The sequence below is a fragment of the Streptomyces daghestanicus genome (assembly GCF_020521275.1).
Classification (GTDB): Bacteria; Actinomycetota; Actinomycetes; order Streptomycetales; family Streptomycetaceae; genus Streptomyces; species Streptomyces griseoviridis.
Genome location: NZ_BNDX01000008.1, coordinates 743,806 through 801,476, shown reverse-complemented (window position 1 = coordinate 801,476; position 57,671 = coordinate 743,806). Strand labels below are relative to the sequence as shown.

Annotated in this window: 39 protein-coding genes and 3 pseudogenes (2 of these 42 only partly in view); 17 read left to right on the top strand and 25 right to left on the bottom strand. The window is 72.7% G+C overall.

The window, feature by feature from the left end; genetic code table 11:
* From Sdagh_RS36470 to Sdagh_RS12935, 3 genes are all read right to left on the bottom strand, one after another.
* On the bottom strand, positions 1-1,652 hold the 5' portion of the coding sequence (locus Sdagh_RS36470; protein WP_264201190.1) for an ALF repeat-containing protein. 1,822 nt of this gene lie to the left of the window's left edge; 1,652 of the gene's 3,474 nt are visible here — the first part of the coding sequence; the start codon lies at positions 1,650-1,652; its stop codon lies off the left edge, out of view.
* A gap of 782 nt (positions 1,653-2,434) precedes the next feature.
* The gene (locus tag Sdagh_RS12940; RefSeq protein ID WP_189414838.1) at positions 2,435-3,127 is read right to left on the bottom strand and encodes a response regulator; all 693 of its coding nucleotides are present in this window, start codon (positions 3,125-3,127) and stop codon (positions 2,435-2,437) included.
* Positions 3,124-4,758 (bottom strand): sensor histidine kinase, encoded by a 1,635-nt coding sequence (locus tag Sdagh_RS12935; protein ID WP_190077662.1) that lies wholly within the window; start codon positions 4,756-4,758, stop codon positions 3,124-3,126. The genes Sdagh_RS12940 and Sdagh_RS12935 overlap by 4 nt, the downstream gene beginning before the upstream one ends.
* A gap of 146 nt (positions 4,759-4,904) precedes the next feature.
* Between Sdagh_RS12935 and Sdagh_RS12930 the strand changes: the two genes are divergently transcribed.
* From Sdagh_RS12930 to Sdagh_RS12915, 4 genes are all read left to right on the top strand, one after another.
* Positions 4,905-6,308 carry a cation:dicarboxylate symporter family transporter gene (locus Sdagh_RS12930; protein WP_189414836.1) on the top strand — a complete coding sequence of 468 codons (1,404 nt, stop codon included), beginning with the start codon at positions 4,905-4,907 and terminating at the stop codon, positions 6,306-6,308.
* Between the two features lie 129 nt (positions 6,309-6,437).
* Positions 6,438-6,839, top strand: a complete 402-nt coding sequence (locus Sdagh_RS12925; protein WP_189414835.1) for a MerR family transcriptional regulator — start codon at positions 6,438-6,440, stop codon at positions 6,837-6,839.
* Entirely contained in the window at positions 6,833-7,162 is a 330-nt protein-coding gene (locus Sdagh_RS12920) for a thioredoxin family protein (RefSeq protein WP_306887608.1), read from the top strand. The genes Sdagh_RS12925 and Sdagh_RS12920 overlap by 7 nt, the downstream gene beginning before the upstream one ends.
* A 187-nt stretch (positions 7,163-7,349) precedes the next feature.
* Complete coding sequence (locus Sdagh_RS12915; RefSeq protein ID WP_189414834.1) at positions 7,350-9,569, top strand: HelD family protein; 2,220 nt, start codon at positions 7,350-7,352, stop codon at positions 9,567-9,569.
* Here Sdagh_RS12915 and Sdagh_RS12910 read toward each other — a convergent pair.
* The 5 genes from Sdagh_RS12910 to Sdagh_RS12890 all read right to left on the bottom strand — a co-directional run bounded on the left by Sdagh_RS12910 (position 9,566) and on the right by Sdagh_RS12890 (position 18,602).
* Positions 9,566-10,612: an amidinotransferase gene (locus Sdagh_RS12910; RefSeq protein ID WP_189414833.1), complete on the bottom strand. Its 1,047-nt coding sequence runs from the start codon at positions 10,610-10,612 to the stop codon at positions 9,566-9,568. The genes Sdagh_RS12915 and Sdagh_RS12910 overlap by 4 nt on opposite strands.
* 94 nt (positions 10,613-10,706) lie before the next feature.
* A complete protein-coding gene (gene glgB / locus Sdagh_RS12905; RefSeq protein ID WP_190077661.1) occupies positions 10,707-13,271 on the bottom strand; it encodes a 1,4-alpha-glucan branching enzyme in 2,565 nt (854 codons plus the stop codon).
* Between the two features lie 37 nt (positions 13,272-13,308).
* A complete protein-coding gene (locus Sdagh_RS12900; protein ID WP_190077660.1) occupies positions 13,309-14,724 on the bottom strand; it encodes a maltokinase N-terminal cap-like domain-containing protein in 1,416 nt (471 codons plus the stop codon).
* Between the two features lie 99 nt (positions 14,725-14,823).
* The gene (treS, locus tag Sdagh_RS12895; RefSeq protein WP_226535094.1) at positions 14,824-16,533 is read right to left on the bottom strand and encodes a maltose alpha-D-glucosyltransferase; all 1,710 of its coding nucleotides are present in this window, start codon (positions 16,531-16,533) and stop codon (positions 14,824-14,826) included.
* Positions 16,530-18,602 (bottom strand): alpha-1,4-glucan--maltose-1-phosphate maltosyltransferase, encoded by a 2,073-nt coding sequence (locus Sdagh_RS12890; protein WP_226535092.1) that lies wholly within the window; start codon positions 18,600-18,602, stop codon positions 16,530-16,532. Before Sdagh_RS12890 ends, treS begins: the two co-directional genes overlap by 4 nt.
* 380 nt (positions 18,603-18,982) lie before the next feature.
* Here Sdagh_RS12890 and Sdagh_RS12885 point away from each other — a divergent pair, with 380 nt between their 5' ends.
* From Sdagh_RS12885 to Sdagh_RS12875, 3 genes are all read left to right on the top strand, one after another.
* The gene (locus Sdagh_RS12885; protein WP_190077462.1) at positions 18,983-19,405 is read left to right on the top strand and encodes a Pepco domain-containing protein; all 423 of its coding nucleotides are present in this window, start codon (positions 18,983-18,985) and stop codon (positions 19,403-19,405) included.
* Between the two features lie 52 nt (positions 19,406-19,457).
* Positions 19,458-24,101 carry a wHTH domain-containing protein gene (locus tag Sdagh_RS12880; protein WP_190077461.1) on the top strand — a complete coding sequence of 1,548 codons (4,644 nt, stop codon included), beginning with the start codon at positions 19,458-19,460 and terminating at the stop codon, positions 24,099-24,101.
* A 102-nt stretch (positions 24,102-24,203) separates the two neighbouring features.
* Positions 24,204-26,822, top strand: a complete 2,619-nt coding sequence (locus Sdagh_RS12875; RefSeq protein ID WP_189419929.1) for a glycosyltransferase family 1 protein — start codon at positions 24,204-24,206, stop codon at positions 26,820-26,822.
* Positions 26,823-26,841: 19 nt separating this feature from the next.
* Here the strand turns inward: Sdagh_RS12875 and Sdagh_RS12870 are convergent, their stop codons facing one another.
* From Sdagh_RS12870 to glgX, 7 genes and pseudogenes are all read right to left on the bottom strand, one after another.
* Entirely contained in the window at positions 26,842-27,351 is a 510-nt protein-coding gene (locus Sdagh_RS12870) for a DUF1990 domain-containing protein (RefSeq protein WP_189419927.1), read from the bottom strand.
* Positions 27,352-27,404: 53 nt separating this feature from the next.
* Positions 27,405-28,796: pseudogene (locus Sdagh_RS12865) on the bottom strand (ABC transporter ATP-binding protein); the annotation flags it as partial.
* A pseudogene (locus Sdagh_RS36970) lies at positions 28,780-29,373 on the bottom strand (ABC transporter transmembrane domain-containing protein); the annotation flags it as partial. The pseudogenes Sdagh_RS36970 and Sdagh_RS12865, both read right to left, overlap by 17 nt.
* A 22-nt stretch (positions 29,374-29,395) precedes the next feature.
* Entirely contained in the window at positions 29,396-31,249 is a 1,854-nt protein-coding gene (locus Sdagh_RS12855; RefSeq protein ID WP_190077460.1) for an ABC transporter ATP-binding protein, read from the bottom strand.
* Positions 31,246-33,141 carry an ABC transporter ATP-binding protein gene (locus tag Sdagh_RS12850; RefSeq protein ID WP_190077459.1) on the bottom strand — a complete coding sequence of 632 codons (1,896 nt, stop codon included), beginning with the start codon at positions 33,139-33,141 and terminating at the stop codon, positions 31,246-31,248. Before Sdagh_RS12850 ends, Sdagh_RS12855 begins: the two co-directional genes overlap by 4 nt.
* Positions 33,142-33,251: 110 nt before the next feature.
* Positions 33,252-34,655 (bottom strand): sulfatase family protein, encoded by a 1,404-nt coding sequence (locus Sdagh_RS12845; protein WP_189419921.1) that lies wholly within the window; start codon positions 34,653-34,655, stop codon positions 33,252-33,254.
* 134 nt (positions 34,656-34,789) lie between these two features.
* Complete coding sequence (gene glgX, locus Sdagh_RS12840; protein ID WP_189419918.1) at positions 34,790-37,045, bottom strand: glycogen debranching protein GlgX; 2,256 nt, start codon at positions 37,043-37,045, stop codon at positions 34,790-34,792.
* Positions 37,046-37,210: 165 nt separating this feature from the next.
* Between glgX and Sdagh_RS12835 the strand changes: the two genes are divergently transcribed.
* The 7 genes and pseudogenes from Sdagh_RS12835 to Sdagh_RS12805 all read left to right on the top strand — a co-directional run.
* Complete coding sequence (locus Sdagh_RS12835) at positions 37,211-38,437, top strand: L,D-transpeptidase (protein WP_190077458.1); 1,227 nt, start codon at positions 37,211-37,213, stop codon at positions 38,435-38,437.
* Between the two features lie 141 nt (positions 38,438-38,578).
* Positions 38,579-39,811: a L,D-transpeptidase gene (locus Sdagh_RS12830; protein ID WP_372478444.1), complete on the top strand. Its 1,233-nt coding sequence runs from the start codon at positions 38,579-38,581 to the stop codon at positions 39,809-39,811.
* A gap of 39 nt (positions 39,812-39,850) precedes the next feature.
* Positions 39,851-40,618: an enoyl-CoA hydratase/isomerase family protein gene (locus Sdagh_RS12825; protein WP_190077456.1), complete on the top strand. Its 768-nt coding sequence runs from the start codon at positions 39,851-39,853 to the stop codon at positions 40,616-40,618.
* A gap of 262 nt (positions 40,619-40,880) precedes the next feature.
* Positions 40,881-41,384: an ATP-binding protein gene (locus Sdagh_RS12820; RefSeq protein WP_189419910.1), complete on the top strand. Its 504-nt coding sequence runs from the start codon at positions 40,881-40,883 to the stop codon at positions 41,382-41,384.
* 111 nt (positions 41,385-41,495) lie between these two features.
* Positions 41,496-42,110, top strand: a complete 615-nt coding sequence (locus tag Sdagh_RS12815) for an ADP-ribosyltransferase (RefSeq protein WP_189419908.1) — start codon at positions 41,496-41,498, stop codon at positions 42,108-42,110.
* Positions 42,111-42,182: 72 nt separating this feature from the next.
* Positions 42,183-42,395, top strand: a complete 213-nt coding sequence (locus Sdagh_RS12810; protein WP_190077455.1) for an EF-hand domain-containing protein — start codon at positions 42,183-42,185, stop codon at positions 42,393-42,395.
* Between the two features lie 175 nt (positions 42,396-42,570).
* Positions 42,571-43,254, top strand: a pseudogene (locus Sdagh_RS12805) (NADPH-dependent F420 reductase); the annotation flags it as partial.
* A gap of 6 nt (positions 43,255-43,260) precedes the next feature.
* On the opposite strand, the gene Sdagh_RS12800 reads toward Sdagh_RS12805, so the two are convergent.
* From Sdagh_RS12800 to Sdagh_RS12790, 3 genes are all read right to left on the bottom strand, one after another.
* A complete protein-coding gene (locus Sdagh_RS12800) occupies positions 43,261-43,818 on the bottom strand; it encodes a glycoside hydrolase family 25 protein (RefSeq protein WP_189419903.1) in 558 nt (185 codons plus the stop codon).
* A 129-nt stretch (positions 43,819-43,947) separates the two neighbouring features.
* Complete coding sequence (locus Sdagh_RS12795; RefSeq protein ID WP_190077470.1) at positions 43,948-45,357, bottom strand: MFS transporter; 1,410 nt, start codon at positions 45,355-45,357, stop codon at positions 43,948-43,950.
* A gap of 131 nt (positions 45,358-45,488) precedes the next feature.
* The gene (locus Sdagh_RS12790) at positions 45,489-45,920 is read right to left on the bottom strand and encodes a MarR family winged helix-turn-helix transcriptional regulator (protein ID WP_226535340.1); all 432 of its coding nucleotides are present in this window, start codon (positions 45,918-45,920) and stop codon (positions 45,489-45,491) included.
* 282 nt (positions 45,921-46,202) lie between these two features.
* Between Sdagh_RS12790 and Sdagh_RS12785 the strand changes: the two genes are divergently transcribed.
* Positions 46,203-47,654, top strand: a complete 1,452-nt coding sequence (locus Sdagh_RS12785) for an MFS transporter (RefSeq protein WP_190077453.1) — start codon at positions 46,203-46,205, stop codon at positions 47,652-47,654.
* Positions 47,655-47,682: 28 nt separating this feature from the next.
* Here the strand turns inward: Sdagh_RS12785 and Sdagh_RS12780 are convergent, their stop codons facing one another.
* From Sdagh_RS12780 to Sdagh_RS12765, 4 genes are all read right to left on the bottom strand, one after another.
* Complete coding sequence (locus tag Sdagh_RS12780; RefSeq protein WP_226535087.1) at positions 47,683-48,525, bottom strand: aminoglycoside phosphotransferase family protein; 843 nt, start codon at positions 48,523-48,525, stop codon at positions 47,683-47,685.
* Positions 48,526-48,790: 265 nt separating this feature from the next.
* Positions 48,791-49,231 carry a Rieske (2Fe-2S) protein gene (locus tag Sdagh_RS12775; protein ID WP_190077452.1) on the bottom strand — a complete coding sequence of 147 codons (441 nt, stop codon included), beginning with the start codon at positions 49,229-49,231 and terminating at the stop codon, positions 48,791-48,793.
* 47 nt (positions 49,232-49,278) lie between these two features.
* Entirely contained in the window at positions 49,279-49,536 is a 258-nt protein-coding gene (locus tag Sdagh_RS12770; protein WP_190077451.1) for a hypothetical protein, read from the bottom strand.
* Complete coding sequence (locus Sdagh_RS12765; RefSeq protein ID WP_190077450.1) at positions 49,533-50,075, bottom strand: hypothetical protein; 543 nt, start codon at positions 50,073-50,075, stop codon at positions 49,533-49,535. The genes Sdagh_RS12770 and Sdagh_RS12765 overlap by 4 nt, the downstream gene beginning before the upstream one ends.
* Before the next feature lie 569 nt (positions 50,076-50,644).
* Here Sdagh_RS12765 and Sdagh_RS12760 point away from each other — a divergent pair.
* A complete protein-coding gene (locus Sdagh_RS12760) occupies positions 50,645-53,173 on the top strand; it encodes a coiled-coil domain-containing protein (protein ID WP_190077449.1) in 2,529 nt (842 codons plus the stop codon).
* A 299-nt stretch (positions 53,174-53,472) separates the two neighbouring features.
* Here Sdagh_RS12760 and Sdagh_RS12755 read toward each other — a convergent pair whose 3' ends face one another.
* A complete protein-coding gene (locus tag Sdagh_RS12755; protein ID WP_226535084.1) occupies positions 53,473-54,186 on the bottom strand; it encodes a hypothetical protein in 714 nt (237 codons plus the stop codon).
* Positions 54,187-55,307: 1,121 nt separating this feature from the next.
* Here Sdagh_RS12755 and Sdagh_RS12750 point away from each other — a divergent pair.
* A complete protein-coding gene (locus tag Sdagh_RS12750) occupies positions 55,308-55,466 on the top strand; it encodes a hypothetical protein (protein ID WP_226535082.1) in 159 nt (52 codons plus the stop codon).
* A 126-nt stretch (positions 55,467-55,592) separates the two neighbouring features.
* Here the strand turns inward: Sdagh_RS12750 and Sdagh_RS12745 are convergent, their stop codons facing one another.
* Complete coding sequence (locus tag Sdagh_RS12745) at positions 55,593-56,960, bottom strand: L-serine ammonia-lyase (RefSeq protein ID WP_189419892.1); 1,368 nt, start codon at positions 56,958-56,960, stop codon at positions 55,593-55,595.
* 170 nt (positions 56,961-57,130) lie between these two features.
* On the bottom strand, positions 57,131-57,671 hold the 3' end of the coding sequence (gene glyA / locus Sdagh_RS12740; RefSeq protein ID WP_189419890.1) for a serine hydroxymethyltransferase. It continues 722 nt past the right edge of the window; only the last 541 of its 1,263 coding nucleotides appear in the window; its start codon lies off the right edge, out of view; its stop codon occupies positions 57,131-57,133.

The following is a 57,671-nucleotide window of genomic DNA, read 5'->3' as shown; positions in this document are numbered from 1 at the left end:
CGGGCCGTCAGCTCCTCCGCCTCGACCTCGCGGGCCAGGTCGTAGGTGTCCTGGGCCCGGTCGACGGCGGCGGTGGCGGCGTCGGCCGCTTCCTTCGCCGCGGCGGCGTGGGCGGTGGCCTGCTGCGCGGCGGTCGCCGCGTCGCCCGCGTGATCGGCCGCCTCCCGGGCCGCCTTCGCCGCCTTCTCCGCGTGGTCGGCCGCCGACACGGCCGCTTCGCGGGACTCGTAAGCCGCGCTCGCGGCACGGTTGGCGAGGGACTCGGCCGCGTTCGCGGCGCGGGTCGCCTCGCGCGCGTGGCGGCGGGTCTCGGCAGCCGCGGCGGCTGCCTCACCCGAGTGCACCCCGGCCTGGTCGGCGTAGGCGTTGGCCGCGTCGGCGGCGTCGGCCGCGGCGTCCGCGCTCGACCCGGCGCCGAGCGCGGCACGCGCCGCCACACCCGCCTGGGTGGCGGCGACCCCTGCCTGTTCGGCGGCGTCGGCCGCCCAGCGGGCGCCCTTCGCCGCGCTCTCGGCCTGCTCGGCGGCCTCCCGGGCGGCGGACGCCTTGGTGGCGTCCCTGGCGGCGTCGGCCGCCGCGCCACGGGCCCGGGACGCGGCCTGCGCCGCTCCGGCGGCGGCAGCGGCGGCCTGGGCGGCGGCGTTCGCGGCGACCCGCGCGGCGGCGTTCGCGGCGCGGGCCGCGCTGATCGCCTGCTGCGCCGCCGCTGCCGCCTGCTTCGCGGCGGACGCCGCGCGAGCGGCGGCCGAGGCGGCGTGCAGGGAGTCGTCCTTCGCGGCCTCGGTCTCACGCGCGGCCCGCTCGGCGGCCTCCTTGGCCAGCGCCGCGGCGGCGGCGGCACGGTCGGCCGCGTCCTGCGCCTTGCGCGTCTCGGCGGCGGCCTTGCTGCCGGCCTTCGCGGCCTGCGCGGCGAGTTCGTCGATCGTCGCCTGCTCCTGGTCCCGGGCGAGCGCCACGAACTGGCCGACGGCGAGGAACTCGTGGATGTCGGCGGCCGTGCCGCGCAGCGCGAGCCGCGCCGCCGCGACCACGTTGGGTCCGCCCGTACTGAGGATCTGGGTGACCTCGACGCGCTCGTCCTGCTCCTGCTGCTCGTACTGCACGTCGTCCAGGAACGCCTGCCGGTCCTCGGGCGTGCCCGCGAGCGCGGCGCGTCCCTTGTCCCGGACGTTGGGGCCGCCCGCGTCCACGATGCGCGCGATCTGGACCCGCTGGTCCTGTTCCAGCGGGTCCTTCCAGCCGTCCTTGAGGAAGGCCGACAGCTGGTCGGGGGTGCCGGTGAGCGCGCTGCGGGCGGCGTCGATCAGACTCGTCCCGCCGATGCTCGCGATCTGGGCGGCGGCGACCCGCTGGTCCTGCTGGACGACCTTGGGCGCCTCGGCGTCGAGGAAGCGCCGTACGTCGGCGTCGGTCCCGGTGAGCGCGACCTCGGCGGCGGCGCGGGTGCCGGGACCGCCCTCCCGCCACAGCGCCACGACCTGGGCGCGGTCACCGGCAGGGAGGTCACCGGGTACGCCGGTGCCCTCGGCGGCACCGGCCGGGACGGTGCCCAGCACGCCCACGATCAGGGCCAGCGGCAAAACGCCGGCGCCCAGGCCCCGTACGGCGCGCAGGGCACGCCGGGTACGCGGGTGGGGGGAGATCGGTCTCACGATCGTCAACTCCTGTCTGCTGGATGGGGCCTCGGGGCGGCGCGGTCACCGGTGCCCACCCGGGCACCCGGACAGCCGGCCGGCACGGGCGGGACGCCGCCGGCCGCCGTGTTCTGGCCGGCGTTCGGGGAGCCGCGCTTCCCTCACGCGGCCGTCCGTCGCGGCCTCGATCGCGCCGGCCCCCTGGTCACGCGAAGTCCTCGACGGGCCTGCGACGGTCGCGTGGCACCGGCGGGAGTACGGGAGGCGGGTGCGCGCGGGCGCCCGCCGCTCACGGCAGGAGGACAGGCTCGGTGCCGGGGCCCCGCCGGGGCCGTGCCGGGAACCGGCGCCGGCGGCGCGAGGAGCGCCCGGCCGTGGCGTGCGGACCGCGCATGAGTGAGTCCTCCCCCAAAGACTCCGCCGGGGCGGGACCGGAAGTCCCCGCCGCGTCGAACCGGAAGCGGCGCCGGCTGGGCGACCGCTGCATGCACCGTGAACGTAGTCGCCGGAGATCATCGCGCCCATCGGAACTCATCGGCCGTAAAAGGACGCATGCTCCGAAGCCCGCCCAAAGAATTCCCGTGACGTACGTCACTCCGGCAGGGTGTGCGCGACCGCTCCGCGCGGGCGACCCTGGGGCCGCCGCCCGGCACCGGACATGGCACCGGGTTGCCGCCCGGCACCGGACTTGGCACCGGGTTGCCGCCCGGCACCGGACTTGGCACCGGGTTGCCGCCCGGCACCGGACTTGGCACCGGGTTGCCGCCCGGCACCGGACTTGGCACCGGGTTGCCGCCCGGCTACCGTTCCGGCACCCACCGGTACTGCAACTCGGGCCGCCCCACCGTCCCGTACTGCGGCCGGCGGGCCGCGCGGCCGGTGTCGACGAGGTGTTCCAGGTAGCGGCGGGCGGTGATGCGGGAGATGCCGGTCCGCTCGGCGAGGGCCGCCGCGGTGAGCCCGGTGTCGCCGGCGCGCAGCGCGGCCGTCACCCGTTCCAGGGTGGGGGCGCTCAGGCCCTTGGGCAGGGCCGCCGGTGCCGGGGCGCGCAGGGCGGCGAGGGTGCGGTCGACCTCGTCCTGGCCGCTGGCCTCGCCCGCCGCCGTCCGCCGGAACTCGGCGTAGCGGACGAGCCGGTCGCGGAGGGTGGCGAAGGTGAACGGCTTCAGGACGTACTGGACGACGCCGAGGGAGACGCCCTCGCGGACGACGGTCAGGTCCCGGGCCGAGGTCACCGCTATCACGTCGGCGCGGGAGCCGGCCGCGCGCAGGGTCCGGGCCAGCTGGAGGCCGTGCACGTCGGGCAGGTGCAGGTCGAGCAGGAGCAGGTCGACCGGGGTGCGGTCCAGCACCCGCCGGGCCTCGGCACCGGAGTGGGCCCTGCCGACGGCGGTGAAGCCCGGCACCCGGTCGACGTAGAGGACGTGCGCGTCGGCGGCGACCGGGTCGTCCTCCACCACCAGGACGCGGATGGGGTCGCCCGCGCCGGTCACGCCGGGCCCCCGGAGGGCACCGGGCCCGCCGCGGCCCGGTCGCCGGCCAGCGGCAGGGCGGCCTCGAACACCGCGCCGCCGCCGTCCGCGCCGGCCACCGTCAGGGTGCCGCCGTGCCGGTGCACCGCCTGCCGGACCAGGGCCAGGCCCAGGCCGCGTCCGCCGGGGCCGGCCGGCTTGGTGGAGAAACCGCGCTGGAAGACCAGGTCGGCGTGGTCCGGGTCGACGCCGGGGCCGGTGTCGGCGACGCGCAGGACGAGCCGGCCGGGGTCCGTGCGGGCGGTCACCGTGACCCGGGCGCGGACGCCGCCCTGCGCCGCGTCCACCGCGTTGTCGATCAGGTTGCCGAGGATGGTGACCAGGTCGCGGGCGGGCAGGGAGGCCGGCAGCAGCCCGTCGTCGAGCCGGGAGTCGGGGGAGACCACCAGCTCCACGCCGCGCTCGTTGGCCTGGGCCGTCTTGCCCAGGAGCAGCGCGGCCAGCACCGGCTCGCCGACCGCCGCCACCACCTGGTCGGTCAGCGCCTGCGCCAGCTCCAGCTCGGCCGTGGCGAACTCCACCGCCTCGTCCGCGCGCCCCAGCTCGATCAGGGAGACGACCGTGTGCAGCCGGTTCGCGGCCTCGTGCGCCTGCGAGCGCAGCGCCTGCGAGAAGCCGCGCTCGGAGTTCAGCTCGCCCATCAGGGACTGGAGCTGGGTCACGTCCCGCAGGGTCACCACGGTGCCGCGGCGCTCGCCGCCGGAGACCGGGGAGGTGTTCACCACCAGCACCCGCTCCGCGGTGAGGTGCACCTCGTCCACGCGTCGCTCCGCCGCCAGCAGCGCCCCGGTCAGCGGTGCCGGCAGCCCCAGCTCGGCGACCGGCGTGCCGACCGCCTCGCCGCGCACACCGAGCAGTTCCCGGCCGCCGTCGTTGATCAGCGCCACCCGGTGCCGCCCGTCCAGCATCAGCAGGCCCTCGCGCACCGCGTGCAGGGCGGCCTGGTGGTAGTCGTGCATCCGGCTCAGCTCGGCGGCGTTCATCCCGTGGGTGTGCCGGCGCAGCCGCGCGTTGATGACGTACGTGCCGACCGCGCCGAGCAGCAGCGCGCCGGCCGCCGCGGTGAGCAGGGCGGTCAGCTGCTCCCGGGCCAGCCTGCTGATCTCCTCGACCTTGATGCCGGCGCTGACCAGGCCGACGACGCGGCCGCCGTCCCGGACCGGGGTCACCGCGCGGACCGAGGGGCCGAGCGTGCCGGTGTAGGTCTCGGTGAAGGTCCGGCCGGCCAGGGCGGGCTCGATGTGGCCCCGGAAGGCGCGGCCGATCTGCTCCGGGTCCGGGTGGGTCCAGCGGGTGCCCTCCGGACTCATGATCGTCACGAAGTCGACCTCGGTGTCCGCCATGACCCGCACCGCGTACGGCTGGAGCCGCGCCGACGGGTCGGAGCCGCGGATCGCCTCCCGCACCGAGGGCGAGTCGGCGATGGCCAGGGCGACCGCCCGTGCCTCGCGGCCGGCCGCGGACTCGGCCTGCCCCCGGTCGTTGACGTAGGTGAACACCGCGTACCCGGCCACCAGCACCGCGATCAGCACGGCCTGCACGGCGAAGAGCTGGCCGGCCAGGCTGCGGGGGCGGGGGACACGCAGGTGCATGCCGTCAGTCTCCCTCTCGGTCGCGCGGTGAACTAAATGAACGCAAGGGTGACCGCGCTCACAGGCCGCGAGATAGTCACCGGGTTCCCCCACCCCCGGACGTGAGCCGCACGCCGGTGACACCGACGTCGCCAAGGAGGGCCGCCGTGACCAGCGCAGCCGATTCGGCACCAGCCGCACCCCCCGCCAAGCGGGACCGCACGCACTATCTCTACATCGCGGTGATCGTCGCGGTCGCCCTCGGTATCGCCGTCGGCCTGATCGCGCCGGACTTCGCGGTCGAGCTGAAGCCGATCGGGACCGGCTTCGTGAACCTGATCAAGATGATGATCTCGCCGATCATCTTCTGCACGATCGTGCTCGGCATCGGTTCGGTCCGCAAGGCGGCGAAGGTCGGCGCGGTCGGCGGCATCGCCCTCGCCTACTTCATGGTGATGTCGCTGGTCGCCCTGGCCATCGGCCTGATCGTGGGCAACATCCTGGACCCGGGCACGGGCCTCGCGGTCACCGACGCCGTCAAGGAGACCGGGCACGCGCAGGTCGACGCGGAGGCCAAGGACACCACCGAGTTCCTGCTCGGCATCATCCCGACCACGATCGTCTCGGCGTTCACCGAGGGCGAGGTCCTCCAGACCCTGCTGGTCGCGCTGCTGTGCGGGTTCGCGCTCCAGGCGATGGGCGATGCCGGGCGGCCGGTGCTGCGCGGCGTCGAGCACATCCAGCGCCTGGTCTTCCGCGTCCTCGCCATGATCATGTGGGCGGCGCCGGTCGGCGCGTTCGGCGCGATGGCCGCGGTCACCGGCTCGGCGGGCGTGGACGCGCTCAAGAGCCTGGCCGTGCTGATGCTCGGCTTCTACGTCACCTGTGTCCTGTTCGTCATCGTGGTCCTCGGCGCCCTGCTGAAGATCTGCACCGGCGTCAACGCGCTCTCGCTCTTCAGGTACCTGGGCCGGGAGTTCCTGCTGATCCTGTCGACGTCCTCCTCGGAGTCGGCGCTGCCCCGCCTCATCGCCAAGATGGAGCACCTGGGCGTCAGCAAGCCGGTGGTCGGCATCACCGTCCCGACCGGCTACTCCTTCAACCTCGACGGCACCATGATCTACATGACCATGGCCTCCCTCTTCATCGCGGACGCCATGGGGACGCCGATGTCCATCGGCGAGCAGATCCCGCTGCTGCTGTTCCTGTTCGTCGCCTCCAAGGGCGCCGCCGGCGTCACCGGCGCGGGTCTGGCGACCCTGGCCGGCGGCCTCCAGTCGCACAAGCCCGCCCTGGTCGACGGCATCGGCCTGATCGTCGGCATCGACCGCTTCATGAGTGAGGCCCGCGCCCTGACCAACTTCGCGGGCAACGCGGTGGCCACCGTGCTGATCGGCACCTGGACCAAGGAGATCGACAAGGCCCGGGTGGCGGAGGTACTGGCCGGCCGGGTGCCGTTCGACGAGCGGACCCTGCTGGACGACGGCCACGGCGGGCACGGCGGCTCCGGCGACGAGGACGCCGCCGACCTGCCCGAGCGGGGCGACGACAAGGAACTGGCCAAGGCCTGATCCGCCCCCGAGAACCCCGGGCGGCTGGGATCTCCCCCCGTCGCCCAGCCGCCCGGACCTCTCGCCCGCACGCCCGCGCCCTTCCCTCCCCTTGCCCTGACGTCCGCGTCAGGGCCTACGTTCGTCACCATGCGAATCGGCGAGCTGGCCGCACGCGCCGGGACCACGCCCCGCACGCTGCGGTACTACGAGGCGCGGGGGCTGCTGCCCGCGCGCCGGGACGACCACGGGCACCGGACCTACGACGCACGGGACCTCAGGCTCCTGGAGCAGATCCGCACGCTCCGTGACTCCGGCTTCGGCCTGGAGGAGACCCGGCCCTTCGTGGAGTGTCTGCGGGCCGGCCATCCCGAGGGGGACGTCTGCCCGGCGTCGCTCGCGGTGTACCGGCGCAAGCTGGCGGAGCTGGACGCGCTGATCGGCGAGCTGCGCGGGGTGCGGGGCACGGTGGCCGCGCAGCTGGTGCGGGCCGAGGCGGCGGCTGCGGAGTGTCCGGAGCCGCGCTGCGAACTGGGAGGAGAGACATGGTGATCAGCGGGGTGGCCGAGGTGACGGACGCGGATTTCGCGGCGGAGGTGCTCGCGTCGGAGCTGCCGGTGCTGGTGGAGTTCACCGCCGACTGGTGCCCGCCGTGCCGGCAGATGGCGCCGGTGCTCGGCGCCCTGGCACAGGAGGAGGCCGGCCGCTTCCGGGTGGTCCAGCTGAACGTCGACCACAATCCGGAGACGACCAACGCCTACAAGGTGCTGTCGATGCCGACGTTCCTGCTCTTCCGGGAGGGTGAACCGGTGCGGTCCCTGGTGGGGGCCCGGCCCAAGCGGCGGCTGCTCCAGGAGCTGTCGGACGCGCTCTGACCCCCCTGGACCCGCCCCCGGGTACAACAAATCCCCCGAGCAATTGCGCTCGGGGGATTTCCTTGCGTACATTAGGTGGTTCGCGACTTTATACACATATGAGCCGCATAGAAGTTCATGTGCACATGATATCCGGGCGGGAGCAGAATTGTCAAACACGCCGAACTCTGGATTTCCGGACGATGAATTGCGCCACGAGCAGGAATTCATCGACGGTCTGTACGCGCGGGTGGACGCGCTCCGCGGGGACACCGAGTCCTCGGTCACCGACGCCCTGGCGCACGGCGACACCCCGATGCAGGCCCGGCTGGAACGGGACATCCTGGTCGCCGAGCGCTCCGGACTGCTCGCCGCGCTCAACGCGGTGGACGGCTCCCTCTGCTTCGGCCGGCTCGACCTCACCTCGGGGGACGTCCACCACATCGGCCGGATCGGACTGCGCGCCGACGACGCCGAGCGCACCCCGGTCCTGATCGACTGGCGGGCCGACGTCGCCCGCCCCTTCTACCTGGCCACCGGCCACACCCCGATGGGCCTGCGCCGCCGCCGGCACATCACCAGCGAGGGCAGGACGGTCACCGCCCTGCACGACGAGTTCCTCGACGTCGGCGACGAGACCCGCACCGGCCACGAGGACCCGTCCGGCGACGCCGTGCTGCTCGCCGCGCTGAACTCGGCGCGCACCGGCCGCATGGGCGACATCGTGCGGACCATCCAGGCCGACCAGGACCGCATCATCCGCGCCCCGCACCGGGGCGTCCTGGTCGTCGAGGGCGGCCCCGGCACCGGCAAGACCGCCGTCGCCCTGCACCGCGCGGCGTACCTGCTCTACGAGCACCGCGAGCTGCTCGCCAGACGCGCCGTGCTGATCGTCGGTCCCAACCCGGCCTTCCTCGGCTACATCGGCGAGGTGCTGCCCGCCCTCGGGGAGACCGGTGTCCTGCTCGCCACGGTCGGCGAGCTGTTCCCCGGTGTGCGGGCGACGGCCACGGACACCCCCGAGGCGGCGGCGGTGAAGGGCCGGGCCGGCATGGCGGACGTCCTCACCGAGGTGGTCCGCGCCCGGCAGGCGCTGCCCGACCCGGTGATCGCCATCGAGCACGAGCGCGAGATCCTCATGCTCGACGACGACCTGGTGCGCGTCGCCCGCGAGCGCGCCCGCGCCGCGAAACTGCCGCACAACGCGGCCCGCGAGCACTTCGAGGGCCACATCCTCAACACCCTCACCGACCTGTACGCCGAGCGCATCGGCACCGACCCCTACGACGGCGGCAGCCTCCTCGACGCCAGTGACATCACCCAGATCCGCGACGACCTCGCCGAGAACCCCGAGGTCTGGGCGGCCGTCGACCGGCTCTGGCCCCGGATCACGCCGCGCCGGCTGGTCGCGGACTTCCTCGCCGCGCCGGAGGAGTTCCTGCCGCCCGGGGACGCCGACGCGGTACGCCGCCCGGTGACCCGTCGCTGGACCGTGGCCGACGTGCCCCTGCTGGACGAGGCGGCCGAACTCCTCGGCGAGGACGACCGCCTCGCCCGGGACCGGGCCGCCCGCGAGCGCGAGACGCGGATCGCCTACGCGCAGGGCGTGCTGGACGTGTCGTACGCCTCACGGACGTACGAGTTCGAGGACAAGGACGAGGAGGACTCCGAGGTCCTCTCCGCGCACGACGTCATCGACGCCGAGCGGTTCGCCGCGCGGCAGGAGGAGGACGACCACCGCAGCGCCGCCGAGCGCGCCGCCGCCGACCGGACCTGGGCGTTCGGCCACGTCATCGTGGACGAGGCGCAGGAGCTGTCCCCGATGGCCTGGCGGCTGCTGATGCGCCGCTGCCCGACCCGTTCGATGACCCTGGTCGGCGACCCGGCGCAGACCGCCGAGGCGGCCGGCGTCGGCTCCTGGGCGGAGATCCTCGCCCCGTACGTCGAGGACCGCTACGAGCACACCCGCCTCGGCGTCAACTACCGCACCCCCGCCGAGATCATGGACGTCGCGGCGGCCGTGGTCCGCGCCGAGGACCCCGCCTTCGAGCCGCCCAGCTCCGTCCGGTCCACCGGTGTGCGCCCTTGGGTGCGCGCCGCCGGCGACCTCCCGGCCGCGGTCGCCGGGGCGGTCGCCGAACTGACCCCGGGCGAGGGCCGCCTCGCCGTCATCGCCCCCCGCGACCTGCACGCCCGCCTCGCCGCGCGGCTGGACGGGGTGACGGCGGGCGCCGAGCCCGACCTGACCCGCCCGGTCGTCCTCCTCGACCCCCGCCAGTCCAAGGGTCTGGAGTTCGACTCCGTCCTGGTGGTCGAGCCGGGCCGGTACGGCACGAGCGACCTGTACGTGGCCCTCACCCGGGCGACGCAGCGGCTGGGGGTGCTCCACTCGGAGCCGCTGCCGAAGGGGCTGGTGGACCTGGCCTAGCCGTATCGACCCGCAGCGTTGTTGACGGCCGGCTCGCGCACCAGGGGGTGGTGCGCGCACCGGAATCCGCCGGCGAACACGGTGACCGCGTCGAAGGGCAGGGTGTGCACGGTGACGTCGCGGGCGGTCAGGGCCTCGGCGAGGTCCGTCAGCCGCTCGTCGACGACCACCTCGCCGGGGGCGAGCACCAGGCTGTTGCCCGCCAGCAGGTCCACGGCGTCCGCGAGGGAGACGTCGATCAGCTCCCAGCCGGCGACCGGGTCCGGCACCCCCTCGGGGAACTGCTCCCGGCAGACGACCGCCAGCCCCTCGCGTACGGCGGTGAGCCCGTCGTCCAGGTGGATCACCCGCTCGCTGAGCGGCACCGTCCGCACCCGGTAGCCGTCCCCGAGGAGGTCCGCCAGCCACCGCGCGCCCGCCCGGTCGGACGCCGTGCCGCCCCGGCCGCACCCCACCAGCACGTCCCGGCCGAACAGCAGGACGTCGCCGCCCTCCAGGAACGGTCCGGCCGCCGTCGGCATCTCCTTCAGCGGGAACGGCGCCGGCGGCGGCATCACCGAGTACCGCGCCCCGCGCGCCACCGCCTCCGCGAACACCGGCCGCAGCCCGAACCGCTCCTTGAACCGGGCCGGCAGCCGCAGCGCGGTCTCGATGACGTGGTCGCCGACGACGACCATCGGGTCGCGGACGAACGTCTGCATGCTGAACCGGTCGCCCTCCCGGCCGTACGCGCTCAGCTCGGCCTCGGTCAGCTCCCGGGGCCGGTGCACGGCCACCCCGCGGCCGGCCAGGAACCGGGCCAGCCCGTCCGCCTGCGCGACGGCCCGCCCGTACCCCTCCGGGTCCGCCTCGGACCACGGTCTCCCCGCCCATTCCGGCAGCCGGCTCCGGGTCGGCGCGGGCAGGAAGTCCAGGGTGCCGGGCAGCCCCGCGCCGAGCTGCTCCGGCACCCGGAAGTCGATGACGCGGCCGACCACCGCTTCTCTGAGGACGCCCCACTCGTGCGTCACGCCGATCCGGCCCGTGGCCCGCGCTGTGGCCATGATCGAACACACCTTTGCCGTCGGAGGAAGTGACTGTTCCGCCCCCTTGGCAATGGTCCCTCGGACGACTCGCCCGCGCGCGCCGGCGGACCGCTCAGGCCGGCCGCAGCCACACCGTCGCCAGCGGCGGCAGCGTCAGCCGGACGCTCGCCGGGCGGCCGTGCCAGCCCTGGGGCTCGGGCTTGACCGGGCCGGGCCGGGTCACGTCGGAGCCGCCGTAGCGGGCCGTGTCGGTGTTGAGGACCTCCGTCCAGGCCGGGACGTCGTCGGGGACGCCCAGGCGGTAGTCGGCGCGGACCACCGGGGCGAAGTGCGAGACCGCCAGCAGGGGGGTGCCGTCGGCGTCCCGGCGCAGGAAGGCGAGGACGTTGTCCTCCGCCGCGTCGCCCACGATCCACTCGAAGCCCGCGGGGTCGGTGTCGCGCTGCCACAGGGCCGGCGAGTCCCGGTAGACGGCGTTCAGGTCGCGCACCAGGTCCCGCACGCCCCGGTGGTCGGCCTCCGCCCCGTACTGCGGGTCGAGCAGCCACCAGTCGGGGCCGGTCGCCTCGGACCACTCGGCGCCCTGCGCGAACTCCTGCCCCATGAAGAGGAGCTGCTTGCCGGGGTGGGCCCACATGAAGGCCAGGTAGGCCCGGAGGCCGGCGCGCTGCTGCCACCAGTCGCCGGGCATCTTCGACACGAGGGACCGCTTGCCGTGCACCACCTCGTCGTGGGAGATCGGCAGCACGTAGTTCTCGCTGTACGCGTACACCATCGAGAACGTCATCTCGTGGTGGTGGTACTTGCGGTGCACCGGCTCGTGGCTCATGTACTGGAGCGAGTCGTGCATCCACCCCATGTTCCACTTCAGCCCGAAACCGAGGCCGCCGAACCCGCTCGGACCCCGGTGGTGGGTGGCGCGGGTGACGCCGTCCCAGGCGGTGGACTCCTCGGCGACGGTCACCACGCCGGGGCAGCGCCGGTAGACGGTGGCGTTCATCTCCTGGAGGAAGGCCACCGCGTCCAGGTTCTCCCGGCCACCGTGCTCGTTCGGCGTCCACTGGCCCGGCTCGCGCGAGTAGTCCAGGTAGAGCATCGAGGCGACGGCGTCCACCCGCAGCCCGTCGATGTGGAACTCCTCGCACCAGTACACGGCGTTGGCGACCAGGAAGTTGCGCACCTCGCGCCGCCCGAAGTCGAACTCCAGCGTCCCCCAGTCGGGATGCGCGGCCCGCCGCGGGTCGGAGTGCTCGTACAGCGGCCGTCCGTCGAACTCCGCCAGCGCCCAGTCGTCGCGCGGGAAGTGCGCCGGCACCCAGTCCATGAGGACGCCGATCCCGGCCTGGTGCAGCCGGTCCACCAGGTACTTGAAGTCGTCCGGGGTGCCCAGCCGGGCGGTGGGCGCGTAGAACCCGGTGACCTGGTAGCCCCAGGACCCGCCGAAGGGGTGCTCGGCGACCGGCATCAGCTCGACGTGGGTGAAGCCCAGGTCCTTGACGTACGCGGGGAGTTCCTCGGCCAGTTCGCGGTACGTCCGTCCCGGCCGCCAGGACGGCAGGTGGACCTCGTACACCGAGAACGGCGCCTCGTGCGCGGGCGTCATCGCCCGGCGGGCCAGCCACTGCGCGTCGTCCCAGGTGTGGTGCGAGGCGGTCACGACCGACGAGGTCTCGGGCGGCACCTGGGTACGGCGGGCCAGCGGATCGGCGCGCAGGGTGCGGGAGCCGTCCGGCCGGGTGATCTCGAACTTGTACAGCTCGCCCTCGCCGACCCCCGGCAGGAACAGCTCCCACACCCCGGAGGAGCCCAGCGACCGCATGGGGTGGCCGGTGCCGTCCCAGAAGTTGAAACCGCCCGCCACGCGGACGCCCCGCGCGTTCGGCGCCCACACCGCGAAGCGGGTGCCGGCGACGCCCTGCCAGGTCGTCGGATGCGCGCCGAGCGCCTCCCACAGCCGTTCGTGCCGGCCCTCGCCGATGAGGTGCAGGTCGAGGTCGCCGAGGGTGGGCAGGAAGCGGTACGGGTCCTCGGTCTCCCGCACCCCGCTCTCGTACGTCACCAGCAGCCGGTACTCCGGGACCGCGGGCAGCGGCAGCAGCCCCGAGAAGAACCCCTCCCCGTCGTCGCTCAGGCCGGTCCGGAACTCCCCGGCGACCACGGTCACCGCCCGCGCGTACGGCCGGAAGGCGCGGAAGGCGACCCCGCCGGGCACGGGATGGGCGCCGAGGACGGTGTGCGGGTCGTGATGCGTACCGGTGAGCAGCCGCTCCCGGTCGACGGGGGAGAGGGCGGGGGAGACGGGAGCGGCAGAGGCGCCTGGGGCCCCGGCGGTAGTGCGCTGGGCCGGGACCCGCTCCTTCCGAGGCCGGGCGGGGGTCTTCCCGGCAGCGGCGGTCTGCTTCCCCGCGGCCGTCTTCTGGCCGGCGGGGGGCGTCTTCTTCACCCCGGCCGCCTTCCTCGCCGCGGGCGTCTTCTTCACCGCGGCCGTCTTCTTCTTCGCCGCGGCCGACTTCTTGCCGGCGGCAGCCGTCTTCTCCGCGGCGGCGGCGGGCTCCTCGGTCGTGTCCGCCGTCTTCTTCCCGGCGGCAGCCCTCGGCTTCGCCTTCCTCGCTTCCGGGTTCTGTTCCTCGGCCGTCTTCTTCGGGTCCGGACCACTGGACGGGGGACGGGGGGTCACAGGAGGAGCCTCCTAAGGACAGGGAAGAGGAGAGAGGTCAGACCGGTTCGGGCGCGGCCAGGCGGCGCACCGCCGACATCGGCACCGACAGCCAGTCGGGCCGGTGCCGGGCCTCGTACACCACCTCGTAGACCGCCTTGTCCGTCTCGCAGGCCCGCAGCAGCACCGGGTCGGTGCGCGGATCGACCCCGCCGGCCCGCGCGTAGCCGGTGCAGAACGCGGCGCGGCAGGCCGCGGCCCAGCCGGGCGGCGGGGCGTCGGCGGCGTGCTCGGCGTAGTCGAAGGAGCGCAGCATGCCCGCCACGTCCCGGGCGGCCGGCTGCGGCAGCCGGCGTTCGGCGAGCGGCCGCGCCGGCTCGCCCTCGAAGTCGATCAGCGACCACCGCCCGGTGGGGGAGCGCAGGCACTGGCCGAGGTGGAGGTCTCCGTGGACCCGCTGGGCCGTCCAGGTCCGCCCCTCGGCGGCCAGGGCACCCAGCGCGGTGTACGCCGAGCGCAGCCCCGGCGCGTACGGCAGCAGCGCCGGTACCGCGTGCACCGCCTGCTCCAGCCGCTCGGCCATCCCGGCGACGAGCTGCTCCAGATGACTGCGGCCCAGCGTGACGGTCGGCAGGGCGCGGGCCAGCGCGGTGTGCACCTCGGCGGTGGCCCGGCCCAGTTCCCGCGCCTCGCCGGTGAAGTCCTCGCCCTTGGCCAGTTCCCGCAGGGCCAGTTCCCAGCCGTCGGCCGCGCCCTGCACATACGGCTGGAGCACGCCGAGGACCCAGGTCTCGCCGGCCAGGTCGGCCACCATCCAGCCGGTCGGCGCCGGCACCCGGGGGCAGCCGGCGCGGGCCAGCGCCAGCGGCAGCTCCAGGTCGGGGTTGACGCCGGGGACGATCCGGCGCAGCACCTTGAGGATGAACCTATCCCCGTAGACGACCGAGGAGTTGGACTGCTCGCCGGTCATCAGGCGCGGGGCCAGGCCGGTGCGGATCTCCTGGCCCGGGTCCCGTTCGAAACGGAGCCCACCGACGCGGGCCCGGCTGCGCAGTGCCTCCAGGACCACCTCGGCGGGCCGGGTGTCGTACAGGGCGTCGTAGACGGTGCGTCCGGTCAGCGGTCCCTGCCGCACGTGCCCGATCAGCGCGGGCGCCAACCGGGGCGGCAGCGCCTCGCGCACGCCTATCAGGAGCTGGTAGCAGTCGCCCGGGAGTTCAGGGGCGCCCGGTGCGGGCACGGCCGGCTGGTGGGCGCGGACCAGGACGTGGAGCAGGCCCGGCCGGTCGGACCGGCCGTCCGGCGGTCCGGCCGCCGGCAGCAGTTCGGTGGCGGCGACGAGCGAGAAACCGGTGACCGGGCGTCCCTTGCCGGCGAACCAGCGCTGCCGTGGCAGCCACTCCCGCAGGAGCGGGTCGAGCGAGGCGAGCAGGGCGGGGGTGCTGGTGAGGGTGCGGGTCTCGGCTTCCGGCATGGCGGCGCGTCCCTTCCCCGGGGGCTCGGCGGGGGGCGATTACTGTTGCGTGCCCCGGGCGGGGCGGTGGAAACCGCCCCGCCCGGCCCTTCTGCCCGGCTACGGGCCGACGGCGGTGTCCGGGCGCAGCCGGAACCAGTAGAAGCCGTGGCCCGCGAGGGTCAGCAGATACGGCAGCTCCCCGATGGCCGGGAAGCGGACCCCGCCGAACAGCTCCACCGGGTGCCGCCCGTGGAAGGCGCTGAGGTCGAGTTCCGTGGGCTGCGCGAACCGGGAGAAGTTGTGCACGCAGAGCACCAGGTCGTCCTCGTACTCCCGCAGGAAGGCGAGCACCGCCGGGTTGGAGGAGGGCAGTTCGGTGTACGAGCCGAGTCCGAAGGCCGCGTTCTGCTTGCGGATCTCGATCATCCGGCGGGTCCAGTGCAGCAGCGACGACGGCGACGCCATCGACGCCTCGACGTTGGTGACCTGGTAGCCGTAGACCGGGTCCATGATCGTCGGGAGGAAGAGCCGGCCCGGGTCGGAGGACGAGAAACCGGCGTTGCGGTCCGGTGTCCACTGCATGGGCGTGCGCACCGCGTCGCGGTCGCCGAGCCAGATGTTGTCGCCCATGCCGATCTCGTCGCCGTAGTACAGGATCGGCGAACCCGGCAGCGACAGCAGCAGGGCCGTGAACAGCTCGATCTGGTTGCGGTCGTTGTCGAGGAGCGGGGCGAGGCGGCGGCGGATGCCGATGTTGGCGCGCATCCGGGGGTCCTTGGCGTACTCCGCCCACATGTAGTCGCGTTCCTCGTCGGTGACCATCTCCAGGGTCAGTTCGTCGTGGTTGCGCAGGAAGATGCCCCACTGGCAGCCGGACGGGATCGCCGGGGTCTTCGCGAGGATCTCGGAGACGGGGTACCGGGACTCCCTGCGCACCGCCATGAAGATGCGCGGCATGACGGGGAAGTGGAACGCCATGTGGCACTCGTCGCCGCCGCTCGGATAGTCGCCGAAGTAGTCGACGACGTCCTCGGGCCACTGGTTGGCCTCGGCCAGCAGCACGGTGTCCGGATACTGCGCGTCGATCTCCTTGCGCACCCGCTTCAGGAAGGAGTGGGTGGCCGGGAGGTTCTCGCAGTTGGTGCCCTCCTCCTGGTACAGGTACGGCACCGCGTCGAGCCGGAACCCGTCGATGCCGAGGTCCAGCCAGAACTTCAGGGCGGAGATCATCTCCTCCTGCACGGCCGGGTTCTCGTAGTTGAGGTCCGGCTGGTGGGAGAAGAACCGGTGCCAGTAGTACTGCTTGCGGACCGGGTCGTAGGTCCAGTTGGACGCCTCGGTGTCGACGAAGATGATCCGCGCGTCCTGGAACTGCTTGTCGTCGTCGGCCCAGACGTAGTAGTCCCCGTAGGGGCCGTCGGGGTCCTTGCGCGACTCCTGGAACCACGGGTGCTGGTCGCTGGTGTGGTTCATGACGAAGTCGATGATCACGCGCATGCCACGCTGGTGGGCGGCGTCCACGAACTCGACGAAGTCGGCCAGGTCACCGAACTCCGGCAGCACGGCCGTGTAGTCGGAGACGTCGTACCCGCCGTCCCGGAGCGGGGACTTGAAGAACGGGGGCAGCCAGAGGCAGTCCACGCCGAGCCACTGGAGGTAGTCGAGCTTGGCGGTCAGGCCCTTGAGGTCGCCGACGCCGTCGCCGTTGCTGTCCTGGAAGGAGCGGACGAGCACCTCGTAGAAGACGGCTCGTTTGAACCAGTCGGGGTCGCGGTCCTTGGCCGGGGTGTCCTCGAAGGTGTCCGGCACGGGCTCATTGACGATCATGGTGTGGGTGACCCTCCGATCTGCGGGGTGGACGGTCGCAGAACCGCGAAGACGTGCGCGGGCCGACGGCCCGGTTCGAGGCGCACATAGTTGGCCCTGCCCCAGTGGTAGGTCTCGCCGGTCAGCTCGTCGCGCACCGGCACCGACTCGTGCCAGTCCAGGCCGAGTTGCGGCATGTCCAACGAGACCGTCGCCTCCTGGGTGTGGTGGGGGTCGAGGTTGACGACCACCAGGACCGTGTTCGGTCCCTTCCGCTTGGAGTAGGCGATCACCGCGTCCTTGTCGGTGGAGTGGAAGTGGAGATCGCGCAGCTGGCGCAGCGCCGGATGGGCGCGCCGGATGGTGTTGAGCCGGGTGAGCAGCGGGGCGATGGTGCGGCCCTCGCGGGCGGCGGTTTCCCAGTCGCGGGGTTTGAGCTGGTACTTCTCCGAGTCGAGGTACTCCTCGCTCCCCTCGCGCAGCGGGGTGTTCTCGCACAGCTCGTAGCCGCTGTAGATCCCCCAGGCGGGGGAGAGGGTGGCGGCGAGCACGGCCCGTGCCTCGAAGGCGGGCCGGCCGCCGTGCTGGAGGTAGGCGTGCAGGATGTCGGGGGTGCTGGGGAAGAGGTTCGGCCGCATGTAGGAGGCGGCCTCGCCGGAGAGTTCGGTGAGGTACTCGGTGAGTTCCTCCTTGGTGGTGCGCCAGGTGAAGTAGGTGTACGACTGCTGGAAGCCGATCTGGGCGAGGGTGTGCATCATCGCCGGCCGGGTGAACGCCTCGGCCAGGAAGATCACGTCCGGGTCGGCGCCGTTGATCTCGCCGATGACCCGCTCCCAGAACACCACCGGCTTGGTGTGCGGGTTGTCGACGCGGAAGATCCGCACCCCGTGGTCCATCCAGTGCCGCAGCACCCGGACGGTCTCCGTGACCAGGCCGTCCATGTCGGCGTCGAAGGCGATCGGGTAGATGTCCTGGTACTTCTTCGGCGGGTTCTCGGCGTACGCGATGCTGCCGTCGATCCGGTGGTGGAACCACTCGGGGTGCTTGTCCACCCAGGGATGGTCGGGGGAGCACTGGAGCGCGAAGTCCAGGGCCACCTCCAGGCCCAGGTCACCGGCCCGGCGGACGAACGCGTCGAAGTCGTCGATCGTGCCGAGGTCCGGGTGGACCGCGTCGTGGCCGCCCTCGTGGGAGCCGATCGCCCAGGGCACCCCGGGGTCGTCCGGCCCGGCGGAGAGCGTGTTGTTGGGGCCCTTGCGGTGGGTGGTGCCGATGGGGTGGATCGGCGGGAGGTAGACCACGTCGAAGCCCATCGCGGCGATGGCCGGGAGCCGGCGGGCGGCGGTGCGGAACGTGCCGTGGGGACGCTCGGGGGTGCCCTCCGAACGGGGGAAGAACTCGTACCACGACCCGTACAGCGCCCGCTCCCGCTCCACCAGCAGCGGCAACGGCTCGCAGGAGGTGACCAGTTCGCGCAGCGGATACCGGGCGAGCACCACGTCCACCTCGGGCGTCAGCGCCGCCGCCAGCCGGGAAGCGGCCGGGCGGGTCTCGTCCCGCAGCGCCTCGGCCGCGGCCAGCACCGAGTGCCGGCCGGCGTCCTCGGGCACCTGGGCCGCGGCCCGTTCGTACAGCCGGGCGCCCTCCGCCAGGACCAGGGCGGTGTCGAGGCCGGCCGGGATCTTGACGCGCGCGTGGTGCCGCCAGGTGGTGACCGGGTCGCTCCACGCCTCGACGGCGTACGTCCACCGGCCGGGCTCCCCGGCGGTGACGTCCGCGCCCCAGCGGTCGGTGCCGGGGGCGAGTTCACGCATCGGCGTCCACGGGCCGGGGCGGCCCTCGGGGTCGCGCAGGACGACGTTGGCGGCGACCGCGTCGTGTCCCTCGCGGAACACCGTGGCCGACACCCGGAACGTTTCTCCGGTCACGGCCTTGGCGGGCCGGCGTCCCTGCTGCACCAGGGGACGGACGTCCAGTACGGGAATGCGCCCGACGGCCGGTGAGCCGCCGGAGGGGGACGGCGCGGCGCCGCGGGGTGGTGCGGTGCCGTGCGCGGTGGGGGGTGGTGACGAGTGGTGCGTGGCGGGCATGACCGCTCCTGTCCGCGTCAACGTGGGTGGGCGGATGACTGTGGGGAGGTGGGTCGCGCGGGGTCCCTGCCGGACGTGTACCGCAGGAGCCTTCCCACACTCTTCGGGTGGGCAATCCGGCCCTTTGTTAACTACTCACGCGTACCTCTCCGCACAAGTGCGCCCCGTAGCCGCCCCGTAGCCACACGGACACCGTGCCGTCGTGCTGCCGTCCGGGGGCGCGACGCCCGGGGCAGCAGCCTCTCGTACGGGACGAAGGCCCACAAGACGTCCCGCGGGGGCGGAATCGGTCACTCCGGGTCGGTGCGGTCGCCGCCCCGGCGCATCGCACCGGCGGACGAGTGCCCCCAACTCCTGCCTCGAACCGGGAGATCCGCCCTATGATCGGCACAGAGTGCGGTGACAAGTGTGGGGGAGCGGGCATGGAGTCGTACGCCGAGCGGCCGACCGACGCGGAGGCGGCCGGGGAACTGGAGTTCCTCGTGCTGGACGACGCCCCGGGCGAGACCCGGGACAAATCATTCGGCCGGCGCGGCGAGGACGACGGCGGCCGGGTGCGCCGCCGCACCTTCAAGCCCGCCGACCTCAACGCCCAGCTCGCCCGCACCCTGAACGGCCTGCGCGAAGCGCTCGACGGCCTCCAGGCGGCCGGCCCCGACGGCTGGGGCATCGACCAGGTCCAGGTCTCCTGCCAGCTCACCGCCTCCGGTCAGTTCGTCGTCCTCGGCGTCGGCGGCCAGGCCCAGCGCACGGGAGCCATCCAGCTGACCCTGACCCCGCGGCCCGCCGACGGTGCGCACTGACCCGGGCGCACCGGACGGGAGGGACCGGCGGTTCCGCGCGCTGCTGGTAGGCGTGGACGGCTACGTCGACCCCGCCTTCCGTTCGATGCCGTTCATCACCACCGAACTGCGGGTGCTCGCGGAGACTCTGGAGAACGCCGGGTACCAGGAGGCGGCCGTCCTGGAGGCCGGCGACCTGCACGGCCAGGCGATCGAGGACGAGATCGAGCGGTTCGTGCGCAAGGCCGCCCCCGGTGACCACCTGCTCCTGCTGCTCTCCGGCCACGGCTTCCACACCGACGGCTCCGACTACCTGGTGACCGGCCCGGCCCGGTACGACTCCCTGCGCTTCCGGGACCACTGCCTGCGCATCGAGTTCGGTTCCTTCCTCATGAACTCGGACGCCGCCCAGCTCGTCGTCGCCGTCGACGCCTGCCGGGACCCGTTCGAGACGTTCACCAAGTCCGTGGGCGACACGCTCTCCTACGGCAAGGGAAGCACCGGCTACGAGGACACCGACGACCCCGGCCGCCCCCGGTACGCGCACGTCTACGCCTGCGCCCGCTACGGCACCGCCGGCTACGGCCGGGAACCCGGACCGGCCGCCGGGGAGCGCACCGGCGCCGGGGACGACCCGGGCGGCTTCTCCTACTTCACCCGGGCGCTCACCGAACTGGCCGGGGACAGGACGGCACCCGGCGCGCTCGCCGCGCTCGAACCCGTCCTCGACGACCGCCTGCGCGCCATCGCCGCCGGCGACCGCGGCCACTCCGACCAGTGCGTCCAGGTCACCTACGCCACCGGCGAGGACGGCCTGCTCCTCTTCCCCTGCCACGACTCCCGCACCGGACGGCCGGTCGGCGAGCACCCCTGGCAGAAGGCGGCCCTCGACCACGAGGCCTGGCTGCGGGTGCGCGCCGGGAACCTCACCGAGGAGGAGAAGGGCCGGGCCGTCGCCCAGGTCCGGGACGGCGTGGCCCGGCTGGTCGGGCTGTGGGGGCACGAGACCGACACCTCCGACGCCTGGCTCGCCGCCCACGGGGACATCTGGCGGCCCTCGGGGTGCGAGCAGCGGATGGGCCTCTGCGTCGGGACCGTGCTGCGCGGCGCCCCCGCCCTCAGCCTCACCGAGGCCGCGCTCCTGGTCCTCGGCCCCTACCTGTACACGGCGTTCGGCACCCGCCTCGCCCACCTGGCCGGGCCGCTGCGCCCCTGGACCCTTGCCGACGGCCCGCCCGCGGAGGAGAGCTGCGGCTTCGCCACCCGCGGGGCCTTCGAGCGGTACGGCAACGGGCACCTGGCGCTCCAGGACCGGGAGCGCCGGGCCCGGGAGCGCGGCGACGAGGACGGGGCCCGCGCGGTCGCCTGGTGGCTGGCCCGGCAGTGGCTGCTGCGGCTGCCCGGCACCCGGGACGCCGTACGCCGGTCGGGACTGGCCGGGCTGGAGAACCTGCCCGGCGGGCCCGAGTTCGAGCCGGAACTCGTCCGCCAGGTGCTCAGCCCCGCCCGGCTCGGGAGACTGGCCGGGCTCATCGGCCTGGACCTGGAACGGGCGGGCACCGAGGAACCGGACACCGTCGCCGCCCAGCTCGCCGCCGAGCACACCGTGGACTGGGACCGGGTCGGCACCCTGCTCACCGTCGCCCACCACATGGCCGTCGACCCGGTGCTGCTGCCCCCGCTGGTCGCCGAGCACCTCGGCATCAGCAAACCGGTGGACGGGGCGGCCTTCCGGGAGACGCTGCGCAGACTCGCCTGGCAGCCGGACGGCGCGCGGCGGGTGCTCTCCGCCGAGTGCCCGCACCAGGCCGTCGAACTGGCCCTCCGCGAGCACACCGAGACCCTCGACCGGACGGTGCGCGCCGTGCTGGCCCGCTCGGACGACGCCCGCCCGGCGGTCCGGGGCATCCCGGCCGGCTTCGGCTCCGGCAAGGTCGTCCCCGGCCTGCGCCCCGACGGCCGCCCCCTCTACGAGGCCGCCGACGTCCGGTTCCGGCTCGACGGCGACCGGGTCCGCGACCTGCTCATGGGCGAGCAGCTCTACCGGGACCGCACCCTCGCGCTGCGCGAGCTGTACCAGAACGCCCTGGACGCCTGCCGCTACCGGCGGGCCCGCACCGAGCTGTGGAACCGCAGGAACCCCGGCGAACGCGACGACTGGAAGGGCGAGATCGTCTTCACCCAGGGACGGGAGAACGGCCGCCCCTACATCGAGTGCCACGACAACGGCATCGGCATGGGCCACCACGAACTGCGCCGTCTGTTCGCCTTCGCGGGCAGCCGCTTCGTGGAGCAGCGGGAGTTCCTCGACGAGTGGGCCCAGTGGGACGCGGAGGGCATCGCGTTCCATCCGAACAGCCGGTTCGGCGTCGGGGTGCTCAGCTACTTCATGCTCGCCGACGAGATCCGGGTCACCACCACCCGCCTCGGCCGCGACCTGCGCGCCGGTGAACGCCTCACCGTGCACATCGACGGCCCCGGCGCGCTCTTCAGCGTCCGCTCGGACCGGTCGGCCCTGCGGGCGGGCACCAGGGTCCGGCTGTACCTCCGGGACTCCGAGGACACCGTCTCCTGCGGGGAGGTGCTGCGGCGGACCCTGTGGGTGTCGGAGTTCGCGGTACGGGTGGAGGAGGAGGGGGAGGAGGGGTTGTCGTGGGCGCCGGGGGAGTTGTCGCCGTACGTCCGTTCCGGCCGGCCCTCCGAGGAGCCGCAGCGCATGCGGGGCGAACCGGTCCCGGCCCAGTACGCGGGGGACGGCGTCTGGTGGTTGTCCGGGCAGGGCGCGGTACTGGCGGACGGCCTGTGGGCCGGTGTGCCCCGGTTCGGCTGCGTGGTCGACCTGACCGGCGAGCACGCTCCTCGGCTGAGCCTGGACCGGACCACCATCCTGGACGATCACGAGGAGTACCTGACCGGCCTCCTCACGGAGAAGATCCCGGTGCTGTTCGCCGAGGGCGGGCGGGTGCTGTCGCTGGAGTGGCTGGACGCGTTGACGGTCGGTGAATGGGTCGGTCCGAACCGTGCGCTGCGCCGCACCGAACCGACCGCGGTGCGTCAGGGCCTGCTGGCCGACCGGATCGCGGACCAGGCCGTGGCCCGCGGCCACCGGTTCTCCTTCCGCACCGACGAGGGCGCCGACGTGTCCGTGGACACCGCCGCGGTGGGGTGTTGTCCGGCCGACCGGTGGCTGGTGGAGCGCTTCGGCAAGCCGGCCCGTCCCCACGTGGTCACGACCGAGTATTCCGCTTTCACCGAGTGGCGTGCCAGGGTGTGGGCCGCCGCCGACCCCGGATGCGGGGTGCTGCCGCGAAGCGATGCCTTCCGGGACGCCCGGCCCACGGACGACCAGATCCTCCAGAGCGTCGACGCCGGTGACGCGGGCGTACCGCTCGGCATGCTGCTCGGAGCGGCTCACGAGACCGGCCTGCCCCTCGCTTATGTGAGCGAGCGGCTGCGCCTCATGGGAGTCCGGACGCCCGACCGGACGATCCTCGAACGCCTGCGCGAGGCCGAGCGTCGGGACCCTGGCGTGCCGGACCTGCTGCGGAAGGTGCTCAGCCGCGACCGGGACGGTGTCGGACCGTGGCTGGGCCCGCAGGACGAAGTGTCCGTCGACCATCTGCGCCTCGGCGGCGGAGACCCCCGTGCCCTCGCGCGTCTGGTCCGTACGCTCGGGTTCCGGGTGCCGGACGACGACGAGTTCGACCGGCCGCGCCGCACGGGGGACGCCTGGCCGCCGCGTCCCGAGGACCTGCCCCGGCTGGTGCTCCGGGAAGGACTGGAGTACGACGGCGCCGATCTGGCACGGGACCGGCCCGTCCCCCTGGCCCATCTGGTCATCGCGGCAAAGGCGTTCCCCGGTCAGGCCGACCGGATCGCCGCGACCCTCGTCGCCGCGGGCCACCGGCTGCCGGAGGGTGCCGTCCCCGAGCACGCCGACGGCACCGATCTCGCGCTCCTCGCCTGGGAACACGACGGCCGGCCGCCGCGGTACCCGGTGTCCGACGCCGCCGTGCCCCTGTACCGCCTGCTCGCGGTCGCCCGGCGCCGGGAGATCGGCCCGGAAACCCTCGTGGAACGGGCGAGGATGCTCGGCCTCCGGCCGCCGGAGCTGCCGCCCCCCGCCGAGCGGGAGCTGTACACCCGGCTGGCCGAGGACCTGGCGACCCGGATCGCCGGCGGCCTGGGCCCCCTGGTGCCCGTCCACGTGCTGCTCGACATCGCGTGGGAGTACGGCATGTCGGACCACGAGACGGCCCGGCGCCTCCGCCTTCTCGGAGCCGATGTGCACCGGCTGGAGGACCACCCGGCCCGGCCCGAGAACTACAGCGACCTGATCCTCATGAGCCAGGACCTCGACGGCACCGATCCCTGGCTCGATCCGGCCCACCAGGTCCCGTGGCACCACGTCCTGCGGGCCGAGGTCGAGCGCAAGACACCGCAGACGGAGGTGATCGAGCGCCTCACCCGGCACGGCTACGACGTGGCCCCCGAACCGCCGCCGGGGGACTGGATGCGGGGCGACGACCGGGAACTGATACGCGCCGTCGGCAATCACCGGGAGCCGCACGGTGCCGGCACCGGCGTCCCCCTCACCACCGTCCTCCACACCGCGCACACCCTCCGCCGCACCCCCACCGACATCGCCCGCCGCCTCCGGCAGCTCGGCCACACCCTTCCCGGCGACCTCGAATTCACCGACCCCGCCACGCGCTGATGCGCCCCTGCCAACTCCCGGGTAACGGCTACCGTCGACTGTGACGACGAGGGCGCACAGCGTGGTGCGGCCCTCTTCCGCGCACGTGTGACGAGGTGGAATGTGAAGGCGATCCGTCGACTGACCGTCCGTCCCGTTCTTCCCGATCCCCTACGACCCCTCAGCGACCTGGCCCGCAACCTGCGCTGGTCCTGGCACGCGGAGACGCGCGACCTGTTCCGGTCCGTCGACCCGGAGTGCTGGGCGGCGTCGGGCCGCGACCCGGTGCGGCTGCTCGGCACCGTCCCGGCCGCCCGGCTGGCCGAACTCGCCGAGGACCGCCGCTTCCTGCGCCGCCTCACCGCGGCCGCCGACGACCTCGACCACTATCTGACCGGCGACCGCTGGTACCAGGCGCAGCCCGGCGGGCTGCCCGCCGCCGTCGCCTACTTCTCGCCCGAGTTCGGCATCACCGCCGCCCTGCCGCAGTACTCCGGCGGCCTCGGCATCCTGGCCGGCGACCACCTCAAGGCCGCCAGCGACCTCGGGGTGCCGCTGATCGGCGTCGGCCTGCTCTACCGGCACGGGTACTTCCGCCAGTCCCTCACCCGGGACGGCTGGCAGCAGGAGCACTATCCCGTCCTCGACCCCAACGAACTGCCGCTCGGCCTGCTGAAGGAGGCCGACGGCACCCCCGCCCAGGTCCGCCTCGCGCTGCCCGGCGGCAAGGAACTGCGCGCCCGGCTCTGGCTGGCCCGGGTCGGCCGGGTCCCGCTGCTGCTCCTCGACTCCGACGTCGAGGAGAACGACCTCGGCGAACGCGGCGTCACCGACCGGCTCTACGGCGGCGGCAGCGAGCACCGGCTCCTCCAGGAGATGCTCCTCGGCATAGGAGGGGTCAGGGCGGTACGGACGTACTGCCGGCTCACCGGACACGCCGCGCCCGAGGTCTTCCACACCAACGAGGGACACGCCGGCTTCCTCGGCCTGGAGCGCATCGCCGAGCTGTGCGCCGCGGGGTCCGAGTTCGACTCGGCCCTCGAAGCGGTCCGCGCCGGGACCGTCTTCACCACCCACACCCCCGTTCCGGCCGGCATCGACCGCTTCGACCGCGACCTGGTCGCCCGCCACCTCGGCCCCGGCGCCGAACTGCCCGGCATCGACGTCGAGCGCGTGCTGCGCCTCGGCGCGGAGACCTACCCGGGCGGCGAACCCGACCTGTTCAACATGGCCGTGATGGGCCTGCGCCTCGCCCAGCGCGCCAACGGCGTCTCCACCCTGCACGGCGGGGTCAGCCGGGAGATGTTCTCCGGCCTGTGGCCCGGCTTCGACGCCGACGAGGTGCCGATCACCTCCGTCACCAACGGGGTGCACGCGCCGACCTGGGTCGCCCCGGAGGTGTTCCGGCTCGGGGCCCGGCAGATCGGCGTGCAGCGCGCCGAGGACGCGCTGACCGTCGGCGGCTCCGACCGCTGGGACTCGGTCGCCGACATCCCCGACGCGGACATCTGGGAGCTGCGCCGCACCCTGCGCGAACAGCTTGTCACCGAGGTACGGGACCGGCTGCGGGCCTCCTGGCGGCAGCGCGGCGCCGGCACGGCCGAACTGGGCTGGGTCGACGACGTCCTCGACCCCGACGTCCTCACCATCGGATTCGCGCGGCGCGTCCCGTCGTACAAGCGGCTGACGCTGATGCTGCGCGACCGGGAGCGGCTGACGGAGCTGCTGCTGCACCCCGAGCGGCCGGTGCAGATCGTCGTCGCGGGCAAGGCGCACCCGGCCGACGACGGCGGCAAGCGGCTCATCCAGGAACTGGTCCGGTTCGCCGACGACCCGCGCGTGCGCCACCGCATCGTCTTCCTTCCCGACTATGGCATGGCGATGGCGCAGAAGCTCTACCCGGGCTGCGACATCTGGCTGAACAACCCGCTGCGGCCCCTGGAGGCGTGCGGCACCTCCGGGATGAAGGCCGCCCTCAACGGCTGCCTCAACCTCTCCGTCCTGGACGGCTGGTGGGAGGAGTGGTTCCAGCCGGACTTCGGCTGGGCCATCCCCACCGCGGACGGCGCCGGGACCGACCCGGACCGGCGCGACGACATAGAGGCCGCCGCACTCTACGACCTGCTGGAGCAGCGGATCACACCGCGTTTCTACGAACGCGGCCACAGCGGGCTGCCCGACCGCTGGATCGAGATGGTCCGCCGCACGCTGAGCCTGCTCGGCCCCAAGGTGCTGGCGGGGCGGATGGTCCGGGAGTACGTGGAGCGGCTGTACACGCCGGCCGCCGCCGCCCACCGCGCGATGGACCCGGACGCCGCGCGCGGCCTGGCCGAGTGGAAGGCGCGGGTCCGGGCCGCCTGGCACCGGGTGAGCGTCGACCACGTCGAGACCACCGCCGCCACCGCCACCGCGGAACTCGGCTCCACGCTCGGCCTGCGGGTCCGCGTCGACCTCGGCGAACTCGCCCCGGACGACGTGGAGGTGCAGGCGGTCTCCGGACGGGTCGACGCCGAGGACCGCATCACCGGCGCGACGACCGTCCCGCTGAAACCGGCGGGCGGCCCCGACCTGGAGGGCCGCTGGTCCTACGAGGGCCCGCTCGCCCTGGACCGCACCGGACCCTTCGGCTACACGGTCCGCATCCTGCCCGCGCACCCGCTGCTGGCCTCCGCCGCGGAACTCGGCCTGGTCACCGAACCGTCGGACGAACTGGTCGCGGCGGCGGGGCTGCTGCTGCGCTGACCCCGCGCGGGCCGGCGGCTCAGTCCTCGGCCGCCGGCCCGCACAGGTCGCGCAGCACCTTGCCGCACCGCCGCGCGTACGCGTGCTGCAGACCGCGGGCCGCCACACCGCCCGCCTTGGTGTACCACTTCGCCGGGCGGCTGTAGGCGGTCACCGTCAGCCAGACCGTGCCGTCCCCGGTGCGGTCCACGACGAAGGACTCCTCGCCGCACTCCGGGTGACCGGGCAGCGTCCCGTACGCCCACCCCGCGAGCCGGGGTTCCTCCACCGTCCACACCACCCGGCACGGCGCCTTGATCATCCCGGCGAGGGTGACGGTGACGTCGACCCCGGGCGCGGCGCGCTCCGCCCCGGCGTCCAGGCCGACGCCGACCGCCCGGTGCAACTCCCAGGTCAGCAGCGCCTCGGCGGCCCTGCGGAAGACCGGTTCCCCCTCTCCCAGACGGGTGCGCACATGCAGGGAGTGGAACCCCGGCGGACAGGGGCCCGGCCCGCGGGTCGCGCCGACGGCGTCGTACGTGAAGGACATGGGCACCAAGACTAGGGGCGGTACGGGCCAGGACCTACCGGGACCGGCGGACGTCAGGCGTCCCCGTGCCAGGAGTGCCACAGCGCCGCGTACGCCCCGCCGGCCGCGACCAGCTCGTCGTGCGTGCCCAGCTCGGTGAGCCGGCCGTCCTCCATCACCGCCACCCGGTCCGCGTCGTGCGCGGTGTGCAGCCGGTGCGCGATCGCGATGACCGTACGGCCGCGCAGTACGGCGGCGAGGGCGCGCTCGGTGTGCCGGGCGGTGGCCGGGTCCAGCAGGGCGGTGGCCTCGTCCAGGACCAGGGTGTGCGGGTCGGCCAGCACCACCCGGGCCAGGGCGAGCCGCTGGGCCCGCGAGCCGTCCGGGCGGTGGCCGTGCGGGCCGCCCAGCTCGGTGCCGAGGCCGTCGGGCAGCTCCCGCACCCACGCCGCGGCGCCGACCGCCGTGAGCGCGGCCCACAGCTCCTCGTCGGTGGCGCCCGGTTCGGCGATCAGGAGGTTGTCCCGGACCGTGCCGAGGAAGACGTGGTGTTCCTGGGTGACCAGGACGACCTGGCGGCGCAGCCGCTCCGGGCCGAGGCCGTGCACCGGCACCCCGCCCACCGTCACCGCGCCGGCGGACGGCGCGTCGATGCCCGCCAGCAGCCGGCTCAGCGTCGACTTGCCCGCGCCGGACGGCCCGACCACCGCCAGCCGCTCACCCGGCCGCACGGTCAGGTCCACCCCGCGCAGCACCTCCCCGCCCCGGTCGTAGGAGTAGCGCGCCCCGCGCACCTCGATCAGGTCGCCCGCCGGGTCCTGGCCGCCGTCCGGCACGGCGCGCGGCGCCCCTGCCAGGCCCTCCACCCGGGCGAAGGAGGCACCCCCGGCCTGGAGTTGCTCGACCCGTATCAGCACCTCGTCGAGCGGCCCGGCGAGCTGCTGGAGGTACACCGCGCACGCCACCACCGTGCCGGCGCTCACCGACCCGCGCGCGTGCAGCAGCCCGCCGGCCAGCAGCACGGCCGCCACCGGCAGGACGTAGGAGAACTCCACCACCGGGAAGAACACCGACCGCAGGAAGAGCGTGTGGAACCGGGTCCGCCGGGACACCTCCAGCGCCTCACGGCTCGCGGCGACCCGACGCCCGGCCAGCCCGAACGCCTCCACCGTGCGGGCACCGGACACCGTGGCCGCGAGCACCTCGGCGACGTCCGAAGTGGCCGCGCCCTCGGCGAGATAACCGGCGCGCGCCCGGCGCAGGTACCAGCGCAGCGCGGACCGGATCGGCAGCAGGGCCAGCACGCCGGCCACCCCGAGCAGCGGGTCCAGGACGAACACCGCGACGAGGAGGAACAGCGCCTGCGCCGCGTTGACCAGCAGCTGCGGTCCGGCGTCGCGCAGGGTGGTGCCGACGGTGGTCACGTCGGCCGTGCCGCGCGTCGTCAGAGTCGCTCTCCCGGCCCTGCAACCGCCCCATCAGCGGCCCCAGCAGCACGCCGAGCAGCGGCACGCCGATCAGCACCACCAGGGCGAGCCGGGCCGACACCGACAGCATCAGGGCACCGACCACCGCGTAGGCGACGACCGCGCCGATGCCCGGCCCGACCGCCGTCAGGCACTGGCTGACGGTCTGCACGTCCCCGACCCCGATGGTGACCACCTCGCCGGTCGCCACCTGCCCGCGCAGCGCGGCCCCGAGCCGGGCCGCGTGCCCCACGACGAGCTTGACGGTACGGAAGTTGGCGTCCATCCGGACCCGGGTCATCGTGCGGTGGCGCAGCGTCCCCAGGCAGGCGTTGAGCGCCCCCGCCGCGGCCAGCGCGCCCGTCCAGCCAGCCAGCGCGCCCGCGTCGCCGGGTTCGAGCCCGTGGTCGACCGCGCGGGCCATCAGGTACGGGGTGGCCGCCAGGAGCACCATCCACGCGCTGGAGAGCAGCGCCGCGACCGTGCACCGGCCCCGCTGCCGGGCCACCAGCCACAGCAGGTACCGCCAGCCGCCCCGGCGGTCGGGCGTGCCGGGGTCCTCGTACGCGTCGATCACGGACGCCTCCCGGGCGGCGCGCTCACGCCAGGCTCTCCCGCCACGCCCGGTGCAGGTCCGCGAAGCGGCCGGTGCCGGCGGTCAGGTCGGCGGGCGAGCCGTCCTCCACGATCCGGCCGCCCTCCATGACCAGGACCCGGTCGGCGATCTCCACGGTGGACAGGCGGTGGGCGATCACCACCGCCGTGCGGCCCTTCAGGACCGTGCCCATCGCCCGCTGCACCGCCCGTTCGCCGGGGATGTCCAGGGAGCTGGTCGCCTCGTCGAGGATGAGGACGGCGGGGTCGGCCAGCAGGGCGCGGGCGAAGGAGACCAGCTGGCGCTGGCCGGCGGAGATCCGGCCGCCGCGCTTGCGGACGTCGGTGTCGTAGCCGTCGGGCAGGGCGGCGACGAAGTCGTGGGCGCCGATCGCCTTCGCGGCCCGCTCGATCTCCTCCCGGGTCGCCTCGGGGCGGCCGAGGGCGATGTTGTCGGCGACCGTGCCGGAGAACAGGAACGCCTCCTGTGTCACCATCACCACCCCGCGCCGCAGCTCCGGCACGGCGAGGTCGCGCAGATCGGTCCCGTCGAGCAGGACCCGGCCCGCGGTCGGGTCGTAGAACCGGGCCAGCAGCTTGGCCAGGGTGGACTTGCCGGCGCCGGTCGAGCCGACGACCGCGACGGTCTGCCCGGCGGGGATCGTCAGGTCGAAGCGGGGCAGGACCTCGCCGCCGGTGCGGTAGCCGAAGGCGACGCCGTCGAAGACGACCTCGCGGCCGGGGAGGTCGGAGGCGAGGGGCGGGAGTTCCCTGGGGGCCGACGGCTCCGGGACGGTCGGGACCTGGGCGAGCAGGCCGGCGATCTTCTCCAGGGAGGACGCCGCCGACTGGTACGAGTTCAGGAACATGCCGAGCCGGTCGATCGGGTCGTACAGGCGTCGCAGGTACAGCACCGCCGCCGCGAGCACACCGAGGGCCAGGGTGCCGTCCGCGACCCGGTAGGCGCCCCACAGCACCAGGCCGGCGACGGCCGTGTTGGCGACCAGCCGGGAGCCGGTGACGTAGCGGGCCATCTCCAGCAGGGCGTCGCCGTTGGCGCGTTCGTGGCGGTGGTTGAGGACCGCGAAGCCGGCGTCGTTCACCGCCTCGCGGCGGAAGGCGCGGACCGGGCGGATGCCGTTCATCGTCTCCACGAACCTCACGATCACCGCCGCGATCGCCGTGGACCGCCGCCCGTACGCCTGCCCCGCCCGGCGGCGGTAGGAGCGCACCAGCAGGTACAGCGGCCCGAACGAGGCGACCGCGACGGCGCCGAGGCCCAGGTCGAGCCAGAGCAGCATCACCGAGATGCAGACGAAGGACAGCACGACCGTGACGAGTTCCTGGAGGCCCTCGCTGAGCAGTTCGCGCAGCGACTCCACGTCGGTGGTGGAGCGGGAGATCAGCCGGCCCGAGGTGTAGCGCTCGTGGAAGTCGACGCTGAGCGCCTGGGCGTGCCGGAAGATCCGGCCGCGCAGGTCGAGCAGCACGTCCTGGTTGACGCGGGCCGCCGCGCGGATGAAGGCGTACTGGAGCGCGCCCCCGGCCAGCGCGCACAGCAGGTACCCGGCGCCGACCGCGATCAGCGGCCCGTGGTCGCCGTCGCGCAGCGCGGGCACGGCGCGGTCGAGGGCGTACGCCACCAGCAGCGGGCCGGCCTGCACGGCCGCCTGCTGGAGCAGGAGCAGCAGGGAGGTGACGGCGACCCGGGCGCGCATCGGCGCCAGCAGGGAGCGCAGCAGGGCGGCCGTGGCGCCGGGCGGGGCGGGCAGGACGTCGCGGTCGAAGGAGTCGTCCGGGGCGGGCGGCCGGCCGTCGGGGCCGTCCGTGTCCGGTGCGGTGGTGGCGGGCGCCGTCATCGGTCGTCTTCCTCCCCTGCCCCTGACATCAGATGGGCGTACTCGGCGTGGGTGCGCAGCAGTTCCTGGTGGGTGCCCACGGCGGTGATCCGGCCGCCGGAGAGCAGGGCCACCCGGTCGGCGAGCAGCACGGTGGAGGGCCGGTGGGCCACGATCAGCGCGGTGGTGTCCGCCAGTACCCGGCGCAGCGCGGCCTCCACCGCCGCCTCGGTGTGCACGTCCAGCGCGGACAGCGGGTCGTCCAGGACGAGGAACCTGGGGCGGCCGACGACCGCGCGGGCCAGCGCGAGGCGCTGGCGCTGGCCGCCGGACAGGCTCAGGCCCTGCTCGCCGACCTGGGTGGCGGTGCCCTCGGGCAGGGTGTGCGCGAAGTCGGCGTGGGCGATGGACAGGGCCCGCGCCAGCTCGGCGTCACCGGCGTCGTCGCCCGCGCCCATCAGCACGTTCTCCCCGACGCTCGCGGAGAACAGCGTCGGCTCCTCGAAGGCGACTGCGACCAGCGACCGCAGCTGCTGGCGGGGCAGGGCGGTGATGTCGGTGCCGTCCAGGGTGATCCGGCCGGCGGTCACCTCGTGCAGCCGGGGGACCAGCGCGGTCAGCGTCGTCTTGCCGCTGCCGGTCGCGCCGACCAGGGCCAGGGACTCGCCGGTGCGGATGTGCAGGTCGACACCGTCCAGGACGGGCGGGGTACCGGGGGGCGCGTCGGGGTAGCGGAAGCGGACCTGGTGGAAGCGGAGGCCGTCGGCGCGACCGGTGCCGGCGGTGCGGGTGTCGGGGCGGGGGCGGGTGCCGGGACCGGCAGCGGGGGCGCCGGTGCCGGGGCGGTCGGTGCGCGGGCCCGTGGCGCGCGGTGCCGCCCCGACGGCGCGGGGATCCGCGACCGCGTCGGACTCCGGCTCCTCGTCCATCACCTCGAAGTACCGTTCCGTCGCCGTCGCCGCCTCCTGGCTCATCGCCAGCAGGAAGCCGATGGACTCGATCGGCCAGCGCAGCGCCAGCGCCGTCGACAGGAACGCCACCAGCGTCCCCGCCGACAGCTCCCCGTCCGCGACCTGCACCGACCCCACCACCAGCGCGGCGGCCACGGCCACTTCGGGCAGCGTCACGATGACCGCCCAGATGGCGGCGAGCAGCCGCGCCTTGTGCAGTTCCGTGCCGCGCAGCGTCCGCGACAGCTCGTGGAAGGCCCGCGCCTGACTGCGGTGGCGCCCGAAGCCCTTGACGATCCGGATGCCGAGGACGCTCTCCTCCACCACCGTGGTCAGGTCCCCGACCTGGTCCTGGGCGCGGCGGGCGATGGCGGAGTACTTCGTCTCGAAGACCGACAGGGTGAGGACGAGCGGCACCGCGGGACCCAGGATCACCAGCCCCAGCGTCCAGTCCTGCGCCAGCATGATGACCACGCCGACCAGGATCGTCACCCCGTTGACCAGGAGGAACGTCAGCGGGAAGGCGAGGAACATCCGCAGCAGCATCAGGTCCGTCGTCCCCCGGGACAGCAACTGCCCCGAGGGCCAGCGGTCGTGGAAGGAGACCGGCAGCCGCTGAAGCCGCCGGTACAGCGCCGCCCGCATCTCCGCCTCGACGTGCGACAGCGGCCGGGCCACCAGCCACCGCCGCAGCCCGAACAGCAGCGCCTCCGCGACACCGAGCAGCAGCAGGTACAGCGCCCCGAGCCACACCCCCGCCGGGTCCCGGTCGGTGACCGGCCCGTCCACCATCCACTTCAGCACCAGCGGGATCACCAGGGCCACGCAGGAGGCGAGGACCGCGGTGAACGCGGCGGTGAACAGCCGCGCCCGCACGGGCCGTACGAACGGCCACAGCCGCAGCAGCGTCCGCACGGCGGACCGGTCCGTGGTGTCGGTGGCGGTTACAGGTGTCGTGGTCATCAGCAGCGAGCCTACGGAACGCCACTGACACTGCCCATCGGGTTTCCGGCGCCGCGGGGGTCGTACCGGGGGCGTACCGGGGCATGCCCCCGGTACGCCCCCGGAGCACGTCAGGCCGCCGAGTACGGCAGCAGTGTGCCGTCCACCTTCTCCCAGGCCGCCTTCAGCTCCGCCAGCAGCTCCGGCCGGTCGGCGGCGCGGTCGGCCTGCTCGCGGACGTCCTCGGCGAGGTGGAACAGGTGGTCCTTGCCGTCGGCGTCCCGGAAGTACTTCCAGTCGCCGCGCCTGAGCGCCCGGTTGCCCCGCACCCGCCAGAACAGGTCCCGCTCGGGCAGCTCCTCGCCGCGCAGCAGGTACCCGGCGAGGCTGTGCCCGTCGAGCGGGTACGCCGGGTCGGGGCGGGCACCGGCCAGCTCCAGCAGGGTCGCCGTCCAGTCGGGGGAGTACACCGGCTCGTGGCTGACCTGGCGGGCGTCGACGGCGGCCGGCCAGCGCAGGATCGTCGGCACCCGGATGCCGCCCTCCAGCAGCTCGGACTTGGCGCCGCTCAGCGGCCACTGGTACGAGAACCGCTCGCCGCCGTTGTCGCTGGCGAAGACGACGAGCGTGTCGTCCTCCTGGCCGGAGCGGCGCAGCGCGGTGAGGACCTCGCCGACCGAGGCGTCCAGGCTCTCCACCATCTCCGTGTACTTCGCCACCGAGCCGCCGTCGCCGTGCAGCAGCGCGCCCACCCCGCCCCCGGCGCGGATCTCCGCGGCGATCCGGGCGCCGGTCTCCGCGTCGTCCTCGGTCAGCCACGGCCAGTGCGGGGTGGTGAAGTTGAGGTTCAGCAGCCAGGGCGCGTGGTGGTCGCGGGAGACGTATTCGACGGCCCGCTCGGTCAGCACGGTCGTGTAGTAGCGCAGGTCCTTGTACTCCGCGTCGCCCTCGTAGAGGTCGTACTCGCCGAGCTGGCCGAGCTTGGAGAAGTACTCCAGAGCGCCGCCGAAGTTGCCGAAGAACTCGTCCCAGCCGGACCGGGTGGGGCTGTAGTCCGGCAGGAATCCGCAGTGCCACTTGCCGATCAGGGCGGTGGCGTACCCGGCCTTCTTCAGCAGCGAGGCGAGGGTGGGGTGGCCGGGCTCCAGGCCCTGGGTGCGGTTGCCGATGGGCTCGGCCAGACCGCCCCTGGTCCGCCCCGGGTGACGGCCGGTGTAGAGGCTGAAGCGGGTGGGGGAGCAGGTCGCGGAGCCGGAGTAGGCGTCGGTGAACCGCACGCCCCGGGCGGCCAGCCGGTCCAGGTTCGGGGTCCTGATGTGCGGGGCGCCGTACGAGGACAGGTCCGCCCAGCCGAGGTCGTCGCCGAGGATGAACAGGATGTTCGGGCGTCTGCGGGGACGGCCGGCGCCACGGGCCCGGAACGGGCGCTCGGCGGGCACGGCGGCCCCGGCGGACGGGGCGGACGCGGCGGCGACGGCCGTCACCGCCCCGCCGCCGACCAGACCACCGAAGACACGACGCGATATTTCGGGCATGCGGGACCCCAAGGGAGTGGAAGGAACCGTGGAGGGGGGTGTGACCAGCACGTTTCCAGCCGCCGCCGAAGCCGGTCAAGGAAAGCGCCGACGCGTTCACGAGGTCGTAAGAAACCCGGCGCCGGGTACGGTCCTCAGCCGGCCACCCGCAGCAGCAGCACCGTCCGCCCCGCCACCGTGATCTCCGCGCCCGCCGGATGCGAGGTCCCCGGCGCGGCGTCCTGCTCCTCCCGCCCGGTGTCCGCCACCACCTCGTACCGCTCGGCCCAGGGCGCCGCCGGCAGCGTGAAGCCCACCGGCCGCTCCCCGGCGTGCAGGACGGCCAGGAAGCTGTCGTCGACGATCGGCGCGCCCCGCTCGTCCCGGCCCGGGATGTCCCGCCCGGACAGGTACATGCCGAGGGTGGCGGCGGGCGCGTACCAGTCCCGTTCCGTCATCTCGGTGCCCCGGGGCGTGAACCAGGCCAGGTCGCGCAGGCCGTCGGCGGTCTGCGGCCGGCCGGAGAAGAAGGCCCGGCGGCGCAGCACCGGGTGGGCGTGGCGCAGCGCGATCAGCCGGGCGGTCAGGTCGGCCAGGCCCCGCCAGCCGGGGTCGTCGAGCAGGGACCAGTCCACCCAGCCGATCTCGTTGTCCTGGCAGTAGGCGTTGTTGTTGCCGCCCTGGGTGCGGCCCATCTCGTCCCCGGCGACCAGCATCGGCACCCCCGTGGAGAGCAGCAGCGTGGTCAGCAGGTTGCGCGTCTGGCGCCGCCGCAGCGCCCGTATGCCCTCGTCGGCCGTCTCGCCCTCCGTCCCGCAGTTCCAGGCCCGGTTGTCGTCCGTGCCGTCCCGGTTGCCCTCGCCGTTGGCCTCGTTGTGCTTGCGTTCGTAACTGACCAGGTCGCGCAGGGTGAAGCCGTCGTGCGCGGTGATGAAGTTGACCGAGGCGTAGGGCCGCCGGCCGCCCCAGGCGTACAGGTCGCTCGACCCGGAGAGCCGGTAGCCCATCTCCCTCACGTCGGGCAGCGCGTGCCGCCAGAAGTCCCGCACCGCGTTCCGGTACCGGTCGTTCCACTCCGTCCACAGCGGCGGGAAGGCGCCCACCTGGTAGCCGCCCGAGCCCACGTCCCAGGGCTCGGCGATCAGCTTCACCCGGCGCAGCACCGGGTCCTGGGCGATCACCGCGAGGAACGGGGAGAGCATGTCGACGTCGTGCATCGAGCGGGCCAGCGCCGCCGCCAGGTCGAAGCGGAAGCCGTCGACGCCCATCTCCGTCACCCAGTAGCGCAGCGAGTCCGTGATCAGGCGCAGGACGTGCGGCCGGACCACGTGCAGGGTGTTGCCGCAGCCGGTGTAGTCGGCGTACCGGCGGGCGTCCGGCTGGAGGCGGTAGTAGCCGCGGTTGTCGATGCCCTTCAGGGAGAGCGTCGGGCCCAGCTCACCGGCCTCGGCGGTGTGGTTGTAGACCACGTCCAGGATCACCTCTATGCCGGCCGCGTGCAGTGCCCGCACCATCCGCTTGAACTCGCCGACCTGCTCCCCCCGGGTGCCGGAGGCGGCGTAGGCGGCGTGCGGGGCGAAATAGCCGATGGAGTTGTACCCCCAGTAGTTCGACAGGCCGCGCTCCAGCAGATGGCTCTCGTGGGCGAACTGGTGGACCGGCAGCAGCTCCACCGCCGTGACGCCGAGGCGCACCAGGTGCCCGATCGCCGCCGGGTGGGCCAGCCCGGCGTAGGTGCCGCGCAGTTCCGGCGGGATGCCGGGGTGCCGCCGGGTGAAGCCGCGTACGTGGAGTTCGTAGATGACCGAGTCCGCCCAGGGCGTCTTGGGCCGGTGGTCGTCCGCCCAGTCGTCGTCGTCGTGGACGACGACGCCCTTCGGGACGTACGGCGCCGAGTCCCGGTCGTCGCGGACGGTGTCGGCGACATGCTGCTCCGGCCAGTCCCGGACGTGCCCGTACACCTGCGGCGGCAGCCGGAAGTCGCCGTCGACCGCGCGGGCGTAGGGGTCCAGGAGCAGCTTCGCCGGGTTCCAGCGGGCGCCGGTCCACGGGTCCCAGCGGCCGTGCACCCGGTAGCCGTAGCGCTGGCCGGGGCGGACGCCGGGCACGAAACCGTGCCAGATCTCGTGCGTCAGCTCGGTCAGCCGCACCCGCCGCTCCGCCCCGCGCTCGTCGAAGAGGCACAGGTCGACCGCCTCGGCGCCGCCCGCCCACAGCGCGAAGTTGGTGCCCGTCACCCCGTCAGGGCCGGTCCGGAACCGGGCCCCGAGCGGCACCGCCGTACCCGGCCACGCGGACCCGGCGCACGGCGGCACGGCGGCCCGCCGTACGCCGTTCGCCACGGCGGCGGCCCGCCCGTCCTCGGCGGCCCGCTTCCCGGCCACCGCCTCCCGCTCGGCTGCGCTGGACACCTGGCGGCCTCCCACGGCTCGTGGGACGACGGGCGCGGACGGGAGAAGAACGGGCGTACGGCGTCCCGGCCGCACGCCCCCGTGGCGTCGTCCTCCCCTCTTCTCTTCCCATCCGGTGGCTCGCACTCACGTTTCCCCAGGGCGGACCGGTCGTTACGGGTGGATGTGAGGCACGTACACGGGCGCGCACGGCGCGCGGGGGCCCTGCTGGCCGCCGTACTGACAGGGACCGGACTGCTGGCCGCCAGCGCCGGCTGCTCCCCGGCAGGCACCGGGCTCGGCGGGATGTTCGGCAAGCCGCCCGGCCGCGAGGAGGGCATCCGCATCGCTCCCGACGACGGCGACCGGGACGTCCGCCCGGGGCGGAAGCTGTCGGTCCGGGTGGCCGAGGGGCGGCTGGAGTCGGTGCGGGTGGTCCGGTCGCAGGACGCGCGGGACACCCCCGTGCCCGGCCGGATCTCCGCCGACGGCCGGAGCTGGGAGCCGGACGAGAAACGCCTCGCGCTCGCCGCGAAGTACACCGTCGACGCCGTCGCCCTGGACGGTGACGGGCGCCGCTCGGCCCGCCACGCGACCTTCACCACCCGCGTCCCCGAGGAGCGGTTCATCGGCTACGTCGCCCCGGAGAACCGGTCCACCGTGGGCACCGGCATGATCGTCTCCCTGGAGTTCAGCCGGGAGATCACCGACCGCGCCGCCGTGGAACGCGCCGTCCGGGTCACCTCCGAGCCGGCCGTCGACATCCGCCCCCACTGGTTCGGCCGGGACCGCCTCGACTTCCGCCCCCGCCACTACTGGCGGCCCGGCACCGAGGTCACCGTCGACCTGCGGCTGCGGGACGTCGAGGGCGCGCCCGGGGTGTACGGCCTCCAGCACAAGACGGTCACCTTCACCGTCGGCCGCCGCCAGGTCTCCGAGGTAGACGCGGCCCGCAAGACCATGGAGGTGCGCCGCGACGGCGAACTGGTCGCCACCGTCCCGGTCACCGCGGGCGGCGGCAGGAACACCACGTACAACGGCAAGATGGTCGTCACCGAGATGCTCGACGTGACCCGGATGGACGGCCGCACGGTCGGCTTCGGCGGCGAGTACGACATCCCGGACGTGCCGCACGCCATGCGGCTGACCGAGTCCGGCACCTTCCTGCACGGCAACTACTGGGCGCCGAAGGACGTCTTCGGCCGGACCAACGTCAGTCACGGCTGTGTCGGCCTGCGCGACGTCAAGGGCGGTGGCGCGGACACCCCGGCCGGCTGGTTCTTCGACCGCAGCCTCGTCGGGGACGTCGTCGAGGTGGTGCACAGCGAGGACCGCACGGTCGCCCCGGACAACGGGCTCGGCGGCTGGAACATGAGCTGGAAGGCATGGCGGGCGGGCAGCGCGGTGCGGTGATCCACCCACCGGGCCCGACTCGGTACACAACAGTGACAAACGACCTCTCCAACCCCTCGCTGGCCTGCGGTTACGATGCGCCGGTGCGCGTCGGCGCACACGGGGTGCGGGCCGCGACCGGCCCGGCGAGGGGAGAACGACTTGAACGGGCGTCCGATATCGGGGGCATCGGCACGGGGGCGCGGCGGCAGGAGACTGCCGGCGCTGGCGGCCGGGGCGCTGTTGCTGGCGGTGACCGCGTGCGGCGGGGGAGGGTCGGACCCCGGGTCCGGCGAGGCGAAGGCCAAGGAGCCGGGGGCCGTGCGGAGCGAGCAGTCGGAGGCGGTCGTCAGCATCACGCCCGCCAACGGCGCCGAGTCGGTCGACACCAGCGGGGCGCTGAAGGTCGGTGTCGCCGGGGGCAGGCTGACCGAGGTCGTCGTGAAGGACGGTGACGGGAAGCGGGTCGACGGGAAGATATCCGGGGACGGCGTCTCCTGGACGCCGTCCTCCCACCTGGCCGCCTCCACCGCGTACACGGTGCACGCGGTCGCCAAGGACGCCGCGGGCCGCACCGCCGCCGAGGACTCCCGCTTCACCACCCTGACGCCGAAGAACACCTTCATCGGCACCTTCACCCCCGAGGACGGCTCGACCGTCGGCGTCGGAATGCCCTTCTCGCTCCGCTTCACCCGGGGCATCACCCACCCCGAGGACGTCGAGCGGGCCATCAGTATCAAGACCGAGCCGGCCGTCGACGTCGAGGGCCACTGGTTCGGCAACGACCGCCTCGACTTCCGCCCGGAGAAGTACTGGAAGGCCGGCACCAAGGTCACTGTCGACCTGAACCTGAACGGCGTCGAGGGCCGCGACGGCGTCTACGGCGAGCAGGCCAAGAAGATCTCCTTCACCATCGGCCGCAGCCAGGTCTCCGTCGTCGACGCCGAGAAGCTCACCATGGAGGTGCGGCGGGACGGCCGGACCATCAAGACCGTCCCCGTCACCACCGGCGCCCCGGGCTACGAGACCTGGAACGGCCAGATGGTCATCAGCGAGAAGCTCTCGGTGACCCGGATGAACGGCGAGACGGTCGGCTACGGCGGCGAGTACGACATCAAGGACGTGCCGCACGCCATGCGCCTGACCACCTCCGGCACCTTCATCCACGGCAACTACTGGGGCGGCGACGCCTTCGGCAACCGCAACGCCAGCCACGGCTGCGTCGGCCTGCGCGACACGCAGGGCGGCTGGGACGAGGACGCGCCGGGCGCCTGGTTCTTCGCGAACTCGATGATCGGGGACGTGGTGGTCGTGAAGAACAGCGACGACGCCACGGTGGCCCCGGACAACGGCTTCAACGGCTGGAACATGTCCTGGGACAAGTGGAAGGCGTAGCCCTTATCCCACCGGGTTAATGCCCGTTAACCTGCGGGCATGACAGTGACCCTCGAAGTCGCGGACGGCGTCGGCACGCTGCGCCTGGACCGGCCGCCGATGAACGCCCTGGACGTCGCCACCCAGGACCGGATCAAGGAACTCGCCGAGGAGGCCGCCCACCGCACGGACGTCCGCGCGGTGGTGGTCTACGGCGGTGAGAAGGTGTTCGCGGCCGGCGCGGACATCAAGGAGATGCGGGCCATGGACCACACGGCGATGATCCTGCGGGCCCGCGCCCTCCAGGACTCCTTCACCGCCGTCGCCCGCATTCCCAAGCCGGTGGTCGCCGCCGTCACCGGGTACGCGCTCGGCGGCGGCTGCGAACTCGCCCTCTGCGCCGACTTCCGCGTCGCCGGCGACAACGCGAAGCTCGGCCAGCCGGAGATCCTGCTCGGCCTGATCCCCGGCGCCGGCGGCACCCAGCGGCTGGCCCGGCTGATCGGCCCCTCCAGGGCCAAGGACCTGATCTTCACGGGCCGCCAGGTCGGGGCCGGCGAGGCGCTGGCCCTCGGCCTGGTGGACCGCGTCGTCCCGGCCGCCGAGGTCTACGAGCAGGCCCGTGCCTGGGCCGCCGCGCTGGCCCGGGGCCCGGCGCTCGCCCTGCGCGCCGCCAAGGAGTCGGTCGACACCGGGCTGGAGACGGACCTCGACACCGGGCTCGCCGTCGAACGGAACTGGTTCGCGGGCCTGTTCGCCACAGAGGACCGCGAGCGCGGGATGCGCAGCTTCGTCGAGGAGGGGCCCGGCCGGGCGAAGTTCCTCTGAACGAGTGGCCGTTGACGCGGCGTACCGGCCGGGTCCCTCGTTGGAGCGGTTTATGACAGGCTTAAGGCAACCTTAAGCCTGTCGGGCCGACGAGGGCCGGCGGGCACCCCTGCTCGAACCGTCCGCCCAGTTCACGCGGTGATTTTCGATTCTCGATCTGCCACTGGCATATGCCGATCACCCCTCGCGCACCCCGGCCCGCACGGCGGCGCATTCCCCCGGAACGGCCCCGGAGCCCGCCGGGGGCGGCCATGATGGGGGCATGGCGGGGCTGGAGGACACGGGGCAGCCACGGGGAGCCGGACGTGCGACCGTTGCGCGCTGGTCGCCGGCGGTCGAGGACGAACACGCCCTCAGAGCAATGGAGTTGTACGGCAATCCCACGGAGGGCGAGGTTCCGCTCCCGTCCCGGCCGGAGTCCGCGGCCACCGCCCGCCGGCTCGCCCAGGTCGTCGTCCTGCGCGAGTGGCGGCTGAGTCCCAAGTTCGCCGAGGACACCGTCCTCCTCGTCTCCGAGCTGGTCGGCAACGCCGTACGGCACACCGGCGCCCGCGTCTTCGGCCTGCGCATGCGCCGCCGCCCCGGCTGGGCCCGCGTCGAGGTCCGTGACCCCTCCCGGGGGCTGCCCTGCCTGATCCCGGTCCAGCCGCTCGACCTCAGCGGGCGCGGCCTGTTCCTCGTCGACACGCTGGCCGACCGCTGGGGCGTCGACCTGCTGCCGCGCGGCAAGACGACGTGGTTCGAGATGCGCGTGGGCGACCGGTAGCGATCCCGGGCCTAGCGTGAAGTCCTGGCCCGTCGCAGGGAGTTCGCCGGACACGCCGCCCACGGGTGACATTCCGTGCGCGGCCCGTCCGGGGCCGCGATCCTGCCCGTCATGATCATCCATCGTCTGCGGCGCCGTGCCACCGCCGCCGTCCTCTCCCTCGCCGCCGTCCTCGCCACGTCGGCCGCCACGGTCCCCACGAGCGCCGCCACGGCCGCACCCGCCGCCCGCGCCGCCGCCCCGTCCTGCCCCGTCTTCGACGACAAGCTCAAGGCCGCCGCCGACCGCCGCGCCGACGTCGGCCGCATCACCCCCGAGCCCGTCTGGCGCACCACCTGCGGCACCCTCTACCGCAGCGACGGCCGCGGCCCCGACGTCATCTTCGAGCAGGGCTTCCACCCCAAGGACGTCGAGAACGGCCAGTACGACATCGAGAGCTACGTCCTCGTCAACCAGCCCTCCCCGTACGTGTCGACCTCCTACGACCACGACCTGTACAAGACCTGGTACAAGTCCGGCTGGAACTACTACATCGACGCACCCGGCGGCATCGACGTCAACAAGACCATCGGCGACACCCACCGGTGGGCCGACCAGGTCGAGGTCGCCTTCCCCGGCGGCGTCGACCGCGGTTACGTCATCGGCGTCTGCCCGGTCGACAAGAAGACCAAGACCGAGATCATGGACGAGTGCCGGAGCAACCCGCACTACCGCCCCTGGCACTGAGGCCCGCGGGCCGGAACGTTAATCTGACCTGCGTCAGTACGACGAGCAGAGCACAGGATGAGGGGCGGATCGGTGGCGGACATCGAGGAAGCACGCAGGCAGTTCGACCGGATCGACGCGGACGGCGACGGCCGCATCACCCCGGCCGAGTTCAAGACCGCCCTGGCGCAGGGCGGCGACTGGAACGTGACCGAGTCCGTCGCGGAGGCGATCATCAAGACCCGCGACCTGAACGGCGACAAGCTGCTCTCGTTCGACGAGTTCTGGGCCTTCCTGAACAAGTGACCCGCGCGGGACGGGACGCCCGGTACGGACAGCACCGGGCGTCCCCGGCCCCCGGCGAACCCCTCTCCGGGCGGAACCGACGGACCCGTTCGGGCGTACCGAGGAATAGCCACCGCGGTGGACCGGTTACCGATCCCCGACAGCGTTCTCGTACGCACGGCGTTCCACGACCCCGAAAGGCCAGGCGAGTCGGACGATGAAGATCGGCATCATCGGAGCGGGCAACATCGGCGGCAACCTCACCCGGCGGCTCACCGCCCTCGGCCACGAGGTGCGGGTCGCCAACTCCCGCGGCCCGCACACCCTCACGGCCCTCGCCGAGGAGACCGGCGCGACACCCGTCCCGGTCGAGGAGGCGGCCCGCGGCGCGGAGATCGCGGTGGTCACCGTCCCGCTGAAGGCGGTCCCGGACCTGCCCTCCGGCCTGTTCGCCGAGGCCGCCGAGGACCTGGCGGTCATCGACACCGGCAACTACTACCCGCGGCAGCGCGACGGCCGGATCGCCGGCATCGAGGACGAGGGGCTCACCGAGAGCCGCTGGACCGAACGCCACCTCGGCCACCCGGTGATCAAAGCCTTCAACGGCACCTACGCCCAGGACATCCTGGACCGCCCCCGCCCGACGGGCGACCCCGGCCGGATGGCCCTCCCGGTGGCGGGCGACGACGAGACGGCCAAGGCGAAGGTCCGGGCCCTCATCGACGACCTGGGCTTCGACACGGTCGACGCGGGCGGCCTCGACGACTCCTGGCGCCAGCAGCCGGGCACCCCGGTCTACGGCCTGCGCGGCGGCGTCGACGCGGTCACGAAGGCACTGACGGAGGCGTCACCGGAGCGCCCGGCGGACTTCCGGGGCTGAGCCCGCTCAGTCCTTCTGCGCCCATTTCTTCAGCGCGGCCCTGCTCTCGAAGTCGGCCACGTTCTTGTCCAGCGGCTCGGACGTGTACTGGTGGAAGCGCCATGTGGCCTTGATGCGGGGCTTACCCGCCGTCACGTAGTCGGCGATCCAGAGGGCGTCGCCGGCGTAGGACGTGGTGTCGACGTTCAGCCAGAAGTCGCGGTTGCAGTAGAGGATGATCCGGTGGTCGGGGCGCAGTGCCTTGAGCTTCTTGATGAAGCGGTCCTTCTCCGCGTTGCTCGCGTAGCCGCCGTCGCCGGTGCGCTCCCAGTCGACGGCGAGGATGTCACCGGCCCTGTCGGGGGCCTTGGCGACGAAGTATTCGGCCTGGGCGGTCAGGTTGCCCGGCCACAGGAAGTGGTAGAAGCCGACGACGAGACCGGCGTCGCGTCCCCGCTCGGTCTGGGCGGACAGCTTGGGATTGGTGTACGAACGGCCCTCCGTCGCCTTGATGAAGACGAAGGAGAGGCCGTCCGTGTCATAGGCGTCGGACTGGTATGCGCTGACGTCGATGCCGCGCAGCATGGGGACCCCCTGGGGTGCGGTTGTAACCCAAGTGCTCACAGGACATGGGATGGTGTTATGCCCTGTGGCGGCGCCGGTACGCCGGGCGTGCGGAAGCGCGGACTCCGGTGGTGGTGGACGCCGGTCGGATCAGGCGGCGGGGACCGCCGGGGCGTGCGGTTCCCCGCCGGCCGCTGCGGTCTCGCCCTCGTCCAGGGAGACGTCCTTGGTCTCCTTGCCGAGGAGGAGCGCGATCAGCGTCAGCACCGCCATCGAGGAGAGGTAGACGCCGACCAGCCAGGGCGAGCCGTCGCCGGCCTCCCAGAGCGCCACCGCGATGAACGGGGCGACGGCCGCGCCGAGGATCGAACTGACGTTGTACGAGATGCCCGAGCCGGTGTAGCGGACGCTGGTCGGGAAGAGTTCCGGCAGCAGCGCGCCCATCGGGCCGAAGGTCATGCCCATCAGGGTGAAGCCGAGGACCAGCCAGAGGACCACGCCGAGGGTGCCGAGGCCGATCAGCGGAACCCAGACCAGTCCGAAGACGATGATGCCGGCGGTGACCCAGATCAGGGTGGAGCGGCGGCCGTACCGGTCGGCGAGCGGGCCGGAGACCAGGGTGAACACGGCGAAGAAGAGCACACCGAAGATCATCATCAGGACGAAGGCGGTGTAGCTGTAACCGAGGCCCGGCACGGCGGCGTCCTTCGCGGTGCGGCCGTAGCTGAGCGAGAACGTGGTCATGAGGTAGAAGAGCACGTACGTCGCCAGCATGAAGAAGGTGCCGAGGGCCAGCTGCTTCCAGTGGCCCCGCACGACCGTGGCCAGCGGCAGCTTGCGGACCTTCCCGGTCTCCCGCGTCCTGGCGAACACCGCCGACTCCACCAGCCGGGACCGCACCCACAGGCCGATGGCGACCATCACCGCGGAGAACAGGAACGGGATGCGCCAGCCCCAGCTCGTGAACGCGTCGGAGGGCTGGGTGGGGTCGGCGCCGGCCGTGGACGGCAGGACCGCGCCGATGATCAGGAACAGGCCGTTGCCGATGATGAAGCCGAGCGGGGCGCCGAGCTGCGGGAAGGTGCCGTACAGGGCGCGCTTGCCCTTGGGGGCGTTCTCGGTGGCGACCAGGGCGGCGCCGCTCCACTCGCCGCCGAGCGCGAAGCCCTGGGCGAGCCGCATCAGGACGAGGAGCGCGGTGGCGACCCAGCCGGCCTGCGCGTAGGTGGGCAGGGCGCCGATGAGGAACGTGGCGATGCCCATGGTCAGCAGCGAGATCACCAGCGTCTTCTTGCGGCCGAGCCGGTCCCCGAGGTGTCCGAAGAAGACGGCGCCGATGGGGCGGGCGACCATCGCGGCGCCGAAGACCGCGAAGGAGGAGAGCAGGGCCGTGGTCGGGTCGCTGCTCGGGAAGAAGAGTGCGGGGAAGACCAGCACCGCCGCGGTCGCGTAGATGTAGAAGTCGTAGAACTCGATCGTCGTGCCGATGAGGCTGGCGATGAGGACACGGGAGCGCGGATTGACGGGGGTCTGGGCCGGGCCGGTTGCTGGTGCGGGCATGTCCTGGTCTTTCACGTGCGAAAGTGTGTGCCCGGCAACGATCCCAGGCGTCTTACGCCCTGGAAAGTGGATATCAGCATGTAAGACGCGGGTGAGCGGGACGCCGGCCGCGCGGCGGGGCCGGCGGTGGCTCAGGCGGGCCGCTCGGCCGTCTGGGTGCGGGGCCAGGGCAGGCCGTGCAGGCGCTCGATGCCGGAGTTGAAACGCCGCAGGTAATCCGCGAAGGCCGCGATGTCCTCCTCCGGCCAGTCCGCCATGATGCGGTCCAGGCTGCCGACGAGGAAGGCCCGCTCCTCGTCGAGGCGGCGCTCGCCCTCCTCGGTGATGCGGAACTTGCGCGCCAGACCGCCGTCGGGATCGGGGATGCGCTCGACCAGGCCGGCCCGCATGGCGGCGGCGGTCTGCCGGTTGAGGGTCGAGGCGTCGAGGCCGAAGGCGTCGCCGAGCTGGCCGATCGACATCGGGCCCTGGGTGCGGATGCGGCTGAGCAGGATGTAGGCGCTGCGGTCCAGCCGGCGGGTCCGCCGGCCCTTGTGCAGATGCATGTAGCGGCTCAGCAGCATCTGCTCGAACTCGACCTGGCCCGTGGCCCTGTCCGCGGTGTTCACGTGCCCTCTTCTCTGCGGTGCGGCTGCGCTGCGGCTGGTGGCGTGTCTCCGGTGCGCCCCCCGAATCCCATCATATGTAGCCAGCATGACATGTGGCAGATGCATGTGATGTGTAGGATGCACGTTGCGTCTCCGCGGAGATGCCGTTCCCCGTCGGCCGCGCATGCCTCCGCTTCACCCGCCATGCCTCCGTATGACCTTCGTATGCCTCCGTATGACCACGTGAAGGAGCCCCACATGGACGGCCCCCGGCCGACCCCTCGCTCAGGCGCCGCCGTCGCCACCCTCGCGCTGGCCGGCACGGTCGCCGCGATCATGCAGACCCTGGTGACCCCGCTGATCGCCGAGATGCCGCAGATCCTGGGCACCACGCCGTCGAACGCGGCCTGGGTGGTCACGGTCACGCTCCTCGTCGCGGGCGTGTGCGTCCCCGTCTCCGGGCGGCTCGGAGACCTGATGGGCAAGCGGCGGATGCTGCTCGTCTGCGCGGTGCCCCTGGTCGTCGGCTCGGTGGTGTGCGCCCTCGCCTCGTCCGTCGTACCGATGATCGTCGGCCGTGGCCTTCAGGGCATGGGCATGGGCATGGTGCCGCTCGGCATCGCGCTGCTGCGGGACGTGGTCCCCGCCGAGAAGCTGTCCGGCTCCATCGCCCTGGTCAGCGCCTCCATGGGGATCGGCGGCGCGATCGGCCTGCCGCTGGCCGCGGCCGTCGCGCAGTACGCGGACTGGCGGGTGCTGTTCTGGGGTTCGGCCGCGCTGGCCCTGGCGACCGGTGTGCTGATCTTCGTCTTCGTCCCGGACGTGCCGGCCGGCGCGAAGGGGCAGCGCTTCGACGCGCCGGGCGCCGTCGGTCTCGCCATCGGCCTGGTCTCGCTGCTGCTGGCGATCTCCAAGGGCGGCGACTGGGGCTGGACCTCGGGCACCACCCTGGGCCTGTTCGCGCTCGCCGTCGTCGCCCTCGCCGTCTGGGGCCGGTACGAACTGCGCACCCGGGAGCCGCTGGTCGACCTGCGCACCACCGCCCGCCCCCGGGTGCTGTTCACCAACGCCTCGTCGATCCTCATCGGCGTCGGCATGTACGCCTTCATGCTGATCGCCCCGCAGCTGCTCCAGTTCCCCGAGGCCACCGGGTACGGCCTGGGCCAGTCGATGCTGGCGGCCGGCCTGTACCTGGCGCCCGGCGGCGTGATGATGATGCTGGTCTCCCCGCTCGGCGGAAAGCTGATCAACGCCCGCGGCCCGAAGTTCACCCTCATCTGCGGCGCGCTCGTCATCGCCGTCGGCTACGGGGTGGCCCTGCCGCTCATGGGGACCGCCTGGGGCCTGATGGTCGCCGGGATCGTCATCAACAGCGGTGTCGCCCTCGCCTACGGAGCGATGCCCGCGCTGATCATGAGCGCCGTACCGCTCTCCGAGACCGCCGCCGCCAACGGCTTCAACGCCCTGATGCGCTCGCTCGGCACGACCATCGGCTCGGCGGTGATCGGCGTGGTCCTGGCGCAGATGACGGTCACGATGGGCGGCCACACCCTCGCCTCCGAGGACGGCTTCCGCACCGGTCTGCTCATCGGCTGCGGCGTGGCCGTGGTCTCCGCCGCCGTCGCCCTGCTCATCCCCGCGGTACGCACCGCGGGCGGCGACCCGGAGAAGGCCGGGGCCCCGGCCGACCCGGCCCCGGCTCGGGCCTGACGGGCCCCGTCCGGCGGGCAACCGGGGGTCAGGCCCGTCCGCAGAGGCCGAGCGAGGCGCGGACCAGGGCCAGGCCCTCCGTCCTCCAGCGGTCCCGGTCGGGCATCCGGTCCGCGCGGCGCCAGCGCCAGGCCGCGAACATGGCCCAGTCCACGGCACGGCACCGGTGCAGGAGGTCCGGGTCGGCCCCCGCGTAGTGCTCCGCCACACCGTCGGGAGCGTGGGCGAGGTCGAACTCGACCGGCCCGCGGCAGCACGTGGCGAGGTCCACGAAGAGCGGCCCCCGCTCCGTGGCGAGGAGATTGCCCTCGTGCGGCTCTCCGTGCAGCAACTGGTCGCGGGACCGGTCCGCGCCGATGGCGGCGCTCACCTCGCCCAGGGTGCGGGCGAGGAGGTCCCGGTCGGCGTCGGACAGGTCGGGTGACCGCTCCCGGTCGGTCACCTCCCGCAGCGCGCGGGCGGCCCGGTCGGTGAAGTGGGGCGCGTCCAGCTCGACCCGGCGCAGGGCGGCGTGCTGCCGCATGAGCACGTCCGCGTACGCGGCCGGCGTGATCTGCGCCGCCACCGGCGCGTAGTAGATCCACAGCGAGACGGCGAGTCCGTCCCGTACGTACACGCGGGGTTCGACCCGGGGGTCCAGCCCGCCCACCGGGGCGTCGACGGCCGCCAGCCGGCGGGCCACCTCGACCTCGAACGCGGAGTCGGCCAGCTGCCCCGGCGGCGCGACCCGGGCCAGCACGTCGCACGGGAGCAGGCGCAGCGCCACCCGGTCCGAGTCGTGGACGACGACCACGTCGTCCACGCGCAGCCCCAGCTCCGTGGCGGTCGCGCGGGCCGCCTCGACGGCCCGGCGCAGTTCCGCAGGCTCCACGTGATCCTCCTCAGCACTCGATGATGTTGACCGCCAGCCCGCCCCGCGCCGTCTCCTCGTTCGCGACGGACCTGTTCGCGCCGTGTCGCACCATGCGGCCATGAGGTCCCCCAGTGCCAGGTGCCATCGCGGTGAGCCCCGCTGCCCGTACCGGGCATCAAGCGAGCGTAGCGGTCGGGCGCGACCTTCGGTGCCGAGTGCCCGAGCCACTCGCGTGAGCACGCCATGGTCTTGGTGTCGCTCACCCGCTGGGGCTTGACTCCCTCTAATCCTTGGGAGTGAGCACCACATAGGTGACGGCTGTCCCGTCATCCATGACGCCCCTGAAGAACTGTTCGTTCAGCAACGGTGAAGTGGTGAGAACGGATGCCAGGACGCCTGCGGCCGAAGCGAGGAATTCCACAACCGCAGGCGCGCCCACGAGGAGTGCGTCCTCGATTGCCTTCTGACCCGTCTCCGTCAGGAGGTCCGTCAAGAGCTCGCTGATGGTTTCCTCGACCTCACTCGGAGGGTCAGCCGGGCCGTTGTAGATCTGCACGTAGTAGCCGCGCTCCTGGCGTGGACCGACCGTGATCCGTGCGTCGTCCCGAATTGGCTTGCCCTGCGGTGCCTGTGACGGTATCGGGATCAAGGTGCCGTCCGGGTCGGGGGCGGCTTCGAATCGGGTCGTGTCGTCGCTTGCCGGGTTGGGAAGTGTGTCTGCCATGATCAGACCCTCCGAAATGCGAGTGGGTCGACATCGAATGGAGCAGGTCAGGGGTTGAGGATGATGCCGAGTGCGGTCGCGCGCCGGACGCCGTTCTCACTCATCAGCTCCGCCACGGCGGCGTTGAAGTTCGCGAGGGCCTCGTTCTCCTCGAAACCGTCCGCCTCGAGTCCGGCGACGATATGCTCCGGATAGAGTCGGCTGGCCAGCACTTTGCCATTGCCCAGCGTGTGAAGCGTCAGGCGGTGGAGAACGTCGTCCGCGGCCGGGTCGACCTCGAACAGGACGTAAGCGCGCACGATCATGGTCTCAACCCCAAGTGGTGCACCAGGCGCCACCCCGTCCCCGCCGGGGTGGATCTCATTCCACGCGGTACGTGACGTAGTACGCGGATCCTTGTGAGTCGTTCTTGGCGAGCTTGGCGAGGCTTCCCTGCCCCCAGGTCCCCTTCTTCGATCTGGCACGAGCCCAGGTGCTCGTGACCGGACGTGTCTTCGTCCCCGAGGGAGATGTTCTGGGGGAACGCGACATCGATCATGACGTTGACCGGTGCCGAAGCTCCGGCCTCCACTTCCGTCGAGGCCTCGCCCTCGACGAGGGGCCGGGGCCAGAAGGAGTTGTCCAGTCCGTCGTACGGGGTCTTCGTCATGTAGAGGTCGTCCGGCCACTCGCCGGCGGTGTCGATCACCGCCGCGACTGCGGGAGGCGACTTGATGGACTCGTCCAGCTGGAACACGTCCGGGACGAGCGCGGCCGCCAGTTCTGCCAGCCGGTTCAAGACCTCGATATCCGTCCCGCTGGACGGCCGCACACAGAAGACATTCTCGATAGTTGCCGTGGCCATGGTCTGGCTCCTCCGTTCGCCACGGGCACCCCGAGTACCTTCCAGGGTAGGCCTTCCCGGTGCGCGTCGCAGCTTCAACCAGCCGATCGGACTGCGGTGTTCGCACTCGCGCCCGGTGTGATGGTGGTCGCGAGTCACTGGTCGTGCCGCGGTGTGAAGTGGCGGTCGCCGGGCGTGGAATCCGCCGCCCGGGGACCGGGTACTGCAGGTCGCCGTGTACCGGCACTCCGACATGAAGCCGCGCCAACTCGTGGCGTGTCCCGCGCAGAACCCCTTCCCCGCGCAATCCGTACGGGCACCGCTCCCATCGCGGACGGATCTCCGGTCCCGTACGGCCGCAGACGACGGGTCCGGACGGTGATCACCCGCGGGCTTGACTGGAAGACTCGGACGCTGAGGAACACACTGGGAGTAGACGCTGAAGGCGGCCGTTAGGACATCGGCCAGGAGTTGTTCCGTGGTCGAGTGCGCAGGCGGTTCTGCCCACGAGGCGTTGTCGGTCCAGCAGCTCCCGCATCTATGGGTGAGGCGTCATGCTTCCCGATTACTATCCCTACATACGTGACACCGTGACGATCACGAAGAGGTTGAACGAATTCTGTGCACGACCCAGTATCGGACCGGTCTTTCTGATCGGGCGCATAGTGCAGCATGAGGCTGGCTGCGATCTGCAGGTGACCGCGAATCGAGTCATCATCGTCGCCGATGTCTACGACGGCACGAACGGGATGATCGATGCCAGCGCTTCGAGCAGAGGCGGGTCCGGCGGTACGGTCACGGTGATGTGCCGACGGTCGATCAACGCACGGGTGAATGCCTCCGGCGGAATCGGAACCGCCGGGGCGGCCGGGGCCGCCGGGGCGCCGGGGGCGCCCGGTTACCACAGCGACGGCTCCTGGGAGACCGTCACAGATCCGGTAACGGGGGAGACCCGCGACGTATGGCATCCCGATGTGGACATACCGGGTGTCGATCCCACCAACGGCGGTCCGGGCGGTCCGGGCGGTCCGGGCGGTGCAGGCGGGTCGATCACATTCACCAGTATCGAAGACACGATGCCACCGGATCTCTCGGCCGCCGGCGGGGCGGGCGGTCCAGGCGGTCCTGGCGGGGCGGCCGCGCAGGGCCCCTACAGCGCAGGTTCTGTGGACGGGGATACCGGAGTGGACGGACCCTGGGGCGCCGCTGGCCAGGTCAACGTCACCACCCTCGGCGAAGCCGACTACGTCTCCGGTCTCCGGCCGTTGCTCGACAGCACCGGGCCGTCGTACGCGAACTACTGGGCCCCTTACCGCATCGCCACCGGTGAGTACTTCTACCGCCTGTACAACCCGAATGTGCCGGACGGCCCCAAGAACGGAGCCCTCGCGGCGGTCGAGTTCAAACGGGCGCTGGAACTGCAACCCGACAATGCGGACGCGATCCGCCTGCAACGCCAGCTAGTCGGTTTCGCTCCGGCGCCCGGCGCGGTGTGGATCGGCGGCGGCACCAATGCGCTGGGTCTGCCACACGATCTGGACGTGGTGCCCAACTTCGACACATACATCGACGCATTCACCCGATTCCTGACGCCTGTTCTGGAGTTTCTCGGCATCGGCATCGACGGGATCTTGGAGTCCGAGACAATCGGTCATCTGTCCGAGATCGCTGGTCAACTGTCGCTGCAGGCGGTGGCAGCCCGTGAGGACGCCGACCGTTCCCTGGGCATCGCCAAGACAGAGCTGGAGCATGCCGACAATGATGTCGCCTACGCACAGTCCGAGCTGGACCAGGCGACCGCCGCCATCAGCAGGGCAATCGTCGCGGCCCAAGAGCAGCCGGACCCGCCGGAGATCTCCTTCGGCGGGATCGTGGCGACCATTGCCGAGGTCGGCGGTGCGGTCTTGAGCGTGGTGGCCGCCGTCCCCACCGGTGGAGCAAGCCTGGTCGCCTTGGCGCCGAGCCTCATGATGCTCGCCGACACCGTATTCGACAGCGCGGCACCGATCGCCCAAGCACTGCTGGGTGGTGACGCCACGGACCTTGAGCAGATCAGGGCTGCGTACAACGCGGTCGACCACGATGCTTCCGCTGTCATCAATGCCCACCGAGTCGTCAACTTCGTCACCGTCGCGCGGAGGCTTGCTGAGATCACGACGGACCAGAACGCACCCCACGTGGCTCTGATCAGGCGTGGCACCGAACTCGCCCACGAACTGCTGCTCGCCCGCAACCGCGCCGTGCTCGCCCGCCAGCGCGTCGACGCGGGCACCGCGGGGTTGGCCCGCGCGCACGACGTCGCCGCACAGGCGGATGCCCTGCAGCGCAAGCAGCATCTGGATGCGGAGGCGATCAAGCAAGCGGGACTGTTGGCGATCTCCACCGCTCAGACGAAGGCCGACGTACTGCTGCGCCTCGCGTTTCGGGCGAAGCGGTCGGTCGAGATCTACACACTGAAGAACGAGGACGCCAACTTCCCCCTCGATGCCGGCCGGATCTCCCCCGACCTCGCGACCGATTACTACGAGCGAGAGATCGACGAAGCCAGGCTCGTGAGTGAGCTGACGTCGTCGTGGGGGAAGGTGCTCGCCCTGGCCGACATGCAGAACGACTACATCGAATACTTCGACAGACCGCTCGACAAGGACTGGATGAGGCGATCGTTCAAAGCCTCGGACCCGCAGGTGGTCGAATTGAAGTCACTGCACCGCTTCGCCTTTACGATCGATCCGGTCGTCGATGTGCCGGACGGCCATTTCGATGCGAAGATCAGGAGTATCCGGTTGGCGCTCATCGGGGCTTCTCACCCCGAGGGTGAGATCTCGTGCGAGGTGCGGCACGACGGTAAGTATCAGCAGCGCCGGCCCGACAAGACCGTGACGACCCAGTGGTTGCTGCCCAAGGTCAGCACTCGTAACGCCAAGACGACGCCGCTGCTGCCCGACGAGATCGGCGATGACTCACCCCTGGACGCGCCCAGATCGCTGGCGTTCTGGGGGCGAGGCGTCGGCGGGAGATGGCAAGTGACGATCCCGCAGCAGCAGTTCGATTCGGGGCTGGACCTGAGCGGGCTGACGCAGATCCAAGTGTGGATCGGATACCAGTTCCTGCACAGCTGACCCCGTCAACGAGCTACGGGGCCAGAAACCTCTCGACCTCGCGTGTTGAGGGCAGGCGGCACGACGGCCGACTTCGCCATGCCCGGTGTTCCTCCCGCTGGAATTCGAGGGACTCGCCCCGGACTCCGCGCTCCTGGTGGGCACGGCAGCCACTGGATCACCCTGTCTCACCGCCGGACCGGGGCCGACCACCGGTCGGGCTCCAGCTCCTGAAGGGATTCAGCCAGTCCGCGGCACATCAACCAGGGACGCTCCCCGACCCGGAACTCGCCCGGCTGCTCGATCTCCTCGTCGGCCGGTCAGCTGGAGAAGCAGAAGTACTTCCAGGCGCCGTGCGTGGTGGAGTTCACCGTGTCCCCGGAGGTGCCGTTGACGTAGGAGGAGCGGACTCGCGCGCGGATGCCGGACTGACCCGCGTGGCCGAGGCTGACCACCGACTTTCCGCCGGCGCCGAGGGCGACGTACTCGGCGCCGCTGTCGTACCACTTGCCGCCCGAGTGGACCTGGGCCTGCAGCCGGTGCTTGCGGCCCTCGTGGTAGGTCATCGTCGTGGTGGCGATGACGTCGGCGTTCCTGTGGAAGTAGTAGTACGTCGTGCTGCCGATCTTGCCGGTCTTGTAGTACTTGGTGAGGGTCGTGGAGACCTTCACCTTGGCGTAGGCCGTGGCCTTGACCGTTCTCGGGGCGTAGCGGGCGTCGCCCTTGAAGACCGCAGTGAGGGTGGTGTCACGGCTCATGAGGGTGGCCCAGAGGTTGCCGCTCTTGTTGACCTTGCCGGTCTTGACCAGCTTCTTCGGCTTGTCGGCGCCGAAGGGGTCGGCCCAGATCTCGACGGAGCGGTTCTTGTACGTGGTGCCGAGGTGGGCGGCGAAGGCGACGTCGGTGCCGTGGGCGTACACCTTGCCGTTGTTGTTCAGGGTCAGGGCCGGGGTCGCGCGCGAGACGGTGACCGTGTCGGAGGCGGTCGCCGCGGTATGCGCCGTGTCGCCCGCGTAGGTCACCGTGTACCGCACGGAACCGCCGGCCGGCGGGGTGTCCGTGAAGGAGAACTTGCCGCCGGAGCCGAGGGATCTGGTGCCGAGGGACTTGCCCTTCGGCGAGTCCAGATCGGTGCGGGTGACGGTCAGCGGCGTCCCGGCGGGCAGCGCGAGACCGGAGGCGAGACTGCCCTTGGCCGTGAGGGGCTTGCCCCGGGTCGCCGTGCTGGGGGCGTCGGCCTTCAGGGTGGCGACCTACTTGCGCGGCGCGGCGACGGCGTTGAACTGCATGGCGTCGGCCGAGCCGGTCGGCACGAACAGCTTGCCGCCGTCGTGCGACCAGTCCGTGGAGTGTCCGCCCCAGGGCATCCAGCTGTGCGACAGGTTCCGGATACTGGGTCGGCGGGTGGGGTCGCCGCCGGAAGACGTAGGTGTCACCGAGGTCGTCGGTGTCCAGGACGGTGGCCGCGTTCGTGCCGTCCTCGGCGACGGCGACCGTCTCCGGTTCGGAGGCGACCGGATAGGTGCGCACCTGCGCCAGGTCGGCGAGGCGGTACTCGGTGAGCGCCCGGTTGCCGGGCCCCGCCACGATGACGTTGTGGCCGTCCGGGGTGAGATCGGCGTCGTTGTAGAAGCCGCCCTTGTTCGCGGAGACCCGGATGGCCGGTGTGCCGGTCGAGATGTCGTAGACGATGATCGGGCCGGAGCTGATGCCGGCGTCGAGGGCGAGGAGGGTCCCCGGGTTGTCGGGGTCGGCGTACAGCTGCGGCGTGGATGCGAAGTCGTGTCCGGCCGCGAGGCCCAGCGTCACGGTCGGGGTCTCGGCCGTCAGGTCGACGGCACCGAGGTCGGAGTCCCACTGGTCCCCGTAGCCGAACCAGAGCCTGCCGTCGGCGAGGACCAGGCTGGACGGGGCGGTCTTCTCCCCCGTCGGATACGCGGCGGTCCGCCGGAGGGTCGCCGTGTCGAAGGCGGCGATCTCGTCGGTCCCCTCGACCGCGGCGTACAGCGTCGTGGCGTCCGGGCTCAGCTCCAGGTCCTGGACCTGCGGCAGCCCGGTCAGGGTGGCGGTGACCTTCCCGGTGTAGTCGGTGACGACGATCCGGCCGTGATAGCTGTCGCTGAGGTACACGCGCTGGTGCGGGCCGTCGACGACGGTGTCCTGCGCCTCCCAGACCGCGAGCGGCCTGCTGGAGTCGGCCGAGGCCGGTGTGGCGCACAGCGCCACCGAGCTGAAGACGAGCGCCAGCGTGGTGGCGGGCCTGAGAGTGCGTCTGCGCACGGTGATGCCGGACCCCCGGTACGAAGATGGATGAGGTGCCACCGCTCCGGGTGGCCGCGTCGGATCCGCCCGTGACCAGGGGCGCGTGTGGTGAACGCGGGAAGATCACGTCATGCCGCCGACAGGGTGCGCGGGCGGCCGGCCGCGACGGCCCGTGCGCTCAGCACTCGATGATGTTGACCGCCAGCCCGCCCCGCGCCGTCTCCTTGTACTTCACGGACATGTCGGCGCCGGTCTCCTTCATGGTCTTGATGACCTTGTCCAGGGACACCTTGTGCGAACCGTCGCCGCGCATCGCCATCCGGGCCGCCGTGACCGCCTTCACCGCCGCCATGCCGTTGCGCTCGATGCAGGGGATCTGGACGAGGCCGCCGACCGGGTCACAGGTGAGGCCGAGGTTGTGCTCCATGCCGATCTCGGCCGCGTTCTCCACCTGCTCGGGCGATCCGCCGAGCACCTCGGCCAACGCGCCCGCCGCCATCGAGCAGGCGGAGCCGACCTCGCCCTGGCAGCCGACCTCGGCGCCGGAGATCGAGGCGTTCTCCTTGAACAGCATGCCGATCGCGCCGGCCGCGAGCAGGAAGCGGACCACGCCCTCCTCGTCGGCGCCCGGCACGAAGTTCATGTAGTAGTGCAGGACCGCCGGGATGATGCCCGCCGCGCCGTTGGTGGGGGCGGTGACGACCCGGCCGCCGGCCGCGTTCTCCTCGTTCACGGCCATGGCGTACAGGGTGATCCACTCCATGGCCAGCGCCCGCGCGTCGCCCTCGGAGCGGAGCTTGCGCGCGGTGGTGGCGGCGCGGCGGCGGACCTTGAGGCCGCCGGGCAGGATGCCCTCGCGGGACATGCCGCGCTCCACGCACGCCCGCATCACCCGCCAGATCTCCAGCAGACCGGCGCGGATCTCGTCCTCGGTTCGCCAGGCGCGCTCGTTCTCCAGCATCAGGGCGGAGATGGACAGGCCGGTCTCGCGGGTCAGACGCAGCAGCTCGTCCCCCGTGCGGAAGGGGTACTTCAGCACGGTGTCGTCGAGCTTGATGCGGTCCGCGCCGACCGCGTCCTCGTCGACGACGAAGCCGCCGCCCACCGAGTAGTACGTCTTGGCCAGCAGCTCCGTGCCCGCCGCGTCGTACGCCCACAGGGTCATGCCGTTGGCGTGGTACGGGAGGGTCTCGCGCCGGTGCAGGACCAGGTCCGCGTCGAAGTCGAACGGGATCTCGTGCTCGCCGAGGAGGTGCAGCCGGCCGTCGGCCTTGATCCGCTCCACCCGGGCGTCGGCCGACTCGACGTCCACCGTGCGCGGGGAGTCGCCCTCCAGGCCGAGCAGCACCGCCTTGGGGGTGCCGTGGCCGTGGCCGGTGGCGCCGAGGGAGCCGTACAGCTCCGCGCGGACCGAGGCGACGGAGCCGAGCAGGCCCTCGTTGCCCAGCCGGCGGGCGAAGATGCGGGCCGCGCGCATCGGGCCGACCGTGTGCGAGCTCGACGGCCCGATGCCGATCGAGAACAGGTCGAAGACCGAGATGGCCACGGAAGACTCCTCAAAGCGGGGGTGGTGCGGGGAGGGAAGGGGGCGCCGTCCGCTGGTGGCGGGCCCGGCGCCCCGAGGGGTGCCCGTCCCGGGCCGGTGGTGCGGCCCGGGACGGCGGGTGCGGCCCCGGGCCGCCGGTTCGGCCCGGGTACGGCGGCTGCGGTCCCGGACTACCGGTCCAGCCCGGGGTACAGCGGGTGCTTGTCGGCCAGGGCGGTGACCCGGGCCTTCAGCGCGTCGGCGTCGTAGGACGGCTTCAGCGCCTCGGCGATCACGTCCGCGACCTCGGTGAAGTCCTCGGCGGTGAAGCCGCGGGTCGCCAGGGCCGGGGTGCCGATGCGCAGCCCGGAGGTCACCATCGGCGGACGCGGGTCGTTCGGGACGGCATTGCGGTTGACCGTGATGCCGATCTCGTGGAGCCGGTCCTCGGCCTGCTGCCCGTCCAGCTCCGAGTCGCGCAGGTCGACCAGGACCAGGTGGACGTCGGTGCCGCCGGTCAGGACCGAGACACCCGCCGCCTTCGCGTCATCCCGCACCAGGCGCTCGGCCAGGACGCGGGCGCCCTCCAGCGTACGACGCTGGCGCTCCCTGAACTCCTCGCCGGCCGCGATCTTGAAGGCGACCGCCTTGGCGGCGATCACATGCTCCAGCGGACCGCCCTGCTGACCTGGGAAGACCGCGGAGTTGATCTTCTTGGCCAGCTCGGCCGTG

What these genes read in the sequence shown, in the direction of transcription:
- Sdagh_RS12845 (WP_189419921.1), bottom strand. Translation starts at nt 34,655, where the DNA reads ATGCCCGAAATATCGCGTCGTGTCTTCGGTGGTCTGGTCGGCGGCGGG.
- treS (WP_226535094.1), bottom strand. Translation starts at nt 16,533, where the DNA reads ATGATCGTCAATGAGCCCGTGCCGGACACCTTCGAGGACACCCCGGCC.
- Sdagh_RS12775 (WP_190077452.1), bottom strand. Translation starts at nt 49,231, where the DNA reads ATGGCAGACACACTTCCCAACCCGGCAAGCGACGACACGACCCGATTC.
- Sdagh_RS12850 (WP_190077459.1), bottom strand. Translation starts at nt 33,141, where the DNA reads ATGACCACGACACCTGTAACCGCCACCGACACCACGGACCGGTCCGCC.
- Sdagh_RS12800 (WP_189419903.1), bottom strand. Translation starts at nt 43,818, where the DNA reads ATGCTGCGCGGCATCGACGTCAGCGCATACCAGTCCGACGCCTATGAC.
- Sdagh_RS12870 (WP_189419927.1), bottom strand. Translation starts at nt 27,351, where the DNA reads ATGTCCTTCACGTACGACGCCGTCGGCGCGACCCGCGGGCCGGGCCCC.
- Sdagh_RS12765 (WP_190077450.1), bottom strand. Translation starts at nt 50,075, where the DNA reads ATGGCCACGGCAACTATCGAGAATGTCTTCTGTGTGCGGCCGTCCAGC.
- Sdagh_RS12935 (WP_190077662.1), bottom strand. Translation starts at nt 4,758, where the DNA reads ATGCACCTGCGTGTCCCCCGCCCCCGCAGCCTGGCCGGCCAGCTCTTC.
- Sdagh_RS12785 (WP_190077453.1), top strand. Translation starts at nt 46,203, where the DNA reads ATGGACGGCCCCCGGCCGACCCCTCGCTCAGGCGCCGCCGTCGCCACC.
- Sdagh_RS12920 (WP_306887608.1), top strand. Translation starts at nt 6,833, where the DNA reads ATGGTGATCAGCGGGGTGGCCGAGGTGACGGACGCGGATTTCGCGGCG.
- Sdagh_RS12855 (WP_190077460.1), bottom strand. Translation starts at nt 31,249, where the DNA reads ATGACGGCGCCCGCCACCACCGCACCGGACACGGACGGCCCCGACGGC.
- Sdagh_RS12815 (WP_189419908.1), top strand. Translation starts at nt 41,496, where the DNA reads ATGATCATCCATCGTCTGCGGCGCCGTGCCACCGCCGCCGTCCTCTCC.
- Sdagh_RS12900 (WP_190077660.1), bottom strand. Translation starts at nt 14,724, where the DNA reads ATGCCGGAAGCCGAGACCCGCACCCTCACCAGCACCCCCGCCCTGCTC.
- Sdagh_RS12790 (WP_226535340.1), bottom strand. Translation starts at nt 45,920, where the DNA reads ATGCTGCTGAGCCGCTACATGCATCTGCACAAGGGCCGGCGGACCCGC.
- Sdagh_RS12890 (WP_226535092.1), bottom strand. Translation starts at nt 18,602, where the DNA reads ATGCCCGCCACGCACCACTCGTCACCACCCCCCACCGCGCACGGCACC.
- Sdagh_RS12885 (WP_190077462.1), top strand. Translation starts at nt 18,983, where the DNA reads ATGATCGGCACAGAGTGCGGTGACAAGTGTGGGGGAGCGGGCATGGAG.
- Sdagh_RS12925 (WP_189414835.1), top strand. Translation starts at nt 6,438, where the DNA reads ATGCGAATCGGCGAGCTGGCCGCACGCGCCGGGACCACGCCCCGCACG.
- Sdagh_RS12770 (WP_190077451.1), bottom strand. Translation starts at nt 49,536, where the DNA reads ATGATCGTGCGCGCTTACGTCCTGTTCGAGGTCGACCCGGCCGCGGAC.
- Sdagh_RS12910 (WP_189414833.1), bottom strand. Translation starts at nt 10,612, where the DNA reads ATGGCCACAGCGCGGGCCACGGGCCGGATCGGCGTGACGCACGAGTGG.
- Sdagh_RS12820 (WP_189419910.1), top strand. Translation starts at nt 40,881, where the DNA reads ATGGCGGGGCTGGAGGACACGGGGCAGCCACGGGGAGCCGGACGTGCG.
- Sdagh_RS12825 (WP_190077456.1), top strand. Translation starts at nt 39,851, where the DNA reads ATGACAGTGACCCTCGAAGTCGCGGACGGCGTCGGCACGCTGCGCCTG.
- Sdagh_RS12795 (WP_190077470.1), bottom strand. Translation starts at nt 45,357, where the DNA reads ATGCCCGCACCAGCAACCGGCCCGGCCCAGACCCCCGTCAATCCGCGC.